56 protein-coding genes (2 of these 56 running past the window's edge) are annotated in these 56277 nt (G+C 63.0%); 24 read left to right on the forward strand and 32 right to left on the reverse strand.

The window, feature by feature from the left end; genetic code table 11:
• On the reverse strand, nt 1-52 hold the start of the coding sequence (locus ACFQ95_RS09655; protein ID WP_422830647.1) for a PAS domain-containing sensor histidine kinase. 1466 nt of this gene lie to the left of the window's left edge; the window shows 52 of its 1518 coding nt (coding positions 1-52); its start codon is at nt 50-52; its stop codon lies beyond the left edge, outside the window.
• A gap of 227 nt (nt 53-279) precedes the next feature.
• On the opposite strand from ACFQ95_RS09655, the gene ACFQ95_RS09660 reads away from it, so the two are divergent.
• Together ACFQ95_RS09660 and ACFQ95_RS09665 are read left to right on the forward strand one after the other, a co-directional pair.
• On the forward strand, nt 280-1989 hold the full coding sequence (locus ACFQ95_RS09660; RefSeq protein ID WP_422830648.1) for a methyl-accepting chemotaxis protein: 1710 nt from the start codon (nt 280-282) through the stop codon (nt 1987-1989).
• Entirely contained in the window at nt 1904-2620 is a 717-nt protein-coding gene (locus tag ACFQ95_RS09665) for a helix-turn-helix domain-containing protein (RefSeq protein WP_422830649.1), read from the forward strand. Before ACFQ95_RS09660 ends, ACFQ95_RS09665 begins: the two co-directional genes overlap by 86 nt.
• Nucleotides 2621-2702: 82 nt before the next feature.
• On the opposite strand, the gene icd is transcribed toward ACFQ95_RS09665, so the two are convergent.
• Nucleotides 2703-3956 carry an NADP-dependent isocitrate dehydrogenase gene (gene icd, locus ACFQ95_RS09670; RefSeq protein ID WP_422830650.1) on the reverse strand — a complete coding sequence of 418 codons (1254 nt, stop codon included), beginning with the start codon at nt 3954-3956 and terminating at the stop codon, nt 2703-2705.
• Between the two features lie 274 nt (nt 3957-4230).
• Here icd and ACFQ95_RS09675 point away from each other — a divergent pair, with 274 nt between their 5' ends.
• Complete coding sequence (locus ACFQ95_RS09675; RefSeq protein WP_422830651.1) at nt 4231-4506, forward strand: hypothetical protein; 276 nt, start codon at nt 4231-4233, stop codon at nt 4504-4506.
• Between the two features lie 130 nt (nt 4507-4636).
• The gene (locus ACFQ95_RS09680) at nt 4637-5077 is read left to right on the forward strand and encodes a DUF192 domain-containing protein (RefSeq protein WP_422830811.1); all 441 of its coding nucleotides are present in this window, start codon (nt 4637-4639) and stop codon (nt 5075-5077) included.
• A gap of 171 nt (nt 5078-5248) precedes the next feature.
• Here ACFQ95_RS09680 and ACFQ95_RS09685 read toward each other — a convergent pair whose 3' ends face one another.
• Together ACFQ95_RS09685 and xseA are read right to left on the reverse strand one after the other, a co-directional pair.
• Nucleotides 5249-5830, reverse strand: coding sequence for a superoxide dismutase (locus ACFQ95_RS09685; RefSeq protein WP_422830652.1), 582 nt, complete (start codon nt 5828-5830; stop codon nt 5249-5251).
• 67 nt (nt 5831-5897) lie between these two features.
• Entirely contained in the window at nt 5898-7238 is a 1341-nt protein-coding gene (gene xseA, locus ACFQ95_RS09690; RefSeq protein ID WP_422830812.1) for an exodeoxyribonuclease VII large subunit, read from the reverse strand.
• 380 nt (nt 7239-7618) lie between these two features.
• Here xseA and ACFQ95_RS09695 point away from each other — a divergent pair, with 380 nt between their 5' ends.
• The 6 genes from ACFQ95_RS09695 (at nt 7619) to adk (ending at nt 11636) form a co-directional block, all read left to right on the forward strand.
• Nucleotides 7619-8254, forward strand: coding sequence for a MotA/TolQ/ExbB proton channel family protein (locus tag ACFQ95_RS09695; RefSeq protein WP_422830653.1), 636 nt, complete (start codon nt 7619-7621; stop codon nt 8252-8254).
• A 22-nt stretch (nt 8255-8276) separates the two neighbouring features.
• Nucleotides 8277-8705: an ExbD/TolR family protein gene (locus ACFQ95_RS09700; RefSeq protein WP_422830813.1), complete on the forward strand. Its 429-nt coding sequence runs from the start codon at nt 8277-8279 to the stop codon at nt 8703-8705.
• 26 nt (nt 8706-8731) lie between these two features.
• On the forward strand, nt 8732-9775 hold the full coding sequence (gene lpxK / locus ACFQ95_RS09705) for a tetraacyldisaccharide 4'-kinase (protein WP_422830654.1): 1044 nt from the start codon (nt 8732-8734) through the stop codon (nt 9773-9775).
• Nucleotides 9776-9840: 65 nt separating this feature from the next.
• The gene (locus ACFQ95_RS09710; protein WP_422830655.1) at nt 9841-10023 is read left to right on the forward strand and encodes a Trm112 family protein; all 183 of its coding nucleotides are present in this window, start codon (nt 9841-9843) and stop codon (nt 10021-10023) included.
• A gap of 3 nt (nt 10024-10026) precedes the next feature.
• The gene (kdsB, locus tag ACFQ95_RS09715; RefSeq protein WP_422830656.1) at nt 10027-10800 is read left to right on the forward strand and encodes a 3-deoxy-manno-octulosonate cytidylyltransferase; all 774 of its coding nucleotides are present in this window, start codon (nt 10027-10029) and stop codon (nt 10798-10800) included.
• A 179-nt stretch (nt 10801-10979) separates the two neighbouring features.
• Nucleotides 10980-11636 carry an adenylate kinase gene (adk, locus tag ACFQ95_RS09720; protein ID WP_422830657.1) on the forward strand — a complete coding sequence of 219 codons (657 nt, stop codon included), beginning with the start codon at nt 10980-10982 and terminating at the stop codon, nt 11634-11636.
• 100 nt (nt 11637-11736) lie between these two features.
• Here the strand turns inward: adk and ACFQ95_RS09725 are convergent, their stop codons facing one another.
• Complete coding sequence (locus ACFQ95_RS09725; RefSeq protein ID WP_422830658.1) at nt 11737-12813, reverse strand: asparaginase; 1077 nt, start codon at nt 12811-12813, stop codon at nt 11737-11739.
• A gap of 89 nt (nt 12814-12902) precedes the next feature.
• Between ACFQ95_RS09725 and lexA the strand changes: the two genes are divergently transcribed.
• The 3 genes from lexA (at nt 12903) to ACFQ95_RS09740 (ending at nt 15308) form a co-directional block, all read left to right on the forward strand.
• Nucleotides 12903-13592, forward strand: coding sequence for a transcriptional repressor LexA (lexA, locus tag ACFQ95_RS09730; protein ID WP_422830659.1), 690 nt, complete (start codon nt 12903-12905; stop codon nt 13590-13592).
• 145 nt (nt 13593-13737) lie between these two features.
• Entirely contained in the window at nt 13738-14142 is a 405-nt protein-coding gene (locus ACFQ95_RS09735) for a hypothetical protein (protein ID WP_422830660.1), read from the forward strand.
• 158 nt (nt 14143-14300) lie between these two features.
• Nucleotides 14301-15308, forward strand: coding sequence for a D-2-hydroxyacid dehydrogenase family protein (locus tag ACFQ95_RS09740; RefSeq protein ID WP_422830661.1), 1008 nt, complete (start codon nt 14301-14303; stop codon nt 15306-15308).
• A 103-nt stretch (nt 15309-15411) separates the two neighbouring features.
• Here ACFQ95_RS09740 and ACFQ95_RS09745 read toward each other — a convergent pair whose 3' ends face one another.
• Complete coding sequence (locus ACFQ95_RS09745) at nt 15412-16185, reverse strand: SDR family oxidoreductase (protein WP_422830662.1); 774 nt, start codon at nt 16183-16185, stop codon at nt 15412-15414.
• 138 nt (nt 16186-16323) lie between these two features.
• Here ACFQ95_RS09745 and ACFQ95_RS09750 point away from each other — a divergent pair, with 138 nt between their 5' ends.
• On the forward strand, nt 16324-17238 hold the full coding sequence (locus tag ACFQ95_RS09750; RefSeq protein WP_422830663.1) for a LysR family transcriptional regulator: 915 nt from the start codon (nt 16324-16326) through the stop codon (nt 17236-17238).
• A 51-nt stretch (nt 17239-17289) separates the two neighbouring features.
• On the opposite strand, the gene ACFQ95_RS09755 is transcribed toward ACFQ95_RS09750, so the two are convergent.
• On the reverse strand, nt 17290-18231 hold the full coding sequence (locus ACFQ95_RS09755; RefSeq protein ID WP_422830664.1) for a LysR family transcriptional regulator: 942 nt from the start codon (nt 18229-18231) through the stop codon (nt 17290-17292).
• Nucleotides 18232-18387: 156 nt separating this feature from the next.
• Here ACFQ95_RS09755 and ilvD point away from each other — a divergent pair, with 156 nt between their 5' ends.
• Together ilvD and ACFQ95_RS09765 are read left to right on the forward strand one after the other, a co-directional pair.
• Nucleotides 18388-20088, forward strand: coding sequence for a dihydroxy-acid dehydratase (gene ilvD, locus ACFQ95_RS09760; RefSeq protein WP_422830665.1), 1701 nt, complete (start codon nt 18388-18390; stop codon nt 20086-20088).
• Nucleotides 20089-20222: 134 nt separating this feature from the next.
• On the forward strand, nt 20223-21155 hold the full coding sequence (locus tag ACFQ95_RS09765; RefSeq protein WP_422830666.1) for a DMT family transporter: 933 nt from the start codon (nt 20223-20225) through the stop codon (nt 21153-21155).
• A gap of 16 nt (nt 21156-21171) precedes the next feature.
• Here ACFQ95_RS09765 and ACFQ95_RS09770 read toward each other — a convergent pair whose 3' ends face one another.
• Both ACFQ95_RS09770 and ACFQ95_RS09775 read right to left on the reverse strand, forming a co-directional pair.
• A complete protein-coding gene (locus ACFQ95_RS09770; RefSeq protein WP_422830667.1) occupies nt 21172-21699 on the reverse strand; it encodes a DUF962 domain-containing protein in 528 nt (175 codons plus the stop codon).
• A gap of 47 nt (nt 21700-21746) precedes the next feature.
• Nucleotides 21747-22781, reverse strand: coding sequence for an AraC family transcriptional regulator (locus tag ACFQ95_RS09775; RefSeq protein ID WP_422830668.1), 1035 nt, complete (start codon nt 22779-22781; stop codon nt 21747-21749).
• A 68-nt stretch (nt 22782-22849) separates the two neighbouring features.
• Between ACFQ95_RS09775 and ACFQ95_RS09780 the strand changes: the two genes are divergently transcribed.
• Nucleotides 22850-24100, forward strand: a complete 1251-nt coding sequence (locus ACFQ95_RS09780; protein WP_422830814.1) for an MFS transporter — start codon at nt 22850-22852, stop codon at nt 24098-24100.
• Between the two features lie 31 nt (nt 24101-24131).
• Nucleotides 24132-25157 carry an NADP-dependent oxidoreductase gene (locus ACFQ95_RS09785; protein ID WP_422830669.1) on the forward strand — a complete coding sequence of 342 codons (1026 nt, stop codon included), beginning with the start codon at nt 24132-24134 and terminating at the stop codon, nt 25155-25157.
• A 14-nt stretch (nt 25158-25171) separates the two neighbouring features.
• Here ACFQ95_RS09785 and ACFQ95_RS09790 read toward each other — a convergent pair whose 3' ends face one another.
• The 4 genes from ACFQ95_RS09790 to ACFQ95_RS09805 form a co-directional block, all read right to left on the reverse strand.
• On the reverse strand, nt 25172-25603 hold the full coding sequence (locus tag ACFQ95_RS09790) for a VOC family protein (protein WP_422830670.1): 432 nt from the start codon (nt 25601-25603) through the stop codon (nt 25172-25174).
• Between the two features lie 103 nt (nt 25604-25706).
• Nucleotides 25707-26885 (reverse strand): NAD(P)/FAD-dependent oxidoreductase, encoded by a 1179-nt coding sequence (locus tag ACFQ95_RS09795; RefSeq protein ID WP_422830671.1) that lies wholly within the window; start codon nt 26883-26885, stop codon nt 25707-25709.
• A 54-nt stretch (nt 26886-26939) separates the two neighbouring features.
• Complete coding sequence (locus ACFQ95_RS09800) at nt 26940-28277, reverse strand: glycerate kinase type-2 family protein (RefSeq protein ID WP_422830672.1); 1338 nt, start codon at nt 28275-28277, stop codon at nt 26940-26942.
• A 77-nt stretch (nt 28278-28354) separates the two neighbouring features.
• Nucleotides 28355-30058 (reverse strand): alkaline phosphatase family protein, encoded by a 1704-nt coding sequence (locus tag ACFQ95_RS09805; protein WP_422830673.1) that lies wholly within the window; start codon nt 30056-30058, stop codon nt 28355-28357.
• Between the two features lie 247 nt (nt 30059-30305).
• Between ACFQ95_RS09805 and ACFQ95_RS09810 the strand changes: the two genes are divergently transcribed.
• The gene (locus ACFQ95_RS09810; protein WP_422830674.1) at nt 30306-30950 is read left to right on the forward strand and encodes a LysE family translocator; all 645 of its coding nucleotides are present in this window, start codon (nt 30306-30308) and stop codon (nt 30948-30950) included.
• Between the two features lie 30 nt (nt 30951-30980).
• Nucleotides 30981-32387 (forward strand): 8-oxoguanine deaminase, encoded by a 1407-nt coding sequence (locus ACFQ95_RS09815; RefSeq protein ID WP_422830675.1) that lies wholly within the window; start codon nt 30981-30983, stop codon nt 32385-32387.
• 495 nt (nt 32388-32882) lie between these two features.
• Here ACFQ95_RS09815 and ACFQ95_RS09820 read toward each other — a convergent pair whose 3' ends face one another.
• From ACFQ95_RS09820 to ACFQ95_RS09900, 17 genes are all read right to left on the reverse strand, one after another.
• Nucleotides 32883-33611 (reverse strand): GntR family transcriptional regulator, encoded by a 729-nt coding sequence (locus ACFQ95_RS09820; protein WP_422830676.1) that lies wholly within the window; start codon nt 33609-33611, stop codon nt 32883-32885.
• 59 nt (nt 33612-33670) lie between these two features.
• Nucleotides 33671-34336, reverse strand: a complete 666-nt coding sequence (locus ACFQ95_RS09825) for a cysteine hydrolase family protein (protein WP_422830677.1) — start codon at nt 34334-34336, stop codon at nt 33671-33673.
• Nucleotides 34337-34416: 80 nt separating this feature from the next.
• Nucleotides 34417-36102, reverse strand: coding sequence for an ABC transporter ATP-binding protein (locus tag ACFQ95_RS09830; protein ID WP_422830678.1), 1686 nt, complete (start codon nt 36100-36102; stop codon nt 34417-34419).
• Between the two features lie 25 nt (nt 36103-36127).
• Nucleotides 36128-36826: a cysteine hydrolase family protein gene (locus tag ACFQ95_RS09835; RefSeq protein ID WP_422830679.1), complete on the reverse strand. Its 699-nt coding sequence runs from the start codon at nt 36824-36826 to the stop codon at nt 36128-36130.
• Between the two features lie 11 nt (nt 36827-36837).
• Nucleotides 36838-37758 carry an ABC transporter permease gene (locus ACFQ95_RS09840; protein ID WP_422830815.1) on the reverse strand — a complete coding sequence of 307 codons (921 nt, stop codon included), beginning with the start codon at nt 37756-37758 and terminating at the stop codon, nt 36838-36840.
• 2 nt (nt 37759-37760) lie between these two features.
• The gene (locus tag ACFQ95_RS09845) at nt 37761-38855 is read right to left on the reverse strand and encodes an ABC transporter permease (RefSeq protein WP_422830680.1); all 1095 of its coding nucleotides are present in this window, start codon (nt 38853-38855) and stop codon (nt 37761-37763) included.
• Between the two features lie 76 nt (nt 38856-38931).
• A complete protein-coding gene (locus ACFQ95_RS09850; protein WP_422830681.1) occupies nt 38932-40050 on the reverse strand; it encodes a BMP family ABC transporter substrate-binding protein in 1119 nt (372 codons plus the stop codon).
• A gap of 185 nt (nt 40051-40235) precedes the next feature.
• Entirely contained in the window at nt 40236-40625 is a 390-nt protein-coding gene (gene hpxZ / locus ACFQ95_RS09855) for an oxalurate catabolism protein HpxZ (RefSeq protein WP_422830682.1), read from the reverse strand.
• A 38-nt stretch (nt 40626-40663) separates the two neighbouring features.
• Nucleotides 40664-42124 carry an AtzE family amidohydrolase gene (locus ACFQ95_RS09860; protein ID WP_422830816.1) on the reverse strand — a complete coding sequence of 487 codons (1461 nt, stop codon included), beginning with the start codon at nt 42122-42124 and terminating at the stop codon, nt 40664-40666.
• On the reverse strand, nt 42124-42345 hold the full coding sequence (locus tag ACFQ95_RS09865) for a DUF4089 domain-containing protein (RefSeq protein ID WP_422830683.1): 222 nt from the start codon (nt 42343-42345) through the stop codon (nt 42124-42126). Before ACFQ95_RS09865 ends, ACFQ95_RS09860 begins: the two co-directional genes overlap by 1 nt.
• A complete protein-coding gene (locus ACFQ95_RS09870) occupies nt 42342-43163 on the reverse strand; it encodes an ABC transporter ATP-binding protein (RefSeq protein ID WP_422830684.1) in 822 nt (273 codons plus the stop codon). Before ACFQ95_RS09870 ends, ACFQ95_RS09865 begins: the two co-directional genes overlap by 4 nt.
• Complete coding sequence (locus ACFQ95_RS09875; protein WP_422830817.1) at nt 43160-43999, reverse strand: ABC transporter permease; 840 nt, start codon at nt 43997-43999, stop codon at nt 43160-43162. The genes ACFQ95_RS09870 and ACFQ95_RS09875 overlap by 4 nt, the downstream gene beginning before the upstream one ends.
• A 12-nt stretch (nt 44000-44011) precedes the next feature.
• Entirely contained in the window at nt 44012-45034 is a 1023-nt protein-coding gene (locus ACFQ95_RS09880; RefSeq protein WP_422830685.1) for an ABC transporter substrate-binding protein, read from the reverse strand.
• A 64-nt stretch (nt 45035-45098) separates the two neighbouring features.
• Nucleotides 45099-46835 carry an allophanate hydrolase gene (atzF, locus tag ACFQ95_RS09885; protein WP_422830818.1) on the reverse strand — a complete coding sequence of 579 codons (1737 nt, stop codon included), beginning with the start codon at nt 46833-46835 and terminating at the stop codon, nt 45099-45101.
• Nucleotides 46836-47159: 324 nt separating this feature from the next.
• The gene (locus tag ACFQ95_RS09890; protein WP_422830686.1) at nt 47160-48659 is read right to left on the reverse strand and encodes a tripartite tricarboxylate transporter permease; all 1500 of its coding nucleotides are present in this window, start codon (nt 48657-48659) and stop codon (nt 47160-47162) included.
• Nucleotides 48659-49174 (reverse strand): tripartite tricarboxylate transporter TctB family protein, encoded by a 516-nt coding sequence (locus ACFQ95_RS09895; RefSeq protein WP_422830687.1) that lies wholly within the window; start codon nt 49172-49174, stop codon nt 48659-48661. The genes ACFQ95_RS09890 and ACFQ95_RS09895 overlap by 1 nt, the downstream gene beginning before the upstream one ends.
• A gap of 132 nt (nt 49175-49306) precedes the next feature.
• Nucleotides 49307-50266: a Bug family tripartite tricarboxylate transporter substrate binding protein gene (locus ACFQ95_RS09900; protein ID WP_422830688.1), complete on the reverse strand. Its 960-nt coding sequence runs from the start codon at nt 50264-50266 to the stop codon at nt 49307-49309.
• A 166-nt stretch (nt 50267-50432) separates the two neighbouring features.
• Here ACFQ95_RS09900 and ACFQ95_RS09905 point away from each other — a divergent pair, with 166 nt between their 5' ends.
• Genes ACFQ95_RS09905 through ACFQ95_RS09915 form a run of 3 tightly spaced genes read left to right on the forward strand, consistent with a single transcriptional unit; the run spans nt 50433 to nt 52980 of the window.
• Complete coding sequence (locus tag ACFQ95_RS09905) at nt 50433-51128, forward strand: response regulator (RefSeq protein WP_422830689.1); 696 nt, start codon at nt 50433-50435, stop codon at nt 51126-51128.
• Nucleotides 51125-52567, forward strand: a complete 1443-nt coding sequence (locus tag ACFQ95_RS09910) for a sensor histidine kinase (RefSeq protein WP_422830690.1) — start codon at nt 51125-51127, stop codon at nt 52565-52567. Before ACFQ95_RS09905 ends, ACFQ95_RS09910 begins: the two co-directional genes overlap by 4 nt.
• Nucleotides 52567-52980, forward strand: a complete 414-nt coding sequence (locus ACFQ95_RS09915) for an RNA-binding S4 domain-containing protein (RefSeq protein ID WP_422830691.1) — start codon at nt 52567-52569, stop codon at nt 52978-52980. The genes ACFQ95_RS09910 and ACFQ95_RS09915 overlap by 1 nt, the downstream gene beginning before the upstream one ends.
• 28 nt (nt 52981-53008) lie before the next feature.
• Here the strand turns inward: ACFQ95_RS09915 and ACFQ95_RS09920 are convergent, their stop codons facing one another.
• Nucleotides 53009-54745 (reverse strand): sensor domain-containing diguanylate cyclase, encoded by a 1737-nt coding sequence (locus tag ACFQ95_RS09920; protein ID WP_422830692.1) that lies wholly within the window; start codon nt 54743-54745, stop codon nt 53009-53011.
• 369 nt (nt 54746-55114) lie between these two features.
• Between ACFQ95_RS09920 and ACFQ95_RS09925 the strand changes: the two genes are divergently transcribed.
• Complete coding sequence (locus ACFQ95_RS09925; protein ID WP_422830693.1) at nt 55115-56122, forward strand: LLM class flavin-dependent oxidoreductase; 1008 nt, start codon at nt 55115-55117, stop codon at nt 56120-56122.
• A gap of 31 nt (nt 56123-56153) precedes the next feature.
• Here the strand turns inward: ACFQ95_RS09925 and ACFQ95_RS09930 are convergent, their stop codons facing one another.
• Nucleotides 56154-56277: the 3' end of a branched-chain amino acid ABC transporter permease gene (locus ACFQ95_RS09930; protein ID WP_422830694.1), read on the reverse strand. The gene runs 857 nt beyond the window's last position; the window shows 124 of its 981 coding nt (coding positions 858-981); its start codon lies beyond the right edge, outside the window; the stop codon is at nt 56154-56156.

A 56277-nucleotide genomic window follows, 5' to 3' on the forward strand; every position in this document is an offset into this window, starting at 1 on the left:
AGCGCACGGAGACGGATGGATCGGCGGGGCGGCTACTGTGCGTTGGGGGCATTCATCATTCCAGTGGAGGGACCTCGCAGCTTGCACACCAGCATCAAGCCCAGGCTGAAGAAGATCGAGCGTCGATTCTATGTGTGACACACACGCTTCCAGGCGCAAGGCCGCAACACGCAGCCAAGTCTCCCCACAAGCCAAATCGAGAACTCCCGACAGTGCTTTGGTGGGCGCAAACCTACATTCCCCCTCAGCCACAAACCGTGCGCAAAGAAGGATGACGCCATGCAAACCAACCTGCCCGTGAGCCAGAACGAGTACCTCTTCCCCGAGACCGATCTGCTGGTGTCGACCACCGACACCCGGGGGCACATCACCCATTGCAATGAAGCCTTCATGACCACTTCGGGCTTCAGCTACGAAGAACTCATAGGTCAGCCGCACAACCTGATCCGCCACCCGGACATGCCCGAGGCGGCCTTCAAGGACATGTGGCGCACCATAGGCCGGGGCCAACCGTGGACCGGCATGGTGAAGAACCGGCGCAAGAACGGCGACTACTACTGGGTCGAGGCCAACGTCACCCCCATCATGGAAGCGGGCAAACCCAAGGGTTATATGTCGGTGCGTGTACAGCCCAGCCGCGCGCAGGTCGAACAGGCGCAGAAGCTGTATGCGCAACTCCATCTGGAAAAAAAGGCCGGCAAGCGCCCCTCCGTCCGCCTGCAGGAGGGTCTGGTGTGCCAGCGCGGCATCCGCGGCTGGCCAGCGCGTTTGCGCAGCGCCCCGCTGACCGCCTGGCTGGCCGCCGCCACGGCAGTCATCGCGGGCTTGGCGCTGTTGCCCGACGTATGGGGCTGGCAAGGCGGTCAAGCCCTGGCCACACGCGCGGCGGTGCTGGCGCTGGGCCTGGGTGCTGTCCTCACCTGGTTCCATTGGAAGTTGAGCGCAGGTCTGGCCGACGCCGTGCGCTTTGCCGGTGAACTCTCCGCCTGCAACCTCGCCAGCCGCCCCGCCCTGGGTCACGCCGAACCGCTGGGCGGCCTAATGCGCCGGCTGCACCAGATCCAGGTGAACCTGCGTGCGGTGGTCGGCGACGTGCGGCGCGAGATGGAAGGTTTCAGCACCTCGGCCGGGGAGATCGCCCAAGGCAGCCTGGATTTGTCGGCACGCACCGAAACCCAGGCCAGCAATCTGGAGGAGACCGCCGCGTCCATGGAGGAGCTGGCGAGCATCGTGCGCCAAAGTGCCGACACCGCCGAAGAAGTCTGCCAACACAGCGAAGCCAGCACGGCGCTGGCCACGCGTGGCGAACACGCGGTTGAACAAGCCGGCCAAGCCATGGCCGCCATAGCTCAGTCGTCGCGCCAGATTGGCGACATCAGCGACCTGATCGAAAGCATTGCATTCCAGACCAACATCCTCTCGCTCAACGCGGCCATAGAAGCCGCCCGTGCAGGTGAACAAGGGCGTGGCTTCACGGTCGTGGCCTCCGAGGTGCGTGCCTTGGCCAACCGCAGCTCGTCTGCGGCCAAGGAGATCCGTCAGCTCATCGCCCAGGCACAGGCACGCACCGCAGAAGGCAGCAAACGCATAGAGGGTGCGGGCGAGGTGCTGCACGAGGTGCGGCGCTCGGTGCAGCAAGTGGGCGCAATGGTGCGGCAGATCAGCGAAGCCGCGCACGAGCAATCCCAGGGCATCTCGCAGGTCAACGAAGCCGTGAGCCAGCTCGACGGTGTGACGCAGCAAAACGCGGCGCTGGTGGAAGAGTCCACGGCCGCCGCGACCGCACTGACCCACAGCGCCCAGGCCCTGCAGAACGCGGTATCGGTTTTCCAGATAAGCACGGCGGCTTCGGCCACGCCTGCACCCACACTTTTTGCCGTCCCTACTGCCGCAAGGAATTCACATGCACAAGCGCCCCACGCCCACCTGCTCGCAATGCCGTCTGCGCGAGCAGTGCCTGCCCGTAGACCTGAGCTGCGCGCAGCTTGAACGCGTCGATGGGCTGGTCAGCCAGCGCATCCGCGTGCGCCGCGGCCAAACCCTGATCCACCCCGGCAGTACGTTTCGCAGCTTGTTTGCCATTCGCAGCGGATTCTTCAAGTCGGTGCACGGCATGGCCAATGGCCGTGAGCAAGTGGTCGGCTTCCAGATGGCTGGCGACACCCTGGGCCTTGACGGCATGGGCAGCGGCCAACACAGCAGCAGTGTGGTGGCACTGGAAGACGCCGAAGTCTGCGCCATGTCCTTTGCCCAGATGGAAGGCCTGGCGCGCGAAATCGGCCCCATGCAAAAACACATACACCAACTGCTGGGTCGGGAAATGGCGCATGAGCGCAACGTGATGCTGCTGTTGGGCAGCATGTCCGCGGAAGAACGCGTCGCCGCATTTTTGCTCGACCTGCTGCAGCGCCTGCACCAGCGCGGCTTATCGGCTTCGGAACTGGTGCTGCGCATGTCGCGCGCCGACATCGGCTCCTACCTCGGGCTGAAGCTCGAAACCGTCAGCCGCACCTTCAGCAAACTCGCCGCCGATGGCCTGCTGGAAGTGGACAAGCGCCACGTACGCGTGGTGAATGCCGAAGCGCTGCAGCGCACCGGGCGGGGTTTGGCAGCGGCGTGACCAATCGCGCGCATCAAAAAAGCCCCGCCGTGCAACAGCGGGGCTTGGCGGCGTGCCCTGGGCGCTCCTGGGCCGCAGGGATTTACATGTTGTCAATCATGACCTGGCCAAAACCAGAACAGCTGACCTGCGTCGCGCCTTCCATCAGGCGCGCAAAGTCGTAAGTCACCTTCTTCGACTGTATGGACGTTTCCAGCGACTTGATCAGCAGGTTGGCGGCCTCAGTCCAGCCCATGTGGCGCAGCATCATCTCGGCCGAGAGGATTTCCGAGCCTGGGTTCACATAGTCCTTGCCCGCATACTTGGGCGCCGTGCCGTGCGTGGCCTCGAACATGGCCACGGTGTCGGACATGTTGCCGCCTGGCGCAATGCCGATGCCGCCAACCTGCGCGGCCAGCGCATCGGAGATGTAGTCGCCGTTCAGGTTCAAGGTGGCGACCACGCTGTATTCGGCCGGGCGCAGCAGGATTTGCTGCAGGAAGGCGTCGGCGATCACGTCTTTGATGATGATCTCTTTGCCGGTTTTGGGGCTTTTCAGGCGGCACCAGGGGCCGCCGTCAATCAGTTCGGCACCAAACTCTTTTTGCGCCAAGGCGTAGGCCCAGTCACGGAAGCCACCCTCGGTGAACTTCATGATGTTGCCCTTGTGCACGATGGTGACATTCGGCTTTTCGTTGTCGATGGCGTATTGAATGGCTTTGCGGATCAGGCGCTGCGTGCCTTCGATGGACACCGGCTTGATGCCCAGGGCCGACGTCTCGGGGAAGCGGATCTTCTTCGAGCCCAGCTCGTCTTGCAGGAACTTGATGAGCTTCTTGGCCTTGTCGCTCTCGGCTTCGTATTCGATGCCGGCATAGATGTCTTCCGAGTTCTCGCGGAAGATCACCATATTGGTCTTTTCCGGTTCTTTGAGTGGCGACGGCACACCCTTAAAGTACTGCACCGGGCGCAGGCACACATACAAGTCCAGTTGCTGGCGCAGCGCCACATTCAGCGAGCGGATGCCGCCGCCCACGGGTGTGGTCAGCGGGCCCTTGATGGACACCAGGTAGTCGCGCACCACCTCCAGGGTTTCCTCGGGCAGCCAGACGTCTGGGCCGTAGAGCTTGGTGGCCTTTTCGCCGGCAAACACTTCCATCCACTGGAGCTTGCGTTTGCCGCCATAGGCCTTGGCCACGGCTGCATCCACCACCTTGAGCATCACCGGCGTGATGTCTTTGCCAACGCCGTCACCCTCGATGTACGGGATGATGGGCTGGTCGGGCACGTTCAACGTCCTGTCGGCGTTGACCGTGATCTTCTGGCCTTCAGCCGGTACTTGGATGTGCTGGTACATAGAAAAAGTTCTCCGATGGATGCAGACCGTCGGCATGCATTCTTGTGGGTGGGAATCTTGTGAGATGGCCGGAAGATTCTAGTCTCAAGCCTGCGGCCTCCAGCCGCTGCGGCCGCGCGCTGGCGACAAGCCGCAGCGCCACACGAGCACAAGATAAAGTTTTGGTAAAGCCGTCAACTCAGACATGTATGCGTTCGTTACAGGAGTACCTTTCAGAACTTCTGAAGGGGCAACCCACAACTTTTGACAAGCTTTGTTTCCCAAGGATCGCACCATGCACAAGATCGCCTCCGCCCTCCTGGTCAGTCTGTTTGCTGTGGGTGCTTTTGCCCAGACCCCCGCGCCTGCTGCAGCGCCCGCCAAGCCTCATGCGTCTGCCAAGCACGCCAGCAGCAAACCCGCCGCGCACACCACCACGCACGCGAAGAAGAAGACCAGCACCCAACACGCTGCGGCTCACCCCAAGTCGGCCACCAAACACGCCAAGAAGCCGAGCACCAAGACCCACACCGCCAAAAAGGCTACGCCGCACCAACACAAGACGGCCTGACCCGAACGCCAGACTTGGATGAAAATGCCCGCTTCTAGCGGGCTTTTTTTGGCCCGAATCCCAAACCAGATCGCATGTTTAGAAAGTGCTGGCAATGAAGATGACTTGGCAACAGTGGAGCCTGCGCGGCATGGTCGCCGGCTTGTGTTTCGTCGCGCTTATGGCGCAGGCGCAGGAGGCACCGCAGATAGATCTGCCACGCATACAGATCGGTGCCGGCATGTACATCATCGATACCCAGTTGGCGACCACCGCGCGTCAGCGCGAGATCGGGCTGATGTTCCGCAAGGAGATGCCGCAGCAGGAAGGCATGCTGTTTGTGTTTGAAACCCCCAGCCAGCAGTGTTTCTGGATGAAGAACACCATACTGCCCCTGACCGCCGCTTTTGTGGACGACGATGGCACCATCGTCAACCTCGAAGACATGAAGCCCCAAACGCTGGACTCGCATTGCTCCAAGCGCCCGGTGCGCTACGTGCTGGAGATGAACCTGGGCTGGTTTGCCAAGAAGGGCATCAAGGCTGGCAGCAAGCTCACCGGCAAGCCGTTTGAAGCCAAGAAGGCCGGCTAAGAACTTTGCCGCCGGAAAACAAAAAACCGACCCTTGGGTCGGTTTTTTGTTGCTAAGGCTTAAAGGCCTATTTCGTTTGCAGATCAAGCGTGAACGCGAAGACGAAGCGCAGACATTACAGGCGTAAGGCAAGCGAAGTCGACAATGTGCACGTTTGATCTGGAAATGAAATTAGGCGAAGTTGGACTCGGCAAAGCCCCAGTTCACCAGCTTGTCGAGGAAGGTCTCGACGAACTTGGGACGCAGGTTGCGGTAGTCGATGTAATAAGCGTGTTCCCACACGTCCACGGTCAGCAGAGCCTTGTCCGCGGTGGTCAAAGGTGTGCCGGCGGCGCCGGTGTTGACGATGTCCACCGTGCCGTCGGCCTTCTTCACCAGCCAGGTCCAGCCGGAGCCGAAGTTGCCCACGGCGCTCTTCACAAACGCTTCCTTGAAAGCGGCGTAGCTGCCCCACTTGGCGGTGATGGCAGCGGCCAACGCGCCCGAAGGTTCACCACCACCGGCGGGCTTCATGCAGTTCCAGAAGAAGGTGTGGTTCCAGATCTGGGCTGCGTTGTTGTAGATGCCGCCGCTGGACTTCTTGACGATTTCTTCCAGCGTCATGCTTTCGAACTCGGTGCCCTTTTGCAGGTTGTTCAGGTTCACCACGTAGGCGTTGTGGTGCTTGCCATGGTGGAACTCCAGCGTTTCTTTGGAGTAAGCCGGGGCAAGCGCGTCAATCGCGTAGGGCAATGGTGGCAGGGTGTGTTCCATTTTTTATCCTCGTGGGTTGGTAGTAAAAAACCGTCTTCGAAAGCTTGTTCTCAAGGCATTGTAAAAACTAATTTAGCCTTGTGCCGGTGACGGATATATCCAGCGAACCATCGGCCAGGTCGGCCTTGAGCTGCTGTCCCGGTGCCGCCTGCTGGGCACTGGTCAACACCTGCCCCTGTGTGTTGGTGAGCAAGGCATAACCGCGCTGCAACACCAGGCGCGGATCGAGCAGCGCCAGGCTGCGTTCGGCGCGCTCCAGCCGCTGCCGCGCGCGCTCGGTGGCGCTGCTCACGGCCGGGCCGAAGCTGCGTTGCGACGCATCCAACTGTTGGCGCAGCCGCTGCAGATGGCTGCGGTGCTCATAACGCAGGCGTTGCGCTTGTTGACCCAGTTGCGCCTGTTGCCGCGCCAGCCAACCCGAGGGCCGGCCCAAACGCGCGGCGGCCTGGTCTAACCTTTGGCTGCGGTTGTCAAGCTGGCGCAACACGGCGTCATTCAAGCGTTCGCCCGCCAGTTCCAAAGCCCGCAGCCACACCTCTCGTGGCTGCGCCACCAGCTCGGCCGCAGCCGTGGGTGTGGGGGCACGCAGGTCGGCGACAAAATCGGCAATGGTGAAGTCGGTTTCATGGCCCACACCGCTGACGATGGGCACCGGGCTTTGGCGTATCAGCCGGGCCAGGGCTTCGTCGTTGAACGACCACAGGTCTTCAATCGAGCCGCCACCACGCACCAACAAAATGACGTCGATAGGTGGGCCTGCAGCTTCATCAAGAAAATCAGCCTCTGAGGCAAGTCCAGCATACGCAAGCTGATACAAACTTGATAGCGCCTTGCGGATCTCACCCGCTGCCGCAACGCCCTGCACGGCGGCAGGCGCCACCACCACGGGAATATGTGGCACACGCCGGCGCAAGGCCGTCACCACGTCGTGCAGCGCGGCCGCCCCCAAAGAGGTGACCACCCCAATGCCGCGTGGCAGCAGTGGTAAGGGGCGCTTCAGCTCGGCAGCAAACAGGCCTTCACTTTCGAGCTGCGCCTTGAGGCGCAAAAACTGCTCGAATAAAGCGCCTTGCCCGGCGCGCGACATGGACTCCACCACCAACTGCAGGTCGCCCCGCGCCTCGTACACCCCCAGGCGACCGCGCAACTCGACCAACTCGCCATCACGCGGCGCAAAGTCCAGCAAGCTGGCGGCGCGGCGAAACATGGCGCAGCGGATTTGGCCGTTAGCGTCCTTGATGTTGAAGTAGCAATGCCCGCTGGATGCGCGCGAGAAGCCCGAAATCTCGCCGCGCACGGCCACAGGATTGAAGCGCGCCTCCAAACTATCAGCAATGGCGCGGCACAGCGCGCCAACTGCCCAGATACGCGGCCCCGCAGCGTCAGATGTAGCAGCAAATCCAGTCACGTTGCGCCCTTCAGCCATGCTGCTGCGCAGCATCGGGAGTTGGAGTACTCCACAGCGCCGTGAGATGTGCTAGGCATATGGAAATAATTCTCAAAAAGCACTGCAAGCCCAGCAATCACGGTGTAAGTCATTGATTTTAAAAGAATTAATATTGATTAAATTTTAATCAAACTGACATGAAGCCGCATGAATGCTGGATTTCGCGGCTTGTCCTACAGGTTCTTCACAAAGTTATCCACAGATGCTGTGGGTACCTGAGACGTGTTTTCAGGTTGAAAAGCAAACTACCCGTGTCAGAACAACATCGGTGTACAAAAGATGCGCCCGGCTCGGTCGCTAGGACATAATCACGCGCAGATTATCTGTGCGGAGTGCCCAATTTGTTTTCGATCATACAAGCCGCAGGCTGGCCCATTTGGCCCCTGATCGCGTGTTCCGTTCTTGCCCTTGCCCTGATCATCGAGCGCTTCGTCAGCCTCAAGACATCCAAAGTTGCCCCGCCAAAACTATTGGCTGAAGTGCTCAACGTGGCCCAGAACGGTGTGCCCGCGCCCAACATCGTCAGCCAGCTGGCGCAAAACTCGGCCATGGGCGAAGTCCTGGCCAGCGGCCTGCGCGTGGTGAACAGCCACCCGCTGGCCACCGAAGAAGACATACGCGGCAGCATGGAGAGCACCGGCCGCGCGGTGGCGCACCGGCTGGAGAAGTATCTCAGCGCACTCGCCACCATCGCCTCGGCCGCCCCGTTGCTGGGTTTGCTGGGCACGGTGATAGGCATGATAGAAATTTTTGGTTCGCAATCGGGCACGGGCGGCGCGGGCAGCGGCAACCCGGCGCAGCTGGCGCAGGGCATTTCGATTGCGCTGTACAACACCGCGTTCGGCTTGATCGTGGCGATTCCGTCGTTGATCTTCTGGCGCTACTTCCGCGCGCGGGTGGACGAATACCTGCTGAACCTGGAACTCGCTGGCGATCAGTTGGCGCGCCATCTGGGCCAGTTGCGCAAGCGCGCTTGAGGAAGCTGCTGCCATGCGCCCCATGCGTTTTCGCCACCGCGAACGTGAAGAACCCGAGATCAACCTGATCCCGTTCATCGACGTGTTGCTGGTGGTGCTGATCTTTTTGATGCTGTCGACCACCTACAGCAAATTCACCGAGTTGCAGATCAAGCTGCCCGTGGCCGATGCCGAGGCGCAGCGCGACCGGCCCAAGGAAATCATCGTGGCGGTGAGCGCCGACGGGCGTTATTCGGTGAACCGCCAGGCGGTCGAAGGCCGCAGTGTGGACAACGTCACCCGCGCCCTGCGCGACGCGGCACAGGCCAACAAGGACATGGTGCTGATCATCAGCGCTGACGCCAGCGCGGCGCACCAGGCGGTCATCACCGTGATGGAGGCGGCACGGCGCAGCGGGCTCAGCCAGGTGACGTTTGCCACACAGACCTCAGGCCCATCCGGCGCCAAATAAGCGCTTCGCCAAAGCGTCTTAGCTTCATGTCCAACTCGTCCCTAGAGAGCGCCTTGGTGCGCGCCTGGAACGGTCGTGGCCTGCTGGCCTGTGCACTGTGGCCCTGGTCGCTGCTGTACCGCTTGTTGAGCAGCACGCGACGTGTGCTCTACCAACGTGGCTGGCGCCAAAGCTACAGGGCGCCGGTGCCGGTGATTGTGGTCGGCAATGTGGTGGCCGGGGGTTCGGGCAAAACGCCGGTGGTCATGGGCATCGTGCAACATCTGCGTGCCCAGGGCATAACCGTGGGTGTGGTATCGCGTGGCCATGGCCGGCAACTGCCCAAAGAAGGCACGGACTGCCGCGAGGTGACAGCTACCAGCCCGGTGGCCGAAGTCGGCGACGAGCCGGCCTTGATCCAACGCAGTTGCCAGGTCCCGGTGTTTGTTGCGCGGCGCCGCCCGGAAGCCGTGCGCGCCCTGCTGGCGGCCTATCCACTGACGCAAGTGATCGTTTGCGACGACGGGCTGCAGCACTACCCGCTGCAGCGCGACGTCGAGATCTGTGTGTTCGACAACCGTGGCGCGGGCAACGGCTGGTTGCTCCCCGCCGGCCCGCTGCGCGAAGCCTGGCCGCGCAAGGTCGACCTGATTCTGCACACCGGCTCGCAGCCCGCGTTCACCCAACCCGCTGGCTTTCGCGTGCAGCGTGCGCTCGCACCCTGCGCCCAGCGCGCCGATGGCAGCACTGTTGCGCTTGCAACGCTGCGCGGCCAGCCCGTCACCGCGCTGGCCGGCATTGGCCAGCCGCAGGCCTTTTTCCGCATGCTGGAGGCCGCAGGCCTTCAACTCAGCGCGCGCATCGCGCTGCCGGATCACTATGATTTTCAGAGCTGGCAGCGCTCACCCACCATGCCAGAGCCGTTGATTTGCACTGAAAAAGATGCCGTAAAATTATGGCAATACGAACCCACGGCCTTGGCCGTAGCGCTGCAACTGCAATTCGATACAAGCTTCTTCGCAGCGCTGGATGCCAGGCTAGCCCAACTAGGTTTGGGGCCGGTATCATCGAGCACTTTGTCTGCTGCCTGAGCGCTTCAACGGTGGGCTACTCCGACCCCGGCGCCCATCCCATTCACGCCGACCACAACACCCGTATGGATCCGAAACTTCTTGAACTGCTGGTCTGCCCCGTCACCAAAGGCCCGCTGCAATACGACCGCGAAAAGCAAGAGCTGACCTCGCGCAGTGCGCGCCTGGCCTACCCCGTGCGCGACGGCATTCCGGTGCTGCTGGAAAACGAAGCCCGCACCCTGAGCGACACCGAACTGGGACTCTGAGCCGTGGACTACACCGTACTCATTCCGGCACGTATGGCGTCCACCCGCCTGCCCAACAAACCCCTGGCCGCACTCGGCGATGTGCCCATGGTGGTGCGTGTGGCGCAGCGTGCACAAAAATCAAGCGCCAAACGCGTGGTGGTGGCGGGCGACAGCCCCGAGATCATCGCCGCCTGTGAGGCCCATGGTGTGCAAGCCATCCTCACGCGCCAAGACCACCCCTCCGGCAGCGACCGCCTGGCCGAAGCCTGCACGCTGCTCGGCCTGCCCGACGATGCTGTGATCGTCAACGTGCAAGGTGACGAACCACTGATCGTGCCGGCCCTGATCGACGAAGTCGCCGCCCTGCTGAGCACGCGCACCGATGTCAGCATGAGCACCGCCGCCCACGCCATAGACAACGTGGCCGAATACACCAACCCGAATGTGGTGAAGGTGGTGCTGGATGCACAACAACACGCGCTGTACTTCAGCCGCGCGCCCATCGCCTTCTGGCGCGACGGTGCCCAGGCCGCCGCGCAACCGGGTGGCTTGGCCAGCTTCAAGGCTTTGCCGCAGCTGACCCCGTTGCGCCACATTGGGGTCTACGGCTACCGGGCAGGCTTCTTGCGTCTGTTCCCTACATTGCCGGTGGCGCCCATAGAAACCTGCGAAGCGCTGGAACAACTGCGGGCCATGTGGCACGGTTATCGCATCGCGGTGCACGTCACCCGGCACATCCCTGGCCCTGGTGTAGACACACCGGAAGACCTGGCGAGAGTCCGCAAACTGTATTGAGCTTTGGCGCCAGGCGGCGCCACGGCGGATCTGGGGTGGGCGTATTGCCCAGGCGTAAGCCTCGTGCCGGTTTGCGCATGCTATCCTCGCCCCATGAAGCACTGCGGCATCCAGGGCCTATTCAAAGCCCAGGCCTTGTCAGCAGTGCCACGCGATTTTTAAAACTTCCGAGGATATCCATGAGACTGATTTTGTTGGGCGCGCCTGGCGCGGGCAAAGGTACGCAAGCAACATTCATCTGCCAAAAGTACGGCATCCCGCAGATTTCTACGGGCGACATGTTGCGTGCAGCCGTTAAGGCCGGCACCCCACTCGGTCAACAAGCCGAACAGATCATGAAGTCCGGCGGTTTGGTCAGCGACGATCTGATCATCAACCTCGTCAAAGAACGTTTGGCTCAGCCAGACTGCGCCAAGGGTTGCCTGTTTGACGGTTTCCCACGCACGCTGCCCCAGGCCGACGCCATGAAGGCCGCCGGCGTGAAGCTGGACTATGTGTTGGAGATCGATGTGCCGTTTGAAGCCATCATCGAACGCATGAGCGGCCGCCGCTCGCACGCGGCCTCGGGCCGCACCTACCACGTCAAGTTCAACCCACCCAAGGTGGAAGGCAAGGACGATGTGACCGGCGAACCGCTGATCCAGCGTGACGACGACAAGGAAGAAACCGTGCGCAAGCGCCTCGAGGTCTACAGCGCGCAAACCCGCCCGCTGGTCGACTACTACTCCAACTGGGCCAAGACTGACCCAGCCTCGGCTCCCAAGTACCGCGCCATCAGCGGCATGGGCTCGGTGGACGAAATCACCTCGCGCGCACTGCAAGCCCTGTCGGCCTGATCCGACTGGCTAAAGCCTAAGCCTTTGGCCACAAAAAGCCGCCAAGTCCCGTTGAGGGACTTGGCGGCTTTTTAATGTCTGCCCCATGGGCCGGCATGCGCTAGTCATCGATCGGCGCCAGCAAGGCCAACATCAAAGCCACGCGCGCTTTCACCGGGGACAGGCCGCCCGCTTCTGGCAGCGGCTGCACGGCTTGCCCGCCATCCTCCGCCCCCACCACAATGCGCCCGTTGGTGCAGCGCGTGGCGCGTACAACCGCCACACCTTTGGCCATGGCGGCACGCAGCGCAGCTTCCAAAGCGTGGTGCACCGAGCCGTTGCCCGTGGTGGCCACCACCAAGCCCCGCACCCCGTGTGCCAGCAGCGCATGCACCACGGCGCCACTGGTGCCGGCGTGGCTCAGCACAATCTCCACCTCAGGCCACTGGTTCACATCGGGTTGCAGATGTGCAAAGGCATCCGTCCTGGCGATGTGGTGCAAGGCAGCCTGTGCCAGCGCAGAGCCTTTGAACGGCAGGCTCTTCTTGAAGCGCTCGGGCAAGCCGTTACCCAATGGCCAGGCACGCAGGCGGCGTAACACCCCCTCCTCCACATAACCCAACGGGCCGGCATCACCCGAGCCAAACGCGTCGAGCCGGTAGGTGTGCACCTTCTGTACATCCAGCGCGCCGTGCACCGTGCCCGCGCAGACGGCGACCACACCACGCGCCCCAGGCGCCTTGGCCACGGCGACGGCATCAAACAGGTTTTGCGGGCCATCGGGCGCCACGGCGGTCGATGGGCGCATGGCACAGGTCAACACCACCGGTTTTTCCGGATCCAGCACGGCCTGCAGAAAGTAGGCGGTTTCCTCCAGGGTATCGGTGCCGTGGGTGATCACCACACCACACACCTCAGGCTGCGCCAGCCAATGCGCCACGCGCCAGGCCAGTTGCTGCCACACGGCATGGCTCATGTCCTTGCTATCGAGCTGCGCCACCTGTTCGGCCAGCAGCGTCACGCCCATTTGCTTCAAGCCGGGCACGGCGTCGAGCAGTTGCCCCACGCCAACCTGGGCGGCGGTGTAGCCCACGTTGTCGCCTGCGTTTGCCGCCGTGCCGGCAATCGTGCCACCGGTACCCAAAACCACCACCGTGCGCTGCCCAGACAACACATCGGCTGAAAACTTTTCTGCCATGACTTGCAATCCCTCAAAAACTGAATAAAAATACAGGTACTGGATATTCAAACAGCCAAATCAAATACCGCCTTGCTCTGGAGCGCCACATGGACCTGCCACAGTTTTCCGCCAAACTCACTGCCCGCCAGCAACAAATCCTTGAGCTGATCCAGACCGCCGTGGCACGCACCGGCGCGCCGCCTACACGCGCTGAAATCGCCGCCGAACTCGGCTTTCGCTCGGCCAATGCAGCTGAAGAACACCTTCAGGCACTGGCGCGCAAAGGCGTCATTGAGCTGGTGAGCGGCACGTCACGCGGCATCCGGCTCAAGAGCGACACCCTGCGCTCCATCAACGAGTCGCGTGGCAGTCACTTTGGTCACAGTCTCACCTTCCCCAACATGGCGCAACTCGCATTGCCCCTGATTGGCCGCGTGGCAGCAGGCTCCCCCATTCTGGCGCAAGAGCATGTGTCGCAAACCTACTATGTCGAAAGCAGTTTGTTTCAACACACGCCCGACTACCTGCTCAAAGTACGCGGCATGTCGATGCGCGACATCGGCATCATCGATGGTGACCTGCTGGCCGTGAAGTCGGCACGTGAAGCCCAAAACGGCCAAATCGTCGTGGCGCGCCTGGGCGACGACGTGACCGTGAAGCGCTTCCGCCGCACCAAAGACGTGATCGAGCTACTGCCCGAAAACCCCGACTATGAAACCATCGTGGTCGAGCCTGGCGAGCCATTTGAAATTGAAGGCTTGGCGGTCGGTCTGATCCGCAACACGCTGCTCAGTTAGCAGCGCCCCTCACTCCCCTTTCGCTTTTAACCCCCACGCCACAACGGGTGGCGGGCGTTGGGCTGCGCCTGTGCAGTCAACAACCCCGTTGCGGCGTGTCCTTTCAAATCCTGCCTGTGTTCACTACTCGCTTGAGGAGATTCACATGGGAATGGCATTGTTTTCACATTCGGTGGCGATGACGGGCTGGGCCAGCGCCTTGCATGGGCTCAAAGATTGGTTGGCCGCTGGCAAAAGCCAAGCACAGCGCCACACCCTGGCCACCGCAGCGTCGTACCGCGAATTGCAAGCCCCCACACGCAGCGCCTGCAGCACGCCCAACCGCGTGGCACGACCAGCGGCAGGTATTCAGCCATTTGCCCACGCCCCAGCGCGGGCCACACCCCGAGCGGCAGCACGCCCCTTGCGTGTGGTGCGCGTGATCGACACCGCCTCTGCCGCTGCCAGCGCCGGGCGCATGGTGATCTCGGGGCGCATGGCCGACGTCTGCGCCGAGCTCGACCGCCTGGCCGCAACGGAGGCCAACACCGGACCAACACTCGCCCAATGAGGTAACGGTTTGTCTAAATGACACGCTGCACGCGGTGCACGCCAACACTGTGCACGCGGCGCAATGCGAGCAACGGCGCCACATTTTGCAAATCGACTGGGCCAAAACACGCGACGCGCGAGCACAGCGGCACGGACTCCGAGGCACAATAGGCTTCCATGAATATTGTGATTCTGGACGACTACCAAGATGCGGTGCGCAAACTCAACTGTGCAGCCAAGCTGGAGCCCTATACCGCCAAGGTGTACACCAACACGGTCAAAGGTTTAGGGCAGTTGTCGGTCAGGCTAAAAGATGCCGACATCATCGTCCTGATCCGCGAACGCACCCATCTGAACCGCCAACTCATAGAGAAGTTGCCTAGGCTGCGGCTCATTGCGCAGACCGGTCGCATAGGCTCACACATAGACATCGAAGCTTGCTCGGAGCGCGGTGTTGCCGTGGCCGAGGGTGTGGGCTCGTCGATTGCTCCGGCGGAGCTGACATGGGCCTTGATCATGGCCGCCACGCGGCGCTTGCCCCAGTACATCGGCAACTTGAAACATGGCGCCTGGCAACAGTCGGGCATGAAAACCGCGTCCATGCCGCCCAATTTTGGCCTGGGCACGGCGCTCATGGGCCGCACCATCGGTATTTTTGGCTACGGCAAGATCGGCAAGCTGGTGAGCCAATACGCACGCGCGTTTGGCATGAACGTCGTGGTGTGGGGCAGCGAGGCTTCTCGCGAGCGGGCCTTGGCCGATGGTTTGGGCATTGCCATGAGCCGCGAAGCCTTTTTTGCAGAATCCGACATCGTATCGCTGCACCTGCGTCTGAACGATGCCACGCGCAACATCGTTACGCTGGAGGATTTGTCGCGCATGAAGCCAACCTCGCTGCTGGTCAACACTTCACGCGCTGAACTGGTGGAGCCCGATGCCTTGTTGGCTGGTTTGAACCGCGGCCGGCCTGGAATGGCCGCAGTCGATGTTTTTGAAAGCGAACCGATCTTGCAAGGGCACGCCTTGTTGCGCCTGGAAAACTGCATTTGCACCCCACACATTGGTTATGTGGAGCAGGACAGCTACGAGCTGTACTTCAACGCGGCATTCGACAACATTCTCAACTACATCCGTGGCACACCAACCAACATCGTGAACCCCGGCTCGCTCCAAGTGCGGCGTTGAAACCGGCAAAGGCGGTCAGGCGGCGCGGCCCGCGCCGCCTGACGCCGCCAGCCCCGGGCATGTCAGCCCTTGGTCTTGGAGCAACTCCAGGAAGCGGCCCAGCTCAGCGGGTGGTGTAGCCGCCGTTGGCAAAAATCGTCTGACCGGTGATCCACCAGCCTTCGGTCACCAAGAAGCGGATCAGCGGCGCGATGTCTTCGATGTCGGTCAGCCCCTTGTGTGAATAAGCCGACAAAGCCGCCGCCGACGCGTGGTAGGCCACGGCTTCCTTGGATTCCTGGCCGTAGAAAAACGGCGTGTCCATGGGGCCTGGGCCAACCGCGTTGACCGAGATGCCGCGCGCGCCAAACTCCTTGGACGCCGCACGTGTGTAGTGCTCCACCGCCGCTTTGCTGCCGGGGTAGATGGCGTAGCTGTCGGTATAGGCCGCCAGCAGCGAGCTGACGAGCGTGACGATGCTGCCGCCCTGGTTCATGGTGCGGCCGGCTTGCTGCATGAAGAAGAAGGCCGCCTTCGCATTGGCGTCAAAGCTCTTTTCGTAATCGGCCTCGGTCACCTGCAGAATCGGCTTCTTGATCACCACACCGGCGGTGTTGATGGCCACGTCCACACCGCCCAGGCGCTTCACGGTCTCGTCAAACAACTTGGTGTTGTTGTCCACCACGGCCAGGTCGCCCTGAAACGCAAATGCTTTTGCGCCTTTGGCTTCGAGCTCGGCAACCGTCTTTTCGGCCTCGGCCTTGGAGGCGTTGCTGTTGTAGTGCACGGCGACGCCCTTGACACCAGCGTCGACAAACTGGTGGGCAATCAATGCGCCAAGGTTTTTGCCGCCACCGGCGATCACGGCAACCTTGCCTTTAAGTGTGCGAGCTGACATGGGTTCTCCTTGAGTTTGTAAACGAATCCGCAGTTTATTGAGCGACTTATTAAAGATAAACACGCCACTTCAACCTAAACTAGTCAGAAAATCAGCCTAATAAAGCCTTTTAACCCGCCCCCTTCGCACCCGCAGGCCATGGACCGAATCGACCAACTCAGCATCTTCATGCGTGTGGCAGACACGGGCAGCTTTACCGAAGCCGCCCAGCAGTTGGATGTTCCACGCGCCAGCGTTTCCACCGCCGTGCAACAGTTGGAAACGCGGCTTGGTGTTCGGCTGTTACATCGCACCACGCGCCGCGTTGCCCTCACGCCAGACGGTCAAAATCTGCTCGACCGCGCACGCGAATTAGTCGCGGATATGGAAGAGATCGAGCAGCAATTTCATCCCGTGCGCGGCGCCGTTTCGGGACGGTTACATGTTGAGATGCCCAGCCGCATCGCCCGGCTTCTGGTGGCGCCTATGCTTCCGACGTTTTTTGCCGAATACCCGGCGATTGAGCTGGAGCTCGGCTCCAGCGACCGTGTGATCGACCTAGTGCAGGAGGCGGTCGACTGTGCGCTGCGGGTCGGCCCGCTGTCGAGCAGCAGCCTGGTGGCACGCCCCCTGGGCTTGCTGCAAATGGTGAACTGCGCCAGCCCGGCTTACCTGGCGCGCCACGGCACGCCGCAAGTACCGTCTGACCTGGGCAGCCATTGGGCGGTGAACTACGCCTCGCCCGCCAGCGGGCGCGTGGCGCCCTGGGAATGGCTTAGCGCCGCACACCAGGGTCAGCCCCAGCAACTGGCCATGAGCAGCCTGGTCACGGTGAACAACGCCGAAACCTATGTGGCCTGCGCCTTGGCCGGGCTAGGCCTGGTGCAGGTACCGCGGTATGACGTTCAGGCCCACTTGCAGGCCGGCGAACTGGTGGCAGTGATGCCGGAAGCCGTGGCCGCGCCCATGCCGGTGCACCTGCTCTACACCCATCGGCGACATTTGAGCGTGCGCATGCAGTGCTTCGCGCGTTGGCTGGAAGCGCTGCTGCGGCCACATTGCCTGGCAAGCTGAACAGAAAATTGGCAGTTCAGGCAGGGTGGACAAGCGGCTGCAGCTATATTTTTATGGCGGCTCGATCGCGCTGGGCGGCTCCACCTGCTGGCGCACAAATTCGATAAACCGCTGCAAGGTCGGATTGCTGTGTTGGTCTGTCCAGACCAAGCTGGTCTCGCAGCGCGGCACGGCCAGGCCCTGGCGCCCGGACAAGGCCCGGTACACCACACCCGGGCGCTGGAACTGGCGCACACTCTCCGGCACCCAGGCCACCCCCAGTCCCGCAGACACCAGGTTGACGATGGTCTGCATCTGAATGGCTTCCTGCGCCACCTGTGGCGAACGCCCCGCGCCGTGGTACAGCGCAAAGATGGCATCGAACAACGAAGGCACGATGTGCCGCGGAAAAATCACCAAGGGTTCGCCCAGCACGGCCGCCAAGCTGAGCCGGCCTTGGGTCGCCAAAGGGTGATGCTCGGGCAGCGCCAGCACCAGCGGCTCGTGCGCCACCGCGCAGCGCTGCAAACCCGCAGGCGCAAAGCCGGCGGCATGCAACATAAAACCGGAATCGATCTCGTCGCGCGCAAAGGCCTGCAATTGCACGTCGCCCGTGGCCTCCATCAGCTCCACCCGCACCTGGGCAAACTGCTCCCGGAAGCCACGCAACCACTTGGGCAACTGCGCAAAGCCCACGGTGGAGACGAATGCCAGCCGCAAGCGCCCCAGGGCGCCTCCGGCCGCAGCGCGCGCGTGGGCCGGCAAGACGCGGGCGCGCGCCAGCAACTCCAGCACTTCGGGCAACAGCGCCTGGCCCGCCGCACTGAGTTGCACACTGCGCTTGGTGCGCTCGAACAGGCGCACGCCCAACTGACGCTCGAGTTGCGCAATGGCCTGGGTCAGCGGCGGCTGTGTCATGTGCAGACGTTCGGCGGCGCGGCCGAAGTGCAATTCCTCGGCCAAGGTGGCGAACTGGCGCCAGACACGCAGCTCAATCCAGGGATCATTCTTCATATACCAAATGAATTAATAGGCCTTGAAAAATAGATTGGAAACCTATTTTGACTCGGCGCATACTTCGGTCTGCCAAAAACCGGCTGTGACACACGTTTTCAGAGACAAATTTAGAAGCCAAGGCCGGTTAAAAAATCATCCCCACGAAAGCTCGACATGGAAACCAAGACCATCCAGATCAACCGCCGCAGCGCCAACATCACCGAAGGCAAAAGCCGCGCGCCCAACCGCTCCATGTACTACGCCATGGGCTATGAAGAGAACGACTTCAAGAAGCCCATGGTTGGCGTGGCCAACGGCCACAGCACCATCACCCCTTGCAACTCCGGCCTGCAAAAGCTGGCCGATGCGGCAATTGCCGGCATCGAAGAAGCCGGCGGTAATGCACAGGTGTTCGGCACGCCCACCATCTCCGACGGCATGGCCATGGGCACCGAAGGCATGAAGTATTCGCTGGTGAGCCGCGAAGTGATTTCCGACTGTATTGAAACCTGCGTCGGCGGCCAGTGGATGGACGGCGTGCTGGTGGTTGGCGGCTGCGACAAAAACATGCCCGGCGGCATGATGGGCATGTTGCGCGCCAACGTGCCGGCGATCTACGTCTACGGCGGCACGATTCTGCCCGGCAAGTACAAGGGCCAAGACCTGAACATCGTCAGCGTATTTGAAGCCGTGGGCCAGAACGCCGCCGGCAATATGAGCGACGAAGACCTGCTGGAGATCGAGAAGCGCGCCATCCCCGGCACCGGCTCGTGTGGCGGCATGTATACGGCCAACACCATGTCCAGCGCCTTCGAGGCCCTGGGCATGAGCCTGCCCTACTCGTCCACTATGGCCAACCCACATGACGAGAAGCAAAACTCGGCCAAGGAATCGGCCAAGGTGCTGATCCAGGCCATCAAGAACGACTTGAAGCCACGCGACATCGTCACCAAGAAAGCGATCGAAAACGCCGTCGCCGTGATCATGGCCACAGGCGGCTCCACCAACGCCGTGTTGCACTTCCTGGCCATCGCCCACACCGCGGGTGTGGAGTGGACCATCGACGACTTCGAACGCATGCGCAAGAAGGTGCCAGTGATCTGCGATCTGAAGCCCAGCGGCCGCTTCCTGGCGGTGGACCTGCACCAGGCCGGCGGCATTCCGCAAGTGATGAAGGTGCTGCTCAATGCCGGCCTGCTGCACGGCGACTGCATCACCATCTCCGGCCAGACCATTGCCGAAGTGTTGAAGGACGTGCCCGATGTGCCGCCCAACCAGGAAGTCATCCGCACCATCGCAAAGCCCATGTACGAACAAGGCCACCTGGCCATTCTGAAGGGCAATCTGTCGCCTGAAGGCGCCGTGGCCAAGATCACCGGCCTGAAAAACCCCGTGATCACCGGCCCTGCGCGCGTGTTCGACGACGAGCAGTCCGCCCTCAAGGCCATTCTGGACGGCAAGATCGTCGCCGGCGACGTGATGGTGCTGCGTTACCTGGGCCCCAAGGGCGGCCCCGGCATGCCGGAAATGCTGGCGCCCACGGGCGCGCTGATTGGCGCCGGCCTGGGCGAAAGCGTGGGCCTGATCACCGACGGCCGTTTCTCCGGCGGCACCTGGGGCATGGTGGTCGGCCACGTGGCGCCCGAAGCCGCGGCTGGCGGCAACATCGCGTTCATCCATGAAGGCGACTCCATCACCATAGACGCGCTGCAACTGAAGCTGGAACTCAACGTGCCAGAAGCCGAACTGGCCAAGCGCCGCGAAGGCTGGACACCACCCAAGCCGCGCTACACGCGCGGCGTGCAAGCCAAGTTTGCGTTCAACGCCTCCAGCGCCAGCAAGGGCGCGGTGTTGGACGACTACGCCGACTGCTGATCCGGTAGCGCATTCCTCAAAAGCCCAGCGCCTCGCGGTGCTGGGCTTTTTTATGGGCGGCACCGCAAACCTCGGCAACACACCACAAGAGTCTCTCGACAAATTTGAGCTGCCACAGCGGCGATGATCACCCCATGCAGAACAAACCTCTTTTAGGCTCCTTGATGGTGCTGGGCGCCGCCATGTTGTGGGGCACCACCGGCACCGCACAAAGCCTGGCGCCGGTACAACTCTCGGCTTACTGGGTGGGCGCACTGCGCCTGGTCATGGCCTCGGTCTTTTTTATTGGCTACGTGTTCATCACCCAACCACGCGGCCTGCTCGGGGACGATCTGCGCCGCCTGCCGCTGCGCTGGGTGCTGGCCTCCGGTGTATTTGTGGCGCTCTACAACCTGAGCTTTTTTGCGGGTGTGCGCGCAAGCGGTGTGGCTGTGGGCACGGCCATCGCCATCGGCAGCGGCCCGTTGTGGGCGGGCTTGCTGCAGTGGCTGGTGGCGCGGCAGGCGCCGCGCCCGGTATGGTGGCTAGGCACGCTGCTGGCCGTGGCCGGCGGCGCATGTATGGCGCTGGCGGGCAACACCGACCAACCGGTCAATGCACGCGGCGTGGCGCTGTGCCTGTGCGCCGGTTTTTCGTATGCCGCCTATGCACTCATCAACCAGCGCCTGGTGCAAAAAGCAGCGCCGTCTACCGTCACACTCTTGGTGTTTGGCACTGCCGCCCTGTTCGCCGTGCCGGCGGCGCTCGCCTGGGCCGATAGTTTTGTGATTTCGGCCAGCGGTTGGTGGGTTGTGGGCTATCTTGGCCTGGTCGCCACGGGCCTGGCCTACCTGCTGTTCAGCAGCGCGCTGCGCTATATCAGCGGCGCCACCAGCGTCACACTGGCCTTGGCCGAACCGCTGACCGCCTTTTTGCTGGCGATTGTGGTGGTGCGTGAACAGCCACCAGCCGGCGCGTTCCTGGGCCTGGGCCTGGTGCTGCTGGGCCTGGCCGTGGTGATCTGGGTGGAGATGAAGTCACCTGCCGCGCGCAGCATGCAAGGCAAGGCAGCTTCAGCCGCTGCTTAAAAGCGGCTCACAGGTCTTACGCGCGGGCCGCGTCTGCCGGGCCGCTGCGTGTCTTGCCCGCACGGGCTTCCACCGCCTCGCGCAGATGGGGCAACAAGCCAATGGCGAACAGCGCCTCGGCCACGACAAACAGCGGGCCTATGATCAGCCCCATCAGGTCGTCCATGAACGCCGGTTTGCGGCCTTCCCAGAAGTGGCCAACAAACTGGAACACCCAGCCGACCACAAAGCAGCCAATGCCGATCGACAACCAGGTGCTGGTGCTGTGTGTGCCCGCCCAGGCGCCAAACCAGACCGACAAAGCCAGCAGTGCGGCCATCAGCAAACCAAAGCGCACATTCAGCCGCAGGTAATAAGCGGCAGACGCCAAGGCCACCACCACCGCCATCGACACGCTGGCCCCACCCACAGTGAACACCGGCCGCGACAGCAGTGTGGTGATGCCCAACACGATCAACGGTATGCCAATGAAATGTGTGGCGATATTGCGCCGGTCGCGGTGGTAGGCGGCGTATTGCGAGAGTTGATCTTCCAGCGTTTTCATGGGCTTGTCTCCTTGCATTGTTTTGTAGTGCCCGCATCATCCAACTTTCAGGCCATGGCGGGTGTCACCTTGTGGTCAAGCCGCGAGGCACTGGGCGGGTGGCCGATGATGCGTTTGAAGGCGCGGCTGAACGAGGCTTCGGAGTCGTAGCCCAGGCGATCGGCGGCCACGGCGATGCGCATGCCGTCGTTGGCGATCCACAACCTGGCCTGGAACATCTTCACCTTGGCCACGTATTTGGCCGGGCTCTCACCCATGGTGCGCGTGAAGGCCTCGGCAAAACTGGAACGCGAAGACCCCATCACGTCGGCCAGCACGGGCACACTCCAGTCGCGCTCGGGATCGGCGTGGATGGCGGCAATCACCTTGCCAATTTTGGGACAGCGCACGGCCGCAATCCAGCCCGTGGAATCGCTGCAGCCACACTCCACCCAGGTGCGGATGATGCTGGCGGCCAACACATCGGCCAGCCGCGCCATGATGCCGCAGGCGCCGATGCGGTCCAGCGCCACCTCACGCTCCATCGCTTCCAGCAGCGCGGGCACGGTCGGGTCGCGCTGGGCCAACTCCCCGGCGAGCATCACCTCGGGCATCATGGTGACCAGCGGGTGCAAGGGGTCAAGATTGAAGCGCAGCGAGCCGCAGAACATCACGTCAGCCGGCGCGTCTGACGCCGCAGTGGTGACGGATGCGGCCGTCGTCGAACCGACGGCATCACCGCCCACCAGGTAAATGTTTTCCGATACCGGCACACGCTTGAGCAAGCTGATGTCTATCGCTGGCACATCAGGAGCACTCGCCAGGATGTGAAAGCTGCCGCGCGGCAACAACACCGCATCACCGGGGTTCAGCCGCTTCCAGTCGGTGGTCGGGGTGTACAGCCAGCAACCGCCCGTGGCCACAAAATGGAAACGCGCCGAACGCTGCGGCGCAAACGCCACCGCCCAGGGTGCACGCATCACACAGCGGCCGTACTCCACGCCGTCCAGGCGCAGGCCCAGCAGGATTTGCGTGAGGGTGTCGCGCCGGTCTACGGCCTCGCGCGAGCCCAGATCTTCAGATTTGGACAAAAAGTCAAGCATTGGAGAGATTCCGGCATTCAAACACCGAGATCTTAATCCTAAGCTTGCCACTCAGCTCACCATAAGGAATCTCCGTGCCTTCCACCAACTGCAGCGCCTGCCTCGACGCGCCCCACGTGCCACCAGTACCACTTGCCCCACTTGCCCCACTCCAGCCCACGGCGCAGGCCGAAGCCCGCTGGCCCGCCGTGGCCTCACTCGCACTGGGCGTATTTGGCTTGGTCACCGCCGAATTTTTGCCCGCCAGCCTGCTCACGGCCATGGCTGGCGACCTGCACATCACCGACGGCGCGGCTGGCCAGGCGGTCACGGCCACGGCCCTGGTGGGAGCGGTGGCAGCACCGTCCATCCCGTTGCTGACACGCCGCCTCGATCGCAGGCTGGTGATGCTGGCCCTCACCGTGTTGTTGATCCTGTCAAATGTCATTGCCGCCACAGCCAACAGCCTGGCTGTGCTGCTGGTGGCGCGTGTGATGCTGGGCATAGCCCTGGGTGGTTTTTGGTCGATGTCGGCAGCACTGGCCATGCGCCTGGTGCCCGAGGCGCTGTTCGCCCGCGCCATGTCGCTGATCCTCACCGGGGTATCGGTGGCCACGGTGTGTGCCGCCCCCGTAGGTGCATGGATGGGTGACCTGTGGGGCTGGCGTAGCGCCTTTGTTGCCGCCGGTGTGGTGAGTGTGTTCACACTCGCCGTACAGTTCTTCACCCTGCCCGCCCTGCCGCCGCGCGACAACCCGAATCTGCGCGTGCTCGGTGAACTGCTCACACGCCCACCTGTGCGTGTGGCGCTGCTGGCAGTGCTGCTGGTCATCTCGGGCCACTTTGCGGGCTTCACCTACATCCGTCCGCTGATGGAGCAGGTCACCCATTTGTCCGTCAGCACCATCACCGCGGTGTTACTGGGATATGGCATTGGCGGCTTCTTTGGCAACTTTGCCGGCGGCTGGATCGCCGGGCGCAGCGAACGCCACGCCATTGTGTTTGGTGGTGTGTTGATCGCCGTGCTGGCCGCCAGCCTGTTGGTCGGTGGCAGCTCGATCTGGGTCACCGCCATCGCCATCCCGCTGTGGGGTTTTGCGTTTGGCGCCTTCCCCGTGGGCTTTCAAACCTGGATTGTGCGCGCCGCGCCCGACCAGGCCGAAGGCGCCGGTGGTTTGCTGGTGGCGGCGTTCCAGATCGCCATCGCCAGCGGCGCCATAGGCGGCGGTCTGTTGGTCGACCACATTGGCGCCTTGGGCGGCCCGGCCTTTGCAGTCGCCGCACTCACGCTGGGCACACTGCTGACACTGCGCTACGGTCCACGCCCGGCACGCGCCTGAGCCACAGCCCAACCCCACACAGAGGCGTCTCATGAAAGTTGCCAACGTCAACCGTCGCATCACTCTGGCCCGCCATCCCCAGGGCTTGCCTGCCGAACAGGACTTTCAGCTGGAAGTGCAGCCGGTCCCGGCGCCCGGCAAGGGCCAGGTGCTGCTGCGCACCCTCTGCCTTTCGCTGGACCCGTATATGCGCAATCTGATGGAGCCCACCGGCCCGGGTTATGCGCCGCCAGTGCCACTGGGTGCGCCCATGGTCGGTGGCACGGTCAGCCGCGTCGTCGCCTCGCAGCACCCTGGCTTCCAGGCGGGTGAATTGGTGCTGGCCCATGCCGGTTGGCAAGACTACGCCGTCTCCGATGGCGCCGACCTGCTGCCGCTGGGCGATATGAAGCAGCCTTCCTGGGCGCTGGGCGGCCTGGGCATGCCCGGCTTCACGGCCTACGTCGGCCTGCTGGACATAGGCCAGCCCGCTCCCGGTGAAACCGTGGTGGTGGCCGCTGCCACCGGCGCGGTGGGCGCGGTGGTCGGGCAACTCGCCAAACTCAAGGGCGCGTATGTGGTGGGCATCGCCGGTGGCGCCGACAAATGCCGTTACGCGGTGGCAGAACTGGGTTTTGATGCCTGCATCAACCGCCAGGCAGCAGACTTTGCCGAGCAGCTGGCGCAGGCCTGCCCGAATGGCATCGATGTGTATTTTGAGAACGTCGGTGGTGCGGTGTTCAACGCGGTTTTGCCGCTACTCAACGTCGCAGCACGTGTGCCGGTCTGCGGCTTCATCGCACACTACAACGACGCTGCCCCGGCCCCCGGCCCTGACCGCCTGCCGCAGTTGGTCGCCACGCTGCTGCAAAAACGCATTCGCATGCAGGGCTTCATCATCCTCGACCACTACGCCACACGCTTCGACGACTTTCGCCGCCACATGGGCCAATGGGTGGCGGATGGCCGTGTGAAGCTGCGCGAAGATGTGGTGGACGGACTGGAAAACGCGCCCGCCGCGTTCCGGGGTCTGCTCGAAGGAAAAAACTTCGGCAAGCTGGTGGTGCGGGTGGCTTAGGGCCTGTTCATCATCTATTGCGGCCCCCAATAAGCACCGGGGCGGTAGTTGCCAAAGTACCAAAGATGGCCTTCGGGGTCGCGCACCATGTAGCCACGCGCGCCGTATTCTTCGGTTTGCAAAGGCCGCACCACTTCGGCACCGGCCGCCAGGGCCACGGCGCTGTGTGTGTCCGGGTCGTCAACAAACAAACTCAAGACCTGGCTCACACCGCCCAGCTTGCGCGGGCTGAAGCTGCGGAACTCTGCCTTGGGCGAACTCACCATCACCACACTGCTGCCCAGGCTCAGCTCGGAATGTTCCACCCGATCACCCTCTCCCGGCACGACAAAACGCTGGCTAAAACCAAAGGCGCGGCATAACCAGGCCATGGCGGCGGGCGCATCGTCATAGGTCAGGCTGGGGTAGAGATCAGAGGGTGTGATCGACGGGGGCGCGCTGGGCATGGCGGTTCTCCTGCTGGCAGCCAAAACGCGCAATATGGCACACATCGCGGCAGGCACAAAACCAGTGAAAACCTATGTCGCGGCCAGTGTGATCGCGCCCCCGTCACACCACGTTCAGCTCCAGTACCGGCCGCCCCTGCAGCACCCGCTGCCAGCCAAACACCGACAGATCCAGCGTGCGGTAGCCGCCAAACGTGACCAGCTCACTCAGCGCGCGCCCGACGGCCGGCGACTGTTGCAGGCCGTGGCCGCTGAAGCCGTTGGCAAACAGCAGGTTGTCGAGGTCGGGGTGGGCGCCGATGATGAGGTTGTGGTCCAGGGTGTTGACGTCGTAGTGCCCGGCCCAGGCGTGTTGCACACGCAGCGCCTCAAAGCCCGGCACGCGGGCGGCCAGCAAGGGCCACAACAACTCGTCGAACAAGGCGTGTTGCACATCGAAGTCGAAACATTCCGGGTCTTGGTCCGCCGGCGGCGCTATACCGCAGATGAAACCCTGGCCTTCGGGGCGGAAATAGGCACCGCTGGGGTCTATGACCATGGGGCAGCCGGGCGCGATCTCGGGGCTGGTGACAAAGAACACGCTGCGTTTGCGTGACTCGATGGGAAGACTTGAAATGCCAGCGGCACGCGCCAGAGCCGGCGCACCGGTGCCGGCGGCGTTGATCAGCGTGCCACAGGCCAGGACCTCACCGCTGGCCAGGCGCACACCACTCACGCGCCGCCCCTGGCGCTGCACACCAACCACCTGCGCCTGGCGGTAGCTGGCGCCCAGGGCGATGGCTTTGCGGCGCAGCGCCTGCATCAAGGCATAGGCGTCCAGCCAGCCTTCGCCGCTTTGGCCAAACGCCCCCGCAGCCAGGTCGCCGGTGTGCAGCCACGGCCAGCGGGCGCTGATTTGTGACGGCGAGAGTTGTGCGATATCGGCGCCCAGGCTTTGCTGCAAGGCCTGGTTGGCCTGCAGCACCGCCTGCCCTGAAGGGGTGGCCAAAAACAGATAACCGGCTTCGGCAAAAGCCACATCGGGCCTGTGCCCGTCGACCGCCAGCGTGTCGCCCAGGCCGCGCAAAAACGCCGTGCCGAACAGCGACATTCGTACGTTTTCAGCCGTGGAGAACTGATGCCGTATGGACGCCGCCGAGCGTGCCGTGGCGCAGTGGGCATAACTGAAGTCTTGCTCCAGCACCAGCACCGAACCCTGGAACGCCGGCTCTGCGGCCAGAAAGTACGCTGCGGCACTTCCTACGGCGGCACCGCCGACAATCACCACATCAAACTGCTGCATCTCATGGCTTTAAGTCAAAAGTGCCTCTGGCGCCCACTTCATCAGCGACAGTCGCTACAAAATAAGGAGTGCGCGAAAGTCGTTCACATTGGTGTGTGTCGGCCCGCTGACCACCAAGTCACCCAGCCCGGCGAAGTAGCCATAGGCGTCGTTGCGCGCCAAATGCTGGTCTATGTTCTGGCCCAGTACTGCGGCGCGCGCCAGCGTGTCCGGCGCCACCCAGGCGCCGGCGTTGTCTTCCACACCGTCAATGCCATCGGTATCGGCCGCCAAGGCAAACACCCCGGGTTGGCCTTGCAGCGCCTGTGCCAGCCCCAGGCAGAACTCGCCCGCACGCCCGCCACGTCCGCGTGGCGTGCCCTGGGCTTGGGCTTTCACCGTGACCGTGGTTTCGCCGCCGCTGAGCAGTACACAAGGGCGCGGCCAGGCGCCCTTGTCCAGGGCGACGGCGCGCGCCAAGGCCGCATGCACCTTGCCCACCTCGCGCGACTCACCTTCGATCTCGTCGCTGAGCACATAGGCAGGTAAACCGACGGCCCGCGCGGCTTCGGCAGCAGCTTGCAGTGACTGCTGGGGCGTGGCGATGAGGTGCACGGCCTGGCCTTGGAACACCGCCGCGTCGGGCTTAGGTGTTTCAAGTTCGCCACTGCGCAACGCGGCGGCCACGGCTTGGGGCAACGCAATGTTGTAGCGCGCCAGAATCGCCAAGGCATCGGCGCAGGTGCTGGTATCGGGCACGGTGGGGCCGCTGGCAATCACCGAGACGTCGTCACCCGGCACGTCGCTGATGGTCAGCGTGACCACTTGCGCCGCCCCACACGCCGCGGCCAGCCGCCCGCCCTTGATGCGCGAAAGGTGTTTGCGCACGCAGTTCATCTCCACGATGTTGGCGCCGCTGTGCAACAGCTCGCGGTTGATGCGTTGTTTGTCGGCCAGCAACAAACCGTCTGCCGGCAAGGTGAGCAGCGACGAGCCACCACCCGAGATCAAACACAGCACCAGGTCGTCGGCCGTGAGGCCTTGCGTGAGCGCCAGAATGCGTTCGGCCGCCGCCAGCCCTGCGGCATCGGGCACCGGGTGAGCCGCTTCCACCACCTCGATACGCGAAGGCAACCCTTCGGGGCGTGGTGGTGTGTGGCCGTAGCGCGTGACCACCAGCCCGCTCAGCGGCGCATCGGCCGGCCATAACGCCTCGACCGCTTGCGCCATGGCGCCACCGGCTTTGCCGGCGCCCAACACCAGGGTGCGGCCACGCGGGGGCGGAGGCAAAAATGCGGCGGTATTGCGCAGCGGCAGCGCGCGTTGCACGGCCACGTTGAACAGGTGTTCGAGAAAGGCGCGGGGTTGCGCCTTGGGGTCGGGGATTGAGGTGGCGTGATCGTTTGTGGTCATTCGGGCGTGGTCTCCTGCGCGTATTTTGCCGTGCGCCGTGCCGACCGAGACACGATATTCAATCGCTGTTCACACACTCAAGGTAATGGCAACAACCGGCCTTCGCTGGTAGACGGCGCCGCCACCTTCAAGACACGCGCCAGGGTGGGCGCAATGTCCACCACCTCCACACGTTGCTCCACCTTGCCGGGCTTCACCCAGGTGGGCCCCCAGGTGAGGATGGGCACGTGGGTGTCGTAGGGGTGCGGCGATCCATGGGTGGCGACCGAGTTGCCAAACATCCAATACGGCTTGACCGCAAACTGCACGTCGCCCGACACATTGTTATTCCAGCTGCGTTCCATCGCGTCGAAAAACGGCGCGCCGGCGCGGCTGCGCGACGACAGCTCTTGCCGGGTGTAGGCCTGGGCAATGCCGGGCTGGGCCAGCACAGCCGTGCGCGCGGCATCCGCCACGGCATCGAAGTTGAGGCCACGCGCGGCAATCAGCTTGCGGTCCAGAACCAGGGCCGATGCCGACAAAAACGCCACCAACTTGGGCGCGCCAAACTTCGCCTCCAAGGGCGCATTCACCTCGGCCAGCAGCTTGCTGCCCGAGATGCGGCCGGCCGATTTGCCTTCCGAGGCGCTGAGCTCGGGGGCGGGCATGAAGCCATGGTCGGCGGTCAACACCACCAGGTAGCGGTCGCGGCCCACGGTGCTGTCCAGATGCTGGAAGAAGGCCTGCAGCATCCGGTCGAGTTGCAGAAAGTGGTCGTGCGACAGGCGCGACTCGGCGCTGTACGCATGGTTCACGTAGTCATGGCCCGAGAGGCTGATGCTGATGATGTCGGGCGTGGCGTCGTCACGGCCCAGTTGCTCACCGTCGATGGCCGCACGCGCGAAGTCCAGCGACAGTTGGTCGGCAAACGGGCTGCGCAGCAGCGCACGGTAGAACTCGGCATTCGGGGCTGTGGCCCCGGCTTTGCCCATGCGCATAGGCAAGGCGCCACCGTTGGGGCCGAACCACGGCTGGTTGTCGGGAATGGAGCGCGCGTACGCGGCCTCGGGCAGCAGCGGCTTCCAGTCGGTCTGGAAATAACGGTCTGCGGGACGGGCGTTGTTGAAGGCATCGACCCACGCCGGATGCTTGGGCATGTAGAAGCTGCTCGACGCAAACTGCCCGGTGTCGCCCATGTACATATAAGCCGTGCCGGTTTTGCCCGCCGGCAGGATAGCGCCCCGGTCTTTGCCCGAAATACCAATCACCTTGCTGCCCGGATGCGCCTGGCGCAGCATATCGCCCACCGTTTGAACCTGCAGATTCTTCGGACTGGTGCCGTCCAGTGGCTTGGTGCTGTTGCCTATGTATTGCGCCGCAATGTCGCCCGTGCAATACACCTCGGCCCCGGTGTTCACGTCGCGCCAATCGTTGCCTATGATGCCGCTGCGGTGCGGGTAAGCGCCGCTGAGCATGGTGGCGTGGCCCGCCGCCGTCACCGTGAAGGCGTGGCCGTAGTGCGCCTCGGAAAACCAGGCGCCACGCTCGAGAAAGCGCGCAAAACCGTCGGGCGCCAACTGGTCACGGTAGGCGGTGACCTGGCGCATCGGCAGGCCGTCCACGGCCATGAAAACCACCAGGCGTGGGGCCGGTGCGCTGGATGCCACACTGCCCTGCCCCGCATCTTGCGGCGCACTGGTACAGGCCAGCAATACCGGGATCAGCAGCAGCGCGAAGCCGGGTTTCAAGAGCCGTGTGACATGACGGCGGGAAGCTTGGCGCAGTTTGGGTTGTATAGGCATGGCTGCAACGTTAAAACCAAAGTCTGCACCACACCTCAGGAGATGCCCTGCTGTCAACAACAAGCAACGTTGCAAAACCACCGAAAGGGCGTTCGGCAGGTACGGTCAGGATGGCTGGCCACGCCCATGGTCGGTCCTGCCAGAAACCCCATCAAATTTTGTTACTGCGGCCAGCAGCACCGGCACAAGTCTCGATAATCGGCGCATCTGGCCTTTGCCCGTCATCCTCGGTTCAACAGGAGTACCCATGCCCGAACTCGCCGCCCTGTTGGGCATCATCGCCGCGCTGTCTGTGGGCACCATCAGCCCCGGCCCTAGCTTCGTGATGGTGGCGCGCACGGCGGTGTCGGCGTCGCGTGCCGAAGCTTTGGCTGCGGCCTTGGGCATGGGGCTGGGCGGCGTGCTGTTTGCTGTTCTAGCCTTGCTGGGTTTGCAGGGCGTATTGTTGGCAGTGCCTTCGCTGTACCTTGTCTTGAAGCTGGCTGGCGGCTTGTACCTGGCGTATCTGGGTTGGCGCATCTGGTTGTCTGCAACACAGCCGTTGGTGATCACAAGCGCCGCGTCCGGCGACACAAACACGGGCCCGAGCAACAGCCTGGGCCGCGCTTTGACGCTGGGTTTGACCACCCAAATCAGCAACCCCAAAACAGCCATCGTCTACGCCAGCGTGTTTGCGGCCTTCATGCCCGCCGTGCATTCGCTGGGCTTCAGCCTGGCTGTGGCCGCCTGTGTGTTGGTGATAGAGGCTGGCTGGTACGCGGTGGTGGCCACCGCCCTGTCGTCGCACGGGCCGCGCAACACTTATCTGCGCTATAAATCCTGGCTGGACCGGATGGCCGGTGGCGTGATGATCGCCCTGGGGCTGAAATTGGTGGCGTCGGCACGCAGCTAAACCACGTTCGATCGATTCAGAAATTCAACCATGTCCACCCTGCTCATACACAACGCCCACTGCGTCGCCACCTTTGACCACGCCGACCCCTCGCAAGCCAGCGAGTTGCGCGACGCGTCGATCTTCATCCGCGACCATCGCATCGAGGCCATTGGCCCGGCCGCCGACCTGCCGCCAACCGCCGATGAGGTGATAGACGCGCGCGGCCACCTGGTCACCCCTGGGCTGGTGAACACACACCACCACATGTACCAGTCGCTCACGCGGGCGATTCCGGCAGTGCAGAACGCCGAGCTGTTTTCCTGGCTGCGCGGGCTCTATCCGATCTGGGCCGGGCTGACGCCCGAGATGGTGCACGTGTCCACCCAGGTGGCCATGGCCGAGTTGCTGATGAGCGGCTGCACCACCAGCAGCGACCACCTCTACATCTATCCCAACGGCGTGCGCCTGGACGACAGCATAGAAGCCGCGCAGCAGATCGGCATGCGGTTTGTGGCCACACGCGGCAGCATGAGTGTGGGGCAAAGCCAGGGCGGGCTGCCGCCCGACCGCGTGGTCGAGAAAGACGACTTCATCCTCAAGGACACGCAGCGTTTGATCGAGCGTTACCACGATGCCAGCTTTGGAGCCATGGTCAACGTGGCGGTGGCGCCGTGTTCGCCGTTTTCGGTCAGCCGCGATCTGATGCGTGAATCCGCACGGCTGGCGCGGCAATACGGCGTGCGCCTGCACACCCACCTGGCCGAAAACGACCACGACATCGCCTACTCGCGCGAGAAGTTCAACTGCACACCGGCGCAGTACGCGCAAGACCTGGGCTGGCTGGGCCACGACGTGTGGCACGCCCACAGCGTCAAGCTCGACGACGAAGGCATCAGCTTGTTTGCCGCCACACGCACTGGTGTGGCACATTGCCCCTGCAGCAATATGCGCCTGGCCAGCGGCATCGCACCCATCCGCAAAATGCTCAACGCCGGCGTGCCGGTGGGCCTGGGGGTGGACGGCTGCGCCAGCAATGACGGCGCACACATGGTGGGCGAAGCGCGGCAAGCGCTGTTGCTGGCCCGTGTGGGGCGGGCGCTGGAACCGTTTGGCTGCGACCACGGCCCTTCCGAGATGACGGCGCGCGACGCCTTGGCCTTGGCTACGCGCGGTGGCGCCGAAGTTTTAGGCCGCACCGACATCGGCCACCTGGCCGTGGGGCAATGCGCGGATCTGGCGATGTTCGATTTGGATACGCTGGGTTTTGCCGGCGGCGCGGTACACGATCCCATTGGCAGCCTGTTGCTGTGTGCCAGCCCGCAGGCCGCCTACACCGTGGTCAACGGGCGGGTGGTGGTGCGCGAAGGCCGCCTGGCCACATTGGAACTCGCGCCCCTGGTACAGCGGCACAACGCGCTGGCGCAGCAGTTGGCACAAGCGGCGCGAACCGTTTGACCGCAAAAACCTAAATAAAAGATAGCAGCTCTCGCATACCGGGAGCGCCTTGGAAGCCATTTTCAAGCGCAACATGGCCCACCAGACCAAAGCGTTTGAATGGCTGCGGTCTAGAGGGTGATGCGGGAGCAGGATTTCAAAAACCTCGGCGGGAGACCCTGCCTGAGGGGGATGCCCGGCCTGCGCAGACCGGGCCATCCAAAGGCTGACCGTAGACGGTCAACCGGGCTCAGTGCGGTGCGCTGGGCTGGCGAGGAGGTGCCGGACGGCGGGTCGGAGGACCGGAGCGCTTGTCGTCGGCACGAACAATCTTGTAATCACCTAGGGCGTTCATTTTCATTCCTTGAAGTCGCGAATCCCGGGGGTCTGAGCCCCTCGGGTAGATCCACAACGTACCAAGTCGCGCATCGGTTGACGTCGAATGCAACCGTGGATTACATCTTTTTCACCAGGGAAAACCCTAGGTTTCTAATGAAACCTGCCGGCGCCGGCAGGTCAGGCGGCGGCGGGCTTGTTGCTTTGCCGCGCCAGATGCACCTGGTGCAGGGTGATTTTGCGCACCTCGGACTGGCTGGTCTCTATGTGTGCGCGCAGCAGCATGGCGGCCTGGTCGCCACGTTTGTGCTGCACCGCCCGCAGGATATGGGCGTGTTCTTCGTAGGTGGCGGCGATACGCGCCTGCTGGGTGAAGTCGAGCCGGCGGATGATGCGTATGCGCTCGCTCACGTCACGGTGCACCCGCGCCATCTCGGCGTTGCCTGCTGCAGCCACGATGGCGCAGTGGAAGTTTTCGTCCCACTCGGCCACCTGCGCCATGTCCGTGCTGCGTTGGTCCAACGGCACCAGCCAGATCTCGGCCAGCGCGGCCAGCACCTCATGCTGAACCCCCACCCCGTCTTCACACAGGCGGCGTACGGCGGTGGTTTCCAGCACCATGCGCAGGTCGTAGAGTTGTTCAAACTGGTCGAAGTCGAACGGCAATACACGCCAGCCGCTGCGAAACAAGACCTCGACAAAACCCTCTTGCTGCAGCCGGAACAAGGCCTGGCGCACCGGCGTGCGCGACACCCCCAGGCGCTCGCTCAATTCGTTTTCGGTGAAACGGTCGCCCGGCACCAGCTTGAAATCGGCCACGTCGCGTTTGAGTTGTGCATACACCTCATCGGCGCGGGAGCGGAAAGGCGCGGCAGTATCGGGCAATGGGTTCGAGGCGATTTCAGACATGGGACGGTGGACGGCTGGCGCTCAAATGGGTCATGCAAGCCAGGCAGCGAAAAAACACATTACTGAGCCTGCAGCGCATGGTGCAAGGCGGCACTGGGCGCGGTCCAGCCGACGATACCACCTTGGGCTCGGATCATTTCAATGGCCGCCTGCTTGAAGTGGGGAAAGTAGCTCTCGGTGCAATCTTCGAGCAGCAGGCAGTCGTAACCCCTGTCGTTGGCTTCGCGCATGCTGGTCTGCACACAGACCTCGGTGGTCACACCGCCAAAAATCAAATGGCTGATGCCGTTTTTGCGCAGCATCTCCTGCAGGCCGGTGGCGTAAAAGGCGCCCTTGCCAGGTTTGTCGATGACGATTTCGCCGGGCTCCGGCGCCAGCGCCGCAATGATCTGGTTGCCGGGTTCACCGGCCACCAGAATGCGCCCCATGGGTCCCACATCGCCAATACGCAACTTGGGATTGCCGCGGTTGCGTTTGGCTGGCGGGCAATCCGACAGATCGGCACGATGGGCTTCGCGTGTGTGCACCACCAGGCCACCGGCCGCGCGCCAGGCTTTCAGTACCGCCTGCGTGGCCGGCACGATGGCTTCCAGCAGTGCCACGTTATTGCCCAGGGTCTCACCAAAACCGCCGGGTTCGATGAAATCGCGTTGCATGTCAATCAGCACCAGCGCGGTTTTTTCCAGCGGGCAGGTGAAGGTGAAGGGCTGGGCGTCGATCTGCAAGCTTTTCTCCGGGTGTGTGTGCCTGTGGTGCTGGAACCTGCCACGCAGGTGCCGCAAAGTGGGTGTTGGCTTGCCGGCTTTCATGCGGCCGCCATATCGTCTTCATTTTTGTCTTCGGGGTCGAGATCATCGGCCGCGGCATGGTCGCCATGGCCACCACCCATGTGCGCCCCGAGCACATGCCGCTCGGCCGTCGTCGCAGGGGTTTCATAGACCACGCGGCCCTCGCTCATCACAACGATGCGGTCGGCCAATTCGAGCAATTCATCCAGGTCTTCGCTGATCAACAACACGGCGCCACCGGCTTCACGCACCTGCAGTATGCGTGAATGGATTTCGGCCACGGCCGCAAAGTCCAGACCGAAAACGGGGTTGGCGGCGATCAGCACATTGATCTCGCCGGCCAGTTCACGCGCCAGCACCGCTCGCTGCACGTTGCCGCCGGAGAGACTGCGGATAGGTGCACGCTCGCCTTGTGTCTTCACACCGTATTCGGTGATCCAGTCACGTGCGCGGCTGCGCCAGGTAGAGAAATGCAGCAGGCCGCGCTGTGTCAGCGGCGCTTGGTCGAAGTCGCGCAGCGCCATGTTTTCGGCCACGCTCAAGTCGCCCACACAGGCGTTGCGCAGCGGCTCCTCGGGCAGGCTGCGCACCTTTAATTCGCGGTTCTCGACGCGGCGTGCGTGGTAGGGCTTGCCCATCACCAGCACCTGGCCCGACAGGCGTGGTCGCTGGCCCACCAAGGCCTCCATCATCTCGCGCTGGCCGTTGCCCGACACACCGGCCACACCCAGCACCTCACCGGCACGCACTTGCAAGTTCAAATCCTGCACGGCCAGGGTGCCGCGGTCGCCCTCGGCGTGCAGGCCTTGCACACAAAGCTTTACCGGGCGCTGCGCCAGTTCACTTTCCGCTATCTTTGTAGAAGCATCGTGCGCTGCCTGCATGCGCCTCTCAGCGAGTTTTCGCTCAAACTTTTCGGGTGGTACGGCGACCCGTGCCGCGCCGCCGCCCTCACCCATCATGGCCTCGGCCAGGCGCTGTGGATCGGTCTCGGCCACGCTGCAATGGTGCACGGCCTTGCCTCGGCGCAACACGGTCACGCTGTCGGTATAAGCCATGACCTCGCGGAACTTGTGCGTGATGATGAGCACCGTGCATTTGCCACTGCGCGCAATGGCACGCACGTGGCCCAGCACTTCATCGGCCTCCTGTGGCGTGAGCACCGAGGTGGGCTCGTCCAGGATCAGCAGACGCGGCTGCAGGTAGAGCTGCTTGAGCAGCTCGAGTTTTTGTTTTTCTCCTGCCGCCATGTCGGCGGGGCGCGCATCCAGGTCCAGGCTGAAGGGTGTGCTGGTCAGAAACTGCGCCAGCTCCTTGCGCTTGGCTGTCCAGTCGATGTGATTGGGTATCTTGCCGCCCGCCAGCAGCAGATTTTCGGCCACCGTCATGCCCGGCGCCAGCGTGAAATGCTGGTAGACCATGCCAATGCCCAGCGTGCGCGCGACGATGGGGTTGGCAATCTCCTGCTCGCGCCCGTCGATCAAAATAGCGCCCTCTTCCGCCTGCTGAAAGCCCGCAACACACTTCACCAAGGTGCTTTTGCCCGCGCCGTTTTCGCCCAGCAAGGCATGTACGCTGCCCGGCTCGACGCGCATGCTGACGTGGTCCATGGCGGTGAAGTTGCCAAAGCGTTTGGTCAGCTCGTAGGTGTCGAGTGCCAGCGCGTCGCTGCGTATGGCGGGGGCGTCCAAGGGGGCAATCATGGTGATGGTCCTCCAGTGAATTCAGCTAGGCATTGAGCGCAGCAAGCAAGGCTTCGGAGCGCGCATGCGCGCCAAACACACCACCCTGCATGGTGATCATGTTGAGTGCGGCCTGGTGGTTGCCGGGGTCGGTGGCCGCCGTGCAGTCCGACAGCAGCAGGCATTCATAACCCCGGTCGTTGGCGTCGCGCATGGTGGTGTGCACACACACGTCGGTGGTGATGCCCGTGAGAACGATGTTCTGTATGCCCGCCTGGCGCAGCACCATGTCCAGGTCGGTGGCGTAGAACGAGCCCTTGCCCGGCTTGTCTATGACTACCTCGCCCGGCAGCGGCGCGAGCTCGGGAATCAGCTCCCAACCCGGCTCGCCGCGCACCAGAATGCGGCCACACGGACCGGCGTCGCCAATGCCCACGCCATCCGTGCCAATCTGCTGCGAGCGCCAGCGTTTGTTGGCCGGCAGGTCGGACAGGTCGGGCCTATGCCCTTCACGGGTGTGGATCACCTTCAGCCCCTTGGCGCGCGCCACTTCCAGCAGCGTACGCAACGGTGTGATCGGGGCACGGGTGAGCGAGATGTCGTAACCCATCTTGTCGACGTAGCCGCCGACGCCGCAGAAATCGATCTGCATGTCGATCAAGATCAGCGCAGTGTTGGCGGCGCGCAGGTCGCCGTTCCACGGCCACTGGTAGGGGTTGGCTTGAACGGAGGAAAAAGTCTTCATGGCTTAAAGCGTTAACGTGTCATGGACAGCTCGCCGGGGCTGCCCTTGGCCGCGCTGCCGGGTTTGCAACTGACCACCAGAATGGCCAGCGTGAGCACATAGGGCACGGTGTTGAACAAGTGGTAGCCCCAGCCCACACCAATTGACTGCAGCGCCGGGCCCAGAGCACCCGCCGCGCCGAACAGGAAAGCCGCGCCGACACAACGCAGCGGGCTCCAGCGCGCAAAAATCACCAGCGCCACGGCAATCAAACCCTGGCCGCTGGAGATGCCTTCGTTCCAGCTGCCGGGGTAAAACAAGCTCAGCGATGCACCCCCCAGGCCAGCGATGAAACCGCCCAGCGTGGTGGCCGCAATACGCGTGCCGTTCACCGGGTAACCGAGTGCGCGCGCGGCATTGGCCGAGTCGCCTGCCAGGCGCACCAGCAGGCCGAGACGCGTATTGGCAAAGGCCCACCACAAAACCACGGCCACCAGCAAACCAATCGGCAGCAAGGCGTTGATGTCGAGTGCGGCGCGCACCACCGGCGAATCGCTCCACCAGCCCAGGGGAATAGCCGGAATTTGCGGCGCCTGCGGCTGAATCAAGGGCTTGCCCAGATAAAACGCCAGGCCCGTGCCCAACATCATCAGGGCGATGCCGGTGGCGATGTCGTTCACACCCGGCAGCGAACACAACACACCGTGCAGCGCCGCCAACATGGCGCCAACCAGCGCGCCCAGCAACACCCCCAGCCAGGGCGAGCCCGTGAGGTAGGCGCCGCCAAACGCCGCCATGGCGGAAAACACCAACACACCTTCCAGCCCCAGGTTGATGCGGCCCGACTTCTCGGTCAAACATTCGCCCAGGCTGACGAACAGGAAAGGCACGCCCACCCGCATGCCGCCGCCTATGATGCCGGCGGCCATGGCCACCCATTGGTCGTTGGTCAAGCTCATGGCATGGGCCCCCATTGCAAAGAATCACTCGCCGGCTCGGGGCCGCGCAGGCGGCGCAGTTTCTCGAACACCGGTTTCAGGTCCACATGGCGCAGCACCTCGCTGGCCAGGATCAACACAAACGCAATGCCTTGCAGCACCAGCACCGAAGCATCGGGCAGGCCCAAACGGCGTTGCAGCAGGCTGCCCGCCGCGCCAAAGCCGCCAAACAAAATCGCCACCGGGATGATGGCCAGCGGGTTGTGCCGCGCCATGAACGACACCAGGATGCCGGCATAACCGTAACCCGCAATCAGCGAGGCATTCGCCGAGGTGTGCACCGCCGCTACCTCCACCGCACCGGCCACACCGGCACAGGCGCCGCCCAGGCCAGCGCCGGCGACCACCAGCTTGGAGGCCGGCAAACCCATGAGTTGGGCGGTGCGGGTATTGCCGCCCACCACCCGAATGGAAAATCCAGAAGGCGTCCAACGCAGCCAGGCCCAAAAGCCGAGACACGCCACGGCACCGATCAGCAGGCCCCAATGCACGTCCGAGCCGCCCATGCCGCCGATCAGCAAAGCTTCATTCAAGGTCGGCGTGGAGGGCTTGTTCAGACTGGCCGGGTCGCGCAGCGGGCCTTCCACCAAATGTTTGAACAAGCCTATGGCCACGTAGGCCAGCAGCAAACTGCTGATGGTCTCGTTGATGCCGCGCGCCTGGCGCAGCACACCAGCCAATGCAATCCAGGCGCCCCCCGCCAAGGCACCGGCAACACACAGCAGCACCGTGCCCAGCAGGTTGTTCGGCAGGGTGATGGCCATGGGCAAGGCCGCACAGGCCAGGCCGCCGAGCACCATGGCGCCCTCGCCGCCTATGATGGTCAGGCCGGCACGCGCCGGAATGGCCACACACAGTGCGGTGAGCATCAAGGGCGCGGCGCGCTGCAGCGTGTTCTGCCAAGAGAACCAACTGCCAAACGCGCCCTGGAACAACACCGTCCAGACATCCAACGGGTTGACCCCGGCAAACGACACCAGGCCGCCAAACAGCAGCAGCGCCAACGCGATGGCGCCGATCGGCAGGCCCATATCCACGAGCAGCTTGGGCATGGCAAACCCTCTTTAGTCGATGATAGGAAGCACTAGCAAGTCATCGGCCAAGGCATGCCCGGCCGATACCTCAAGCTCAAGCCGAACCCAGCACACCTTCGACCAGGTAGTTCATCTTTTCCAACTCGAGGTCGGTTTGTTTGAACACCTTGCCGGCGGGGATGACGGTATTGCCCTTGTTGTCCTTGAGCGGGCCTTTGAAGATGTCGAAGCTGCCGGCCATCATCTTGGCCTTGATGTCGTCGGCATTTTTCTTGGCCGCGTCGGTCACGGCGGGGCCGTAGGGCGACATCTTCACAAAGCCTTCCTTCAGGCCGCCACGCAGGAAGTTGGGGTGTGGCTTGCCGGCCTGTGCCGCGTCGATGATGGTTTTGTAGGCCGTGAGCCAGTTCCATTCGGCGCCCGTGAGGTAGGCCTGCGGCGCGAGTTTGGCCTGGCTGGCGTGGTAGCCGCAGACCATCTTGCCGCGCTTGGCCGCGGTTTCCACAATCACCTTAGGCCCATCGACGTGCATGGTGAACACGTCGCAGCCTTGATCGGCCAGGCTGTTGGTGGCTTCGGCTTCTTTCACCGCCATAGACCAGTCGCCGGTGAAGATCACGCTGCAGGTGATGCCCGGCTTGACCGAACGCGCGCCCATCAGAAATGCGTTGATGTTGCGCAGCACTTGTGGAATCGGCTTGGCCGCGACAAAGGCGATCTTGCCGCTTTTGCTCATGTGGCCGGCGATCACGCCATTCAGGTATTGGCATTCGTCGATGTAGCCGAAGAAGCTGCCGACGTTTTTCGGGTGTTTGCCTTCGGTCCACATGCCGCCGCAATGCGAAAAACGCACGTCGCTGTATTTGGGCGCCAGCGCCAGGATGTGGGGGTCGAAGTAGCCGAACGACGTGGGGAACAGCAGCTTGGCGCCGTCTTGCGCAATCATGCCGGTCATGGTTTTCTGCACGGCGGCGGTTTCGGGCACGTTTTCTTCTTCAACCACCTTGATGCCGGGCATCTTCTTGATCTCGGCCGCCGCCTGGGCGTGCGCCTGGTTGTAGCCGTAGTCGTCGCGCGGGCCGACGTAGATTACCCCGACTGTCAGCGGTGTTTGGGCTTGGGCCAGGCTGCTCCAGCCTGCAAAACTGCCAACCGCACTGACTGCGGCCAAAGATTTGAGGGACTCGCGACGGTTGATCTTTTGTTCGGCCATGGTGCTTCTCCGTTCAGACAGTTAATGCTTTAAGACAGGTGTTTCAGCAGTGATTCAAAATGGTGCGAAATCTGGGTTTTTTCAGAATTCCATCTTGGATACATGAATGAATGCAAATGTCGTGCCCGGCATCAAAACGGCTTGCCCGGCGACTCTGGCGCTATCGGCCGCAGCCTGCGCAGGCCTCAGCTCATCAGGCTCACATGGGCCGACACCACCTTCCAGCCCTCGGGCAAACGCAGCCAGGTCTGGCTTTGGCGCCCAATCTTGGCCGAACCTTCGCGCTGGAATTCGATGTTGGTGGTGGCAAAGTCGCGCCCATAGGTGGTGATGGCGGTCTTCAAAACGGTGCGTGCCAGCCCCTGCGCGGGGCGGGCCTTGCGAAACGCCTGTATGGCGTCATAGCCATAGAGGTTTTCGCCCGCGCCGTAACGCAGGGTATGCGGGCTGTTCCAGAACAGGGCGTCCAACACCTCGACCTGGTTGTGCACCAGCGCGTGTTCGTATTCGGCGAACACGGCCGTGACCTCGCTCAGCACCTCGGGAAGATTGATGTCGGCAGGGGTAGTGATCATGTCTCGGGTATTCAGTTAGATCAAAAACAAGAGCAGCCTTAGCCCGCCACCGGGGCGTGAACGACGCCCTGGGCTTCAAGAAATGCGGCCACACGCAAAGCCAGGTCTTCACGCCAGGGTGCGGCAATCACTTGCACACCTATGGGCAGCGAGGGATGGGCATCCCATACCGGCACGGCGCACACCGGCAGGCCTATGGCCGAGAACGGCTGTGTCAGCAAACCCATGCTGGGGCGCAGCGGCAGGCGTTTACCGTTGCCCAGGCACAGGGTTTCCGTGCCTATGGGTGTGGCCGCACACGGCGTAGCGGGCGCCAGCAAGATATCGAAGTGCTCAAACGTGCGCGCCACGGCTTGGGCGTACACCCGGCGCACGCGTTGGGCGCGCGCCACCCAGGCCGCAGGCAGCAAGGCACCGGCCAGGAAGCGGTCACGCGACAGCGGCTCGAAGTCGACCGCACGCCGGCGCAGGTCAGGCAGATGCAGTGAACCGCCCTCGGCGTTGGTGATCAGAAAGGCCGCCGCACGGCCGGCTTCGACCAGCGGCAGCTCCAGGGTTTCGGTGGCGCTCAAGGCATGCGCCACACGCTGCAGCGCGCTCAGCGCCTCGGCCTTGGCGTTGTCTTGGAAGTAGCCGCCGAGCACACCGATGCGCAGGCCGCGCACACCCAAACCGAGCTGCGCCGTGACCGGCTCCGCCAGACGTTGCGCACAGCCCGGATCCCACAGGGCGCCTGGGCCGCCGGCACCGGCTTCGGGGCCCTGCATGGCGTCGTAGCTCAGCGCCAGGTCGCGCACCGAGCGCGCCAGGGGACCCAAATGGTCCAGGCTGGAAATGAAGGGGTAACTGCCGGTGCGTGGCAGGCGGCCAAAGGTGGGCTTCAAGCCAAACACGCCGCACAGCGATGCGGGCACACGGATGGAACCATTGGTGTCCGACCCCAGGGTGATAGGCACCTGCCCTGCTGCGACCGCAGCACCCGATCCGCCCGAAGAGCCACCCGCAATGCGGCTCGGATCATGCGGGTTGCGCACCGGGCCTTCATGGCTGTTCTCGGTGGTGAAGCCGTAGGCGTATTCGTCCATGTTGAGCGCGCCCACCAGCACCGCACCGGCCGCTTCGAGGCGCTGCACCAGCAGCGCATCGGCTTGTGCGGGCGCGGCGTCGCGCTCGATCTTCGAGCCCGCGCGGGTGCGCAAGCCCTCGATGTCGAACAGGTTCTTCACGGCGATGGGCACACCCAGCAGCGGCAGATCACACACGCCGCCGGCGTCGCCAGAGGCCAGTTTGGCGTCTATTTCGTCGGCGCGCGCCAGGGCACGGTCTTGCACCAGGTCGGTGAAGGCGTTGACCTGCTCGTCGGTCACGGCAATCCGCGCCAGGCTGGCCTGCACCAGGGCGCGCGCGGTCGTGCGGCCCTCGCGCACGGCGTCGGCCATGGCACCGCCGTCGGCCAACAACAGTTCATCGGCCGAGGTGGAGGCGTCGGTGTTATGCATCATGCGCCCACTCCCTGCGCCAGCGGCGAGATGGGCGAAAAGTGCACGGCCGATTCGTCGTGCGGCGCCAGGTCCACTGCTTCGGTGAGTGCGGCCATGCCGGCGGCGAGCGCGAAGAACTGCAGCACACCGGGGCGGTGCTCGGGCGCCAGTGGCAGGTCGAGCGCGGCAGCGCTGGCGTCCACATAGGCTTCGATCTGCGCGGGGGTTAAAACGGTCATCGGCGTACCTCTCTCTGGAAGATCTCCAGGCTGCGTTTCTTGGCGTGGATGAAGCTGGGTTCAGACAGCGTGGCCACGGTGCGCGGGCGCGCATCGCTGTAAGGCAAGATCTCTGCCACCCGCGTCGGGCGCTTGGTCAACAGCAGCACCTCGTCGGCCAGGTACACGGCTTCCTCCAGATCGTGTGACACCAGCAGCATGGTGGTGCCGGTCTGCATGAACACCTCCTGCAGCTTCTCGCGGATGAACAGCGTCATCTCGAAATCAAGTGCGGAAAAAGGCTCATCGAGGAAAAGCACTTCGGGCTTGGGCGCCAGTGCACGCATGATGGAAGCGGTTTGTTGCTGCCCGCCCGAGAGCTCGTAAGGGAAACGGTTCAAGTCAAACTTCACATCAAACGAGGCCACCAGTTCGGCCATGCGGCGGTCGACCTCGGCCTTGCTGCGCCCTTCCAGCTTCAGCGGGTAGGCGATGTTGTCTATGGTGCGCATCCACGGGAACATGGCCTCGCGGTAGTTCTGGAACACGTAGCCAATCTTGGTGTCTTTGAGGCTTTTGCCGTCAAACAGAATCTCGCCCGCATCGATGGGAATCAGCCCCGCAATCATGTTGATCAAGGTGCTTTTGCCGCAGCCGTTGGGGCCGAACACCGAGACAATTTTGTTCTTGGGAATGTCGAGATCAAAGTTCTCGTACAGCGGCCAGCCGGCGAAGTATTTGGTCAGGCCACGGATGGTGATGTGGGTGCCCGCCGGGCCGGGTTGAAAGGCGGGTTTGGGCACATCGGCGAACACCGGGCCGTTTAATACTGCGCTCATCTTCCACTCCAGTGCACGATTTTGCGTTCGGCCATCAAGAACAAAATATTCAAGGCATATCCCAGCGCGCCCGCCGAGAGGATGGAGGCGTACATGTCTTTCACGTTCATCACCTGCTGCGCGTTGATGATGCGGTGGCCCAGGCCGCTGTCCGAGCCAATGAACATCTCGGCCACAATCACGATCACCAAGGCCATAGACACGGCGGAGCGCAGGCCGACAAAGCTCGGTTGCAGGCTTTCCCAGATCAACACGTCGCGGAAGATCTGCCAGCGCGAAGCGCCCATCACCTTGGCCGCCATCACACGCTGCTTGCGCGCGTTGATCACACCGTAGGCGCTGTTGAAGATCACGATGAGCACGGCACCAAATGCGGCAATGGCCACCTTGTTGATGTCCGACACCCCAAAAATCATCAAGAACAGGGGGATCAGTGCCGACGACGGTGTGGAGCGGAAGAAGTCGATCAGAAACTCCACACTGCGGTAAGCGCGTTCGTTGCTGCCAAGCACCACGCCCAGGGGCACACCCACCACGGCAGCGATCAAAAACGCCTGCAGCGTGCGCCACACCGTGACCGCAAAATCGGTCAGCAGCGGACCACCGGCCAGGCCGGTGATCAGCGTGGCCAAGGTGTCGGCGGGTGTGGGCAGCAGCAAGGCCTTGATGAAGCCCAGGCGCACCGCCAGGTCCCACACGATGAACAACACAATCGGGCCGATGACGGGCAGCGCGCGGCTCCAAAGCGGCTCTTTCGGTGGCGCACTGGATGTGGCCTGTGCGGCGGGTGGCGACCAAGGCTTGGCCGCCACGGCCTGAGGTGCGACCTGGGGCATCTGAGGCATGGCTTATCCCTTGTAGAGCATGCTGTCGACCATCAGGCGCGACGAGAAGATGCCCTTCTCGGCGAATAGGTCGAAGAACTTCTGGAAGTGCGCCACATCGGCGGGCGTGAACTCGTTGTACATGGTGTAGGCCGCGAGCGGCACCTCGCCGGTGAGCGGGCCTTCGATGGCGGTGTAACCCTTCAGGAACTGGCGTGCCTCGGCGGGTTTGCTGCGCACATAGGCCACGCCCTTGCCATAAGCGGCGATGAACTTCTTCGCCTCGGCCGGGTTTTTCTTGATGAAGGCGCCGGTGAGCGAAGCCGAGCCACCGAACCACGGTGCCATGGCGTCGCCCAGAATGTATTTGGCGATCACGCCAGCTTCGAGCACACGCGTGGTGCCGTTCAGGCGGCCTATGGTGCCCGTGGGCTCCAGCGTGTAGCAACCGTCCACCTGGCCTGCCGCGAGTGAAGCCACGTGCTGCGCAATCGGCAACTCAATCACCGTGGCGCCGGTGGCGCCGCCGCGCTCAAGCACGGTTTTGGCAAGTGTCACGTTTTGAATGCCGGGGCCGGACGCGACGCGTTTGCCTTTCAGGTCGGCAATGCTCTTGGCCGTGCTGGCCGCAGGCACCAATACTTGGTCGAGCACATTCTTCAGATTGCTCGGGTTGGAGCAAAAGATCTTGAACGAGCCGGGTGCGGCGATTTCACCGATGGCGATGTTGGCCGAGCCCGTGCCATTGGCGCTGCCGTCGCAACGTTCGGACAACATGGCTTCCATGATTTGTTGTGCGCCGGCGTGGCGCTGCACTTCTACGTCCAGGCCGGCTTCCTTGAAGTAACCCAACTCGACCGCGGCATAAAACGGCAAACCCGCAGCGATAGGCCAGTAGCCCACACGGATCTTGGAGCCGCTTTGGGCGCGCACCAGGGCAGGCAGGCCCAAAGCGCCCGTGGCGGTGGTGGCCGCAGCGCCCTTCAGCACGGCGCGGCGGCGCAGGCCAGCGGCTGCAATGGGCTTGGAAGAATGAACAATGCTCATGGTTACTCCTGGACAGGGATCAATGGATAACAAAACAAATAACGTGGACCGAGGCGGCGGTAGATCAGGTGGTGACGGGTGCCGTGGCCTCGCCTTGCGCCATGGCCGCCATATAGGCGCGCCAGCCACCAAAGCTGGACACATCACGCGCCTCGTTCAGGTCCAGCGGCTCGCAGATAAAGCCCTGCACCGTGCTGCCGTCAGCCAGGCGCAGCGTGCCAATACCCAGCGGCGGCGGGATTAGCGCCACAAAAGAGCCATATGCCGTGGCCGGCATCTGCCACACCTCGACCGCAATCGCATGCCCCAGGCCCGTCACCACGCGCAACAAACCGGGCTTGGGTGGCGTGGTGTTGGGCAGGGCAAACAGCCGGTAGTCGCGCGCGGTCTCCGTGCTGCGCAGCAGCGTGGCGCCGCGCTCGGTCAACTGCTTGTTGAGCGGCATGCCCGAAAGGTGGGCACCAACCACCGCCACCTGCACCAGCGCGGCAGCGGGCTCGGCCGCCAAGCCGAGCATTGCGCTTGGTGCGGGCAAGGGCTCGCCGGTCGCGCCCTGCGTCAAGCCGCTAGCGTGGTGGTAACGCTGGCCCAGTTCCGCGAGTTGCCAGTCGCTGCAGCAAGGCCCTATGAGCGTGATGCCAAACGGCAAGCCGTCCGCGCGAATGGCGCTGGGCACCGACAAGGCGGCATAGTCGAGCAGGTTGACAAAGTTGGTGTACTCGCCCAGGTTGCGGTTTAGCGCGACCGGATCGGCCTGCATTTGCGTTATGGTGTAGTGCGTGGGTGCGGTCGGCACCAGCAGCACGTCAATGGCCTGCCACATGCTGGCGGCTTGCTGCCCCAGCGCTCGCAAGGCCATCTGTGCATCACACAAGTCGGCGGCACTGTATTCACGCCCCTTGCCCACAATGCTGCGCACCGGCTCCAGCAAGGCCTCAGGCTGAGCATCAAAAAAGCTGCGTATGGCTGCGTAACGCTCGGCCACCAAGGCGCTTTCATACAGCAGCTGCGCGGCTTGGGCCAGGGGCTCAAAGTCCACCGGCACGGGCGTGCCGCCCATGGACTGCAGGCGCGCCACGGCATCGGCAAAAGCGCTTTCGGCCAAGGTGTCGCCATAAAACGCCAGGCTTTTAGGCACGCCAAATCGGAACGCTGGCGGCAGCGGCTGGCGGATAAGCGACAAGGGGCGCGAGTACGGGTCTTCGGCGTCGTAGCCCATGGCGCTGGCCAGCACCTTGACCGCCACCTCCACGGTGCGCGCGAAGATGGACACACAGTCGACACTTTGCGCGGCCGGCAACACACCGCGTGTGCTCACCAGTCCCTTGCTGGGCTTCAAACCCACGATGTTGTTCAAGCCGGCGGGCACACGGCCGGAACCGGCGGTGTCCGTGCCCAACGCAAAATCGACCTGGCCCGTGGCCACTACATAGGCCGAACCCGAGCTGGAGCCACCCGAGACATACGCCGGGTTGAACGCATTCGGCACCGCACCATACGGCGAGCGTGTGCCGTTCAGCCCGCAGGCAAACTGATCCAGGTTGGTTTTGCCACAAACCAGCGCACCCGCATCCAGCAGCTTTTGCACCACTTTGGCGTGTATGGCCGGCTGGTAAGCGAATGCCGGACACGCTGCCGTGGTGGGCAAACCGGCCACGTCGATATTGTCCTTGGCGGCAAAACGCAAACCGGCCAATGGCCCGCCGCCAGCACTGGGCGCAAGCGATGTAATCGGCGTTTCGGCACGCGAAATCCAGGCGTTTTCAGGCGTTGGCAGATCTGCGGCGGCTTGACCGGCCACGGCCGTTGAGGGAGCTGTAGAAAAAGGCTTGTGTTGCACCACGATAAGGCATCCAAACTTGTGTACAAGATGAGATGCAAGCACCGTGCCAGCCGTGGAGCACGCTCAAATCCTCGCCCGACTGGCAAAAAAACGCCTCCACACCGGTGTTTAGGCGTGAAGGCGTTGGGCTCGGGGTGATGTCTGAAGTAGCGGGCTTTTCAGCCGGAGTTCAGATTTTGTCCCTGCGTGGTGGCGGCAGCACCAACATGGGCAGAAAAAGCAAAAGGGCCGGGTCGGCTTGCGCCGACCCGACCCTTGCGGATATTGGAACCTGGTGAGGCCTTATGCCAATGCCGCGCGCCGCGCCGCCACGGTCTTCAAGACTCGCGGCAGCACCAATACCACCAGCACCACCACGATCAAGGTCAGCGACATCGGGCGCTCCAGGAACACGCTCCACTTGCCTTCACCAATCGACAAGGCGTTGCGCATCTGTGCCTCGGCCAAGGGCCCCAGAATCATGCCCACCACCACGGGTGCAGTGGGGAAGTCGTAACGACGCATCACCACACCCAGCAGACCAAAGGCGTACAGCAACACCAAGTCAAACGCGCTCTGGCGCATGCCGTAAACACCCAGCGTCGAGAAAATCAAGATGCCAGCATAAAGATACGACTTTGGAATCGTCAGCATCTTCACCCACAAGCCAATCAACGGCAGGTTCAACACCAGCAGCATCACGTTGCCGATGTACAGCGAAGCGATCAGCGCCCAGACCAAGGCGCCATTGGTGTCAAACAACTGCGGGCCGGGCTGGATGCCGTAGTTTTGAAACGCACCGAGCAAAATGGCCGTGGTGTTGGAGGTGGGAATGCCCAGCGTCAGCAGCGGGATCAGCGTGGCGGTGATGGCCGCGTTGTTGGCGGCCTCGGGACCGGCCACACCTTCAATGGCGCCGGTGGTGCCAAACTCTTCTTTGTTTTTGGAGAGCTTTTTCTCGGTGGCGTAGCTCAGGAAGGTGGGGATCTCACTGCCGCCGGCCGGCACGGTGCCAAACGGAAAGCCAATAAACGTGGCGCGCAGCCAGGCGGGCCAGGAGCGCTTCCATTCTTCGCGCGTCATGTGCACCTTGCTCATGGCATTGCGCGTTTCCTTGACCTTGCCTTCATACATCACGTTGTACAGAGCTTCGGCCACGGCAAACAGGCCCACGGCGATCAACACCACGTCGATACCGTCCATCAACTCGGGCACGCCCAGCGTGTAGCGCGCTTGGGCGGTGATCTGGTCGATGCCAATCAGACCCAAAGCCAGGCCAACGAACAACGCGGTCAAACCACGCAAGGTGCTTTTGCCCAGCACCGCGCTCACGGTGGTAAAGGCCAACACCATCAGCATGAAGTATTCGGGCGGCCCGAGCTTGACGGCGAAGTTCGCCAACACCGGCGCAAAGAAGGTGACCAGCACCGTGGCGATGGTACCCGCCACAAACGAGCCAATGGCAGAGGTTGCCAAGGCTGCGCCCGCGCGCCCGCTCTTGGCCATCTTGTTGCCTTCCAGCGCGGTCACCATAGACCCCGCCTCCCCCGGCGTGTTCAGCAAGATCGAGGTGGTGGAGCCACCGTACATGGCGCCATAGTAAATACCGGCAAAGAAGATTAGCGAGGCCGTGGCCTCGACCTTGGTGGTGATGGGCAGCAACATGGCCACCGCCACCGCCGGGCCGATGCCTGGCAACACACCCACGGCCGTGCCGATGGCGCAGCCAATAAACGCCCACATCAAATTGATGGGCGTGGCCGCCGTGGCAAAGCCTTGAAGAAGCAGATTCAGCGTATCCATTACAACCATCCCGTCGAGGTAATGCCGGGCAAGTTAATGTCGAGCAACTTCGTAAACAACCAAAACACCGGCGCCGCAATCGCAAAGCCAATCGCTGCGTCTTTGACCAGCGCGCCCAGGCTCAAGTCCAGGCTCCCTTCGGAGTTCTTGAAACCACGCACCGCCAGCACAAAACACAAGGTGCAACTCAAAATGAAACCCAGAACCGTGATCAGCGCCGCGTTCAGCAACAGGCCGACCGACAGCCACACAAAACCGGCCCAGTTGGCACGCTCGTCACCCGAGCCCTCTTCCAGTTCGCGGTAACCACCGGTCAGCGCTTCGCGGATCAACAACACGCCGCACAGCAGCAAGGCGCCCGCCACCACCCAGGGTAAGAAGTTGGGGCCAACGCCGGCGTAACCGGCATCGGAAGAAATATCGATTGCGCCTACGCCCAGGGCGAGCGCCACCAGCACCACACCGGCACCTACGCCGACCTGGAGCCCTTTGGAGTTAGAAGAATGTAGGGTCATGGGGCAACTCTAGAAAGTCAGAGCCGAAAAATTCAAAAGAAACCTCAAGGGCCAGCCATTGCAACTGGCCCTGTTACGCCACACAGACCCCGCAGCCAGCAAACGCTGCGAGGGCCGTGCTCACACCTCAGGTCAGATCATTCCCGACTTGACCATGGTCGCGCGCAGGCTGGCGAACTCGTTGTCGACAAACGTGCTGAACTCGTCGCCGGCCATCCAGGCTGGCGTCCAGCCGTTCTTCTCCATCGCATCGAGCCAGCTCTTGTGGCGCGTGGCCTTGAGCAAACCGTCGATCAGCGCCTTGCGTTGTTCGGCCGTGATGCCAGGGCCGCCGTAGACACCGCGCCAGTTGCCGATCTCAACGTTGATGCCCTGCTCTTTCAGCGTGGGCACGTCGATACCCTTGACGCGGGTACCAGACGTGACGCCAATCGGGCGCATCTTGCCGGTGGTGATGTACTCGGCAAACTCGCTGTAGCCGCTGCCGCCCACGGTGACGTTGCCACCCAGGATGGCCGCCGTGGCCTCACCGCCGCCACGGAAGGCGACGTAGTTGATCTTGGCTGGGTCGACACCCACTTCGCGCGCAATCATGGCGGCTGCAATGTGCTCGGTAGAGCCGCGCGAACCGCCGCCCCACTTCACGCTGCCGGGGTCCTTCTTGAGTTGCTCGACCACGTCCTTCATGGTTTTGAAAGGCGAGTTGGCAGGCAACACAAACACGTTGTATTCACTGGTCAGGCGCGCCAGCGGCGTGCCTTGCGACAGGTTCACCGGTGGCTTGCCGGTGATGATGCCGCCGACCATCACGGAGCCCATGACCATCAGCGCATTCGGGTCGCCCTTGGCGCCGTTGATGAACTGCGACAAACCCAGCGCGCCAGCGGCACCGCCCTTGTTGTCGTAGACCACGGTGTCGGCCACCTTGGCATCGATGAGCGATTTGCCCAGTGCCCGGCCAGTGCTGTCCCAACCGCCACCGGGGTTGGCGGGGATCATCATCTTGACAGTGCCCGCAGCACGGGCGCTCAGCGGTACGGAACTCACGGCTGCCAGTGCCAGCAGCGACTTCATGAAAGCATCACGACGCATAGTTGTCTCCTTGTAGGTTTACAAACGCAGTGGATCATGCCGATTCTTCCTGTCAATTGGCTGTCGAAAAATACTAGGGAAAATGCCTAGGACCCTGAGCGCCCCAGACCACAAGCCTGGGACGAGTTGCACTGCAGCAGGCCGAAAACAAGCTCTAATCCACCCCATGAAGCTACTACTTGTCGAAGACGACCCGGACATGTCCGCCACCCTGCAACGTGCACTCACGCGCAGCGGCATGCAGGTGCAGACCTGTGCCGACGGCGCCTTGGCGGTGCAGGCATGGTTGCACTTCGGTCCGGACGTGGTGATGCTGGACCTGTCACTGCCCAATCTTGACGGCCTGCTGGTGCTGGAAGCCGCACGCAAACAAGGCCAGCGCACGCCAGTGCTGATCCTCACCGCGCGCGGCACCGTGGGCGACCGCGTGCTGGGCCTGAACGCCGGCGCCGATGATTACCTGCCCAAACCCTTTGACCTGGAGGAGCTGGAGGCCCGTCTGCGCGCCCTGGTACGGCGCAGCAACACCCAACAGGCGGAGCCGAGCTCGAACGACGCCGACTCGCGCATGCTGCGCCTGGGCGACCTGCGTTATGAACGTGCCAGCGGCGCGATCTACCACCTAGACCACGCCATGGAGTTCACACCGCGCGAACTGGCCCTGATGCAGGCCCTGATGGTCAAACCGGGCCACGCCGTGAGCAAGGAGCGGCTGTTTGAGCTGGTCTTCCCTGGTGAACAGGACGTGCAGTACGAAGCCATTGAAGTCGTGGTCTACCGGCTGCGCAAAAAGCTGCAGCGCACCGGCACCAGTTTGATGACATTGCGTGGCCTTGGCTATCTGCTGAAAGCCCAGGAATGAAATTGTTCAGCCTGGGCTCCATGTCGTTGCGGCGTTATCTGCTGCTGGGCATCTTGCTGCCGGTGGTGCTGTTTGTGGTGGTCAACACCTTCAGTTCCTACAACCAAGCTTTGAAGGCCGTGAACATCGCCTATGACCGCACCTTGCTGGCCTCCGCCAAATCGATTGGTGAACAGTTGGAGGTCAAGGGCTTCGATGCCGATGCCCGCTTGCGCGCCACCGTGCCCTACGCTGCACTGGAAGCCTTTGAAGCCGACAACCAGAGCCGCATTTACTACCGTGTGTCTACACAAAAAGGCGAAATGGTCTCGGGGTTTTCCGAGCTGAAGTTTTGGCGCGGCGAAATCCCCGTGAACCCACCTTACGCCGCCTTGGTCAATTTCTACGACGACAGCTTTCGCGACGAGCCGGTGCGGGCCGCGGTCTTGCTGCAGCCCGTGGCCGGCACGCAGGGCCGCGGCATCGCGGTGGTGCAGGTCGCGGAAACCCTGGCGCTGCGCCACAAACTGGCACGCGAAATCCTCATCAGCACCTTGCTGCGCCAGGCCGCCCTGGTGGCCGTGATCGCGTTTGTGGTGGTGCTGGTGGTGCAACGCGCCACCCTGCCCGTGCGCCGTCTCAGCGCCGAACTGCAAGAGCGCCTTGAGGGCGACCTGACGCCACTCGACGCCTCCGAGGCACCGCGCGAATTGCGCCCGCTGCTGCTTGCCACCAACCACGTGATGGAACGCCTGCAGCATTTGCTGAACCACCAAAAGCGCTTTGTGCGCGATACCGCGCACCAGTTGCGCACGCCGCTGGCGGTGCTGAAGACGCAGGTGCAATCGGCGCTGCGGCACGACATCGAGCCGCTCACCGCCTTGCGCGAGATCAGCGGCACCGTGGACCGTGCCACTGCGCTGGCCAACCAGATGTTGTCGCTGGCCAAGGTGGAGCAACTGCGGCAGCAGGCCGATACGCCATTGACCGAATGGGCCGACGTGGTACGTGCTGTGGCCCTGGACCTGTCGCCGCTGGTGGCCGAAAAAGACCTGGACTTTGCACTCGAGACGGCCAACGCCGCCGTGCGCGCGCACGACTGGATGCTGCGTGAACTGACGCGCAATCTGCTGCACAACGCCATCAAACACAGCCCGCCGGGCGGCCGGCTACGGGTACACCTGGCGCACCATGCCGGCGGCGTGGCGCTGGTGGTGCTGGATGACGGTCCGGGCATTTCGGCAGACCTGGCAAAACGACTGTTTCAACCGTTTTCACCCGGCGACGCCCGCACCGGCTCGGGCCTGGGCCTGGCCATTTGTTTCGAGATCGTGCAGGCCCTGGGCGGCAGCATTCAGTTAAAGAACCGTGACACACAAAGCCCCAAAAACCACACTGACGTCGACGTGAGCGGCCTGGATGCCAGTGTCTGGCTACCCTTGCGGCAGAATCTCGCTTAATGGAAAAAATCAGACTCGATAAATGGCTCTGGGCAGCACGGTTCTACAAAACCAGAACGCTGGCCACGGAAGAGATCCACAAGGGTCGGGTACAGATTGGCGAGCAGGATGTGAAGCCAGCCCGAGAGGTGCGCATAGGAGAACATGTGACCATGCGCCAGGGCCCGGTAGTACGCACCGTGGTGGTGCGTGGCATCAGTGGTGCGCGTGGCCCGGCACCCGTGGCCCAGGCCTTGTACGAAGAGACCCCCGAAAGCCTGCAGGCCCGCACCGCAGCCGCAGAACAACGCCGCCTGGCGCCCGAGCCGGCACTCAGCATAGACCACGGCCGCCCCACCAAACGCCAGCGGCGCGAACTGGACCAGGCCGGTGACCCTTGGGGGCAGCGCTGGAGCGCCTCCATCAAACATTGATCGAGTACCGAACCGCGGCGGACCAGGCTTAGGTCATTACATTCTGCGCAGCGCTTGCGGCCAAGGCCGGTGACCACGCCACCGCCCGATTACGCCCAGCGCGTTTGGCGCTGTAGAGCGCCGCATCGGCCTGCGCCAACAGATCCACGCTGCCCGTGTCTGTGGCCAGCCGGGTCGATACACCCACACTGATGGTCACCATTCCGACCACCGGCAAAGGCTTGGCCGCCATGGCATCGACCAGGGTTTGCGCCACAAGCAATGCACTCTGGGCATCGGTATCGGGCAACATGGCTGCAAACTCTTCGCCGCCGAAACGAGAAACCACGTCGGTGCCGCGCAGGCGCTCGGCCAGCAAACGCGAGAGGTAACGGATGACATCGTCGCCGGCCGCATGGCCATAGGTGTCGTTGACCTTTTTGAAATGGTCAATGTCGACCATCAAGGCGCTGATGGGGTGCCCCGCACGCTGCGCAAACGCCAAGCCCTTTTGCCATTGCGGTTCAAAGCCGCGGCGGTTCAGCAGACCGGTCAACGGATCGGTGCTGGCCAGGTTGGCCAACTCGCGGGTGGCGGCCTCCAGCGCACGGGTTCGTTCCTCGACCAGCTTCTCGGTTTGCTCGTTGACGTGCTGCAGCCGCTCCGTCATGTTTTGCAAGGACGAGGACAACCTGTGCACGTCCGAGCTGCTGCGCAGCACCGGAATCTGGGCACCGGGCTGGCCATGCGTCACGTTGTAGGCAGCCGAACTGATCACCGACAAATGCTCACTCAAGCGCCCGGCCGCCAGCCAGGCCAGCCAGGCGGCCAGGCAACAGGCCACCACGCCCAAACCCAACACCAACAGCGCCGCAGAGCGCACCTCGGCGAAAGCCACTTTCACAGGAATAGTCGTGACCACGTGCCAGCCCAGGTCGCTCACGGCACTGCGCGCCGGCAGGCGCACCACGGCCGTCAAATACTCGTGGCCATCTTTCCAGGGCATGACAGCGGCGACGATGTCGCCTTCCAGCCGGATCTGCTTGCCCGATTTGAGATCCGGCAGTCGTTGCCCCTCGGACACGTAGCGTTCGGTTTGCCCATCGGGCGCGTAGATCATGTTGCCGTCGCGGTCGAACAAAAAAGCCGCCAGGCCAAGCTCCTTGGCATTCGGCGGCAGCAGCGCGTCTATGACTTGGCGCGCCCAGTCCCACGAGCCATGCGCCGTCAAAACGCCCACGATACGGCCGTCCACATGCACCGGGGCGGCAAAGTCGACAAAACGAATCGGCTCGCCGCTGGCCAGAGGGGGCAGCAACGCGGCCAGCAATTTGGCCGGATGGACATCACCCACGTAGGTACCCTTGGCGCCGCCAGGAAACCAAGGGCGCATACGCACGTCCTGCCCCACCAGCAAGCCGCCCGTTGCCGAACGCACAATGCCATCCATGCTGGCCACACCTATCCATTTATGGTCGGGCGTAGACACCTGGCTCAGTTCCAGCACGCGGCGTACGTCGCCAGTGTCCAGGCCACCGCTCCACATGATTTCGGTATTGGCCAACAACTCGATCTGCCGACTGCGCTCATGCAGGCCGTCGCTGAACACGCGCGCAGCATTGCCCGCGACAATTTGCAGGGAAGTCGCCGCTGCACGTTCTATGCGCGGCACCATCAGGCTCAGCCATGCCAAGGACAGCACCGACGTCACCCCGACCAGCAGCACGGAGAAGACCCACGCCATCTGCAGCTTCAACGGCCATCTGGAAAACGTCTTGAATTTCATGTTGTCTTAAAAACTCTGCGGCACTGCCGGGTCACAGCAATGTTCACGAAAGAACTCGACAGTCAGCCCCCTAAGGCATGACCGGTCTTGGAACATGTCTACGTTCTTAGGCAAAGGCCACATTTGCCGCCGCCGTGCCTAGCGCGAAACATTGCTATGGCTGGTGGCAGGGACTTTGCGAAGCCAAACGTACTCGCTGCAGCCAGCAGATTTAGCATGACACTTTTTCGACGGCATTATGGCGCCGATCCATGCTCGTAAACACCTGTAAAACAGTATGCGTACGGTCTATTCCTGAGACACATCCCGTTAAAAGCTACAGGTCTGCGCCAAAGCCAATTCTCCAGTTCCCCCACAGGCCACAGCACCATGATCCCTTTCTCCGTACTCGATCTGTCCCCCATCGTGGAAGGGGGCACGGCTGCGCAGTCTTTTCGCAATACCCTGAGCCTGGCGCAGCGCGCCGAAGCCTTGGGCTACCAGCGTTACTGGCTGGCCGAGCACCACGGCATGCCGGGCATCGCCAGCGCCGCCACCGCCGTGGTGATAGGCCATGTGGCGGCCGGCACCAGCCGCATCCGCGTGGGCGCTGGCGGCATCATGCTACCCAACCATTCACCGATGGTGATCGCCGAGCAGTTTGGCACGCTGGCGTCCTTGTTCCCCGGCCGTATCGACCTGGGCCTGGGCCGCGCGCCTGGTTCGGACCAGGCCACGGCCCGCGCGTTGCGCCGTGATTTGCAGTCCGACTCCGATCAGTTTCCTCAGGACGTGCTGGAACTGATGGGCTACTTCGATCCCGTGGGCAGCGGCCAAACGCTGCGTGCCATTCCGGCCGCAGGCTTGCACGTACCGTTCTGGATTCTGGGCTCCAGCCTGTTTGGCGCGCAGTTGGCGGCCGAATTCGGCCTGCCCTATGCTTTCGCCTCGCACTTTGCACCGGGCCAAATGATGTCGGCAGTGGAGATTTACCGCGCGCGCTTCAAGCCCTCCAAACAGCTCGCAAAACCCTATGTGATGCTGGGCTACAACGTGTTTGCGGCAGACACCGACGCAGAAGCCAGGCTGCTCGCCACCTCGCAACAACAAGCCTTTGTGAACCTGCGCGGTGGCCGCCCCAGCATGCTGCAGCCGCCCGTGCCCGGCTACCTGGAAATGTTGCCGCCGCAAGCCAGTGCCATGCTCGACCAGGCGCTGTCATGTTCGGCCATTGGCGGGCCCGACACGGTACGCAAAGCGCTAGGCGACTTCATCAGCCGCACCGGGGTCGATGAGCTGATGCTGACCTCGCAGATTTATGACCACCAGGCGCGCCTGCACTCGTACGAGATTGCCGCCGAAGTGCGCGAGAGCATTCGGCCCAGGGCCGCCATCTGAGACTAGGGACGCCCCCGCCGCTGGCGGCGCATCAACGGCTGCGCCCGCGCCCCAGCCAGGCGATGGTCTCGCCCATGATGCCGCGCCGGAAGGCCAGCACACACAACACGAAGATCAAGCCGGTGACGATGGTGACCGATTCACCCAGGCTGTTG

It is taken from the genome of Variovorax sp. HJSM1_2 (assembly GCF_049316285.1).
Lineage (GTDB): Bacteria > Pseudomonadota > Gammaproteobacteria > Burkholderiales > Burkholderiaceae_C > Rhodoferax_B.

Bases quoted from the DNA above. Each gene is read 5' to 3' on its own strand.
- ACFQ95_RS09660 (WP_422830648.1), top strand. From the start codon at position 280: ATGCAAACCAACCTGCCCGTGAGCCAGAACGAGTACCTCTTCCCCGAG.
- ACFQ95_RS09665 (WP_422830649.1), top strand. From the start codon at position 1,904: ATGCACAAGCGCCCCACGCCCACCTGCTCGCAATGCCGTCTGCGCGAG.
- icd (WP_422830650.1), bottom strand. From the start codon at position 3,956: ATGTACCAGCACATCCAAGTACCGGCTGAAGGCCAGAAGATCACGGTC.
- ACFQ95_RS09675 (WP_422830651.1), top strand. From the start codon at position 4,231: ATGCACAAGATCGCCTCCGCCCTCCTGGTCAGTCTGTTTGCTGTGGGT.
- ACFQ95_RS09680 (WP_422830811.1), top strand. From the start codon at position 4,637: ATGGTCGCCGGCTTGTGTTTCGTCGCGCTTATGGCGCAGGCGCAGGAG.
- ACFQ95_RS09685 (WP_422830652.1), bottom strand. From the start codon at position 5,830: ATGGAACACACCCTGCCACCATTGCCCTACGCGATTGACGCGCTTGCC.
- ACFQ95_RS09700 (WP_422830813.1), top strand. From the start codon at position 8,277: ATGCGTTTTCGCCACCGCGAACGTGAAGAACCCGAGATCAACCTGATC.
- lpxK (WP_422830654.1), top strand. From the start codon at position 8,732: ATGTCCAACTCGTCCCTAGAGAGCGCCTTGGTGCGCGCCTGGAACGGT.
- ACFQ95_RS09710 (WP_422830655.1), top strand. From the start codon at position 9,841: ATGGATCCGAAACTTCTTGAACTGCTGGTCTGCCCCGTCACCAAAGGC.
- adk (WP_422830657.1), top strand. From the start codon at position 10,980: ATGAGACTGATTTTGTTGGGCGCGCCTGGCGCGGGCAAAGGTACGCAA.
- ACFQ95_RS09725 (WP_422830658.1), bottom strand. From the start codon at position 12,813: ATGGCAGAAAAGTTTTCAGCCGATGTGTTGTCTGGGCAGCGCACGGTG.
- lexA (WP_422830659.1), top strand. From the start codon at position 12,903: ATGGACCTGCCACAGTTTTCCGCCAAACTCACTGCCCGCCAGCAACAA.
- ACFQ95_RS09735 (WP_422830660.1), top strand. From the start codon at position 13,738: ATGGGAATGGCATTGTTTTCACATTCGGTGGCGATGACGGGCTGGGCC.
- ACFQ95_RS09740 (WP_422830661.1), top strand. From the start codon at position 14,301: ATGAATATTGTGATTCTGGACGACTACCAAGATGCGGTGCGCAAACTC.
- ACFQ95_RS09745 (WP_422830662.1), bottom strand. From the start codon at position 16,185: ATGTCAGCTCGCACACTTAAAGGCAAGGTTGCCGTGATCGCCGGTGGC.
- ACFQ95_RS09750 (WP_422830663.1), top strand. From the start codon at position 16,324: ATGGACCGAATCGACCAACTCAGCATCTTCATGCGTGTGGCAGACACG.
- ACFQ95_RS09755 (WP_422830664.1), bottom strand. From the start codon at position 18,231: ATGAAGAATGATCCCTGGATTGAGCTGCGTGTCTGGCGCCAGTTCGCC.
- ilvD (WP_422830665.1), top strand. From the start codon at position 18,388: ATGGAAACCAAGACCATCCAGATCAACCGCCGCAGCGCCAACATCACC.
- ACFQ95_RS09765 (WP_422830666.1), top strand. From the start codon at position 20,223: ATGCAGAACAAACCTCTTTTAGGCTCCTTGATGGTGCTGGGCGCCGCC.
- ACFQ95_RS09770 (WP_422830667.1), bottom strand. From the start codon at position 21,699: ATGAAAACGCTGGAAGATCAACTCTCGCAATACGCCGCCTACCACCGC.
- ACFQ95_RS09775 (WP_422830668.1), bottom strand. From the start codon at position 22,781: ATGCTTGACTTTTTGTCCAAATCTGAAGATCTGGGCTCGCGCGAGGCC.
- ACFQ95_RS09785 (WP_422830669.1), top strand. From the start codon at position 24,132: ATGAAAGTTGCCAACGTCAACCGTCGCATCACTCTGGCCCGCCATCCC.
- ACFQ95_RS09790 (WP_422830670.1), bottom strand. From the start codon at position 25,603: ATGCCCAGCGCGCCCCCGTCGATCACACCCTCTGATCTCTACCCCAGC.
- ACFQ95_RS09795 (WP_422830671.1), bottom strand. From the start codon at position 26,885: ATGCAGCAGTTTGATGTGGTGATTGTCGGCGGTGCCGCCGTAGGAAGT.
- ACFQ95_RS09800 (WP_422830672.1), bottom strand. From the start codon at position 28,277: ATGACCACAAACGATCACGCCACCTCAATCCCCGACCCCAAGGCGCAA.
- ACFQ95_RS09805 (WP_422830673.1), bottom strand. From the start codon at position 30,058: ATGCCTATACAACCCAAACTGCGCCAAGCTTCCCGCCGTCATGTCACA.
- ACFQ95_RS09810 (WP_422830674.1), top strand. From the start codon at position 30,306: ATGCCCGAACTCGCCGCCCTGTTGGGCATCATCGCCGCGCTGTCTGTG.
- ACFQ95_RS09815 (WP_422830675.1), top strand. From the start codon at position 30,981: ATGTCCACCCTGCTCATACACAACGCCCACTGCGTCGCCACCTTTGAC.
- ACFQ95_RS09820 (WP_422830676.1), bottom strand. From the start codon at position 33,611: ATGTCTGAAATCGCCTCGAACCCATTGCCCGATACTGCCGCGCCTTTC.
- ACFQ95_RS09830 (WP_422830678.1), bottom strand. From the start codon at position 36,102: ATGATTGCCCCCTTGGACGCCCCCGCCATACGCAGCGACGCGCTGGCA.
- ACFQ95_RS09835 (WP_422830679.1), bottom strand. From the start codon at position 36,826: ATGAAGACTTTTTCCTCCGTTCAAGCCAACCCCTACCAGTGGCCGTGG.
- ACFQ95_RS09845 (WP_422830680.1), bottom strand. From the start codon at position 38,855: ATGCCCAAGCTGCTCGTGGATATGGGCCTGCCGATCGGCGCCATCGCG.
- ACFQ95_RS09850 (WP_422830681.1), bottom strand. From the start codon at position 40,050: ATGGCCGAACAAAAGATCAACCGTCGCGAGTCCCTCAAATCTTTGGCC.
- hpxZ (WP_422830682.1), bottom strand. From the start codon at position 40,625: ATGATCACTACCCCTGCCGACATCAATCTTCCCGAGGTGCTGAGCGAG.
- ACFQ95_RS09860 (WP_422830816.1), bottom strand. From the start codon at position 42,124: ATGCATAACACCGACGCCTCCACCTCGGCCGATGAACTGTTGTTGGCC.
- ACFQ95_RS09865 (WP_422830683.1), bottom strand. From the start codon at position 42,345: ATGACCGTTTTAACCCCCGCGCAGATCGAAGCCTATGTGGACGCCAGC.
- ACFQ95_RS09870 (WP_422830684.1), bottom strand. From the start codon at position 43,163: ATGAGCGCAGTATTAAACGGCCCGGTGTTCGCCGATGTGCCCAAACCC.
- ACFQ95_RS09875 (WP_422830817.1), bottom strand. From the start codon at position 43,999: ATGCCCCAGGTCGCACCTCAGGCCGTGGCGGCCAAGCCTTGGTCGCCA.
- ACFQ95_RS09880 (WP_422830685.1), bottom strand. From the start codon at position 45,034: ATGAGCATTGTTCATTCTTCCAAGCCCATTGCAGCCGCTGGCCTGCGC.
- ACFQ95_RS09890 (WP_422830686.1), bottom strand. From the start codon at position 48,659: ATGGATACGCTGAATCTGCTTCTTCAAGGCTTTGCCACGGCGGCCACG.
- ACFQ95_RS09895 (WP_422830687.1), bottom strand. From the start codon at position 49,174: ATGACCCTACATTCTTCTAACTCCAAAGGGCTCCAGGTCGGCGTAGGT.
- ACFQ95_RS09900 (WP_422830688.1), bottom strand. From the start codon at position 50,266: ATGCGTCGTGATGCTTTCATGAAGTCGCTGCTGGCACTGGCAGCCGTG.
- ACFQ95_RS09905 (WP_422830689.1), top strand. From the start codon at position 50,433: ATGAAGCTACTACTTGTCGAAGACGACCCGGACATGTCCGCCACCCTG.
- ACFQ95_RS09910 (WP_422830690.1), top strand. From the start codon at position 51,125: ATGAAATTGTTCAGCCTGGGCTCCATGTCGTTGCGGCGTTATCTGCTG.
- ACFQ95_RS09915 (WP_422830691.1), top strand. From the start codon at position 52,567: ATGGAAAAAATCAGACTCGATAAATGGCTCTGGGCAGCACGGTTCTAC.
- ACFQ95_RS09920 (WP_422830692.1), bottom strand. From the start codon at position 54,745: ATGAAATTCAAGACGTTTTCCAGATGGCCGTTGAAGCTGCAGATGGCG.
- ACFQ95_RS09925 (WP_422830693.1), top strand. From the start codon at position 55,115: ATGATCCCTTTCTCCGTACTCGATCTGTCCCCCATCGTGGAAGGGGGC.